The organism is Lentzea sp. NPDC005914 (assembly GCF_040629405.1).
GTDB lineage: Bacteria > Actinomycetota > Actinomycetes > Mycobacteriales > Pseudonocardiaceae > Lentzea.
Map to the genome: position 1 here is coordinate 54744 of NZ_JBEXVQ010000011.1, position 54310 is coordinate 109053.

General features: G+C 69.3%; 59 protein-coding genes and 1 pseudogene (2 of these 60 only partly in view). 44 read left to right on the forward strand and 16 right to left on the reverse strand.

Features of this window, described 5'->3' with window-relative positions:
• The 10 genes from ABZ345_RS17815 to ABZ345_RS17860 all read left to right on the forward strand — a co-directional run.
• Positions 1-11: the 3' portion of a nuclear transport factor 2 family protein gene (locus ABZ345_RS17815; RefSeq protein WP_359849259.1), read on the forward strand. Its footprint begins 367 nt before the window's first position; only the last 11 of its 378 coding nucleotides appear in the window; the start codon falls outside the window, past its left edge; it ends in the stop codon at positions 9-11.
• 84 nt (positions 12-95) lie between these two features.
• Positions 96-221, forward strand: a complete 126-nt coding sequence (locus ABZ345_RS17820) for a hypothetical protein (protein WP_359849260.1) — start codon at positions 96-98, stop codon at positions 219-221.
• 135 nt (positions 222-356) lie between these two features.
• Positions 357-917 (forward strand): hypothetical protein, encoded by a 561-nt coding sequence (locus tag ABZ345_RS17825; RefSeq protein WP_359849262.1) that lies wholly within the window; start codon positions 357-359, stop codon positions 915-917.
• 7 nt (positions 918-924) lie between these two features.
• Positions 925-2076, forward strand: coding sequence for a peptidoglycan-binding domain-containing protein (locus ABZ345_RS17830; RefSeq protein ID WP_359849265.1), 1152 nt, complete (start codon positions 925-927; stop codon positions 2074-2076).
• Complete coding sequence (locus ABZ345_RS17835; RefSeq protein WP_359849267.1) at positions 2073-2756, forward strand: ABC transporter ATP-binding protein; 684 nt, start codon at positions 2073-2075, stop codon at positions 2754-2756. Before ABZ345_RS17830 ends, ABZ345_RS17835 begins: the two co-directional genes overlap by 4 nt.
• On the forward strand, positions 2753-3946 hold the full coding sequence (locus ABZ345_RS17840) for an ABC transporter permease (protein WP_359849270.1): 1194 nt from the start codon (positions 2753-2755) through the stop codon (positions 3944-3946). Before ABZ345_RS17835 ends, ABZ345_RS17840 begins: the two co-directional genes overlap by 4 nt.
• Before the next feature lie 38 nt (positions 3947-3984).
• Entirely contained in the window at positions 3985-4677 is a 693-nt protein-coding gene (locus ABZ345_RS17845) for a response regulator transcription factor (RefSeq protein ID WP_359849273.1), read from the forward strand.
• Positions 4674-6326: an ATP-binding protein gene (locus tag ABZ345_RS17850; protein ID WP_359849276.1), complete on the forward strand. Its 1653-nt coding sequence runs from the start codon at positions 4674-4676 to the stop codon at positions 6324-6326. Before ABZ345_RS17845 ends, ABZ345_RS17850 begins: the two co-directional genes overlap by 4 nt.
• Before the next feature lie 395 nt (positions 6327-6721).
• Positions 6722-7078 (forward strand): SH3 domain-containing protein, encoded by a 357-nt coding sequence (locus ABZ345_RS17855; protein ID WP_359849279.1) that lies wholly within the window; start codon positions 6722-6724, stop codon positions 7076-7078.
• A 91-nt stretch (positions 7079-7169) separates the two neighbouring features.
• Positions 7170-7514, forward strand: a complete 345-nt coding sequence (locus tag ABZ345_RS17860; protein ID WP_359849281.1) for an SH3 domain-containing protein — start codon at positions 7170-7172, stop codon at positions 7512-7514.
• A 3-nt stretch (positions 7515-7517) separates the two neighbouring features.
• On the opposite strand, the gene ABZ345_RS17865 is transcribed toward ABZ345_RS17860, so the two are convergent.
• On the reverse strand, positions 7518-8015 hold the full coding sequence (locus tag ABZ345_RS17865) for a DUF6326 family protein (RefSeq protein ID WP_359849284.1): 498 nt from the start codon (positions 8013-8015) through the stop codon (positions 7518-7520).
• A 162-nt stretch (positions 8016-8177) separates the two neighbouring features.
• Here ABZ345_RS17865 and ABZ345_RS17870 point away from each other — a divergent pair, with 162 nt between their 5' ends.
• Entirely contained in the window at positions 8178-9317 is a 1140-nt protein-coding gene (locus ABZ345_RS17870) for a sensor histidine kinase (RefSeq protein WP_359849287.1), read from the forward strand.
• Positions 9314-9970 (forward strand): response regulator transcription factor, encoded by a 657-nt coding sequence (locus tag ABZ345_RS17875; RefSeq protein ID WP_359849289.1) that lies wholly within the window; start codon positions 9314-9316, stop codon positions 9968-9970. Before ABZ345_RS17870 ends, ABZ345_RS17875 begins: the two co-directional genes overlap by 4 nt.
• A 107-nt stretch (positions 9971-10077) precedes the next feature.
• On the opposite strand, the gene ABZ345_RS17880 is transcribed toward ABZ345_RS17875, so the two are convergent.
• The 3 genes from ABZ345_RS17880 to ABZ345_RS17890 form a co-directional block, all read right to left on the reverse strand.
• A complete protein-coding gene (locus ABZ345_RS17880; protein WP_359849292.1) occupies positions 10078-10899 on the reverse strand; it encodes a CHAP domain-containing protein in 822 nt (273 codons plus the stop codon).
• A 50-nt stretch (positions 10900-10949) separates the two neighbouring features.
• A complete protein-coding gene (locus ABZ345_RS17885; RefSeq protein ID WP_359849295.1) occupies positions 10950-11822 on the reverse strand; it encodes a peptidoglycan-binding protein in 873 nt (290 codons plus the stop codon).
• 730 nt (positions 11823-12552) lie between these two features.
• On the reverse strand, positions 12553-12864 hold the full coding sequence (locus ABZ345_RS17890) for a hypothetical protein (RefSeq protein WP_359849298.1): 312 nt from the start codon (positions 12862-12864) through the stop codon (positions 12553-12555).
• 790 nt (positions 12865-13654) lie between these two features.
• Between ABZ345_RS17890 and ABZ345_RS17895 the strand changes: the two genes are divergently transcribed.
• The gene (locus ABZ345_RS17895; RefSeq protein WP_359849301.1) at positions 13655-14338 is read left to right on the forward strand and encodes a hypothetical protein; all 684 of its coding nucleotides are present in this window, start codon (positions 13655-13657) and stop codon (positions 14336-14338) included.
• Between the two features lie 22 nt (positions 14339-14360).
• On the opposite strand, the gene ABZ345_RS17900 is transcribed toward ABZ345_RS17895, so the two are convergent.
• Both ABZ345_RS17900 and dhaM read right to left on the reverse strand, forming a co-directional pair.
• The gene (locus ABZ345_RS17900; protein ID WP_359849303.1) at positions 14361-14651 is read right to left on the reverse strand and encodes an HPr family phosphocarrier protein; all 291 of its coding nucleotides are present in this window, start codon (positions 14649-14651) and stop codon (positions 14361-14363) included.
• The gene (gene dhaM / locus ABZ345_RS17905) at positions 14635-15024 is read right to left on the reverse strand and encodes a dihydroxyacetone kinase phosphoryl donor subunit DhaM (protein ID WP_359849306.1); all 390 of its coding nucleotides are present in this window, start codon (positions 15022-15024) and stop codon (positions 14635-14637) included. The genes ABZ345_RS17900 and dhaM overlap by 17 nt, the downstream gene beginning before the upstream one ends.
• A 54-nt stretch (positions 15025-15078) precedes the next feature.
• Between dhaM and ABZ345_RS17910 the strand changes: the two genes are divergently transcribed.
• The 5 genes from ABZ345_RS17910 to ABZ345_RS17930 all read left to right on the forward strand — a co-directional run bounded on the left by ABZ345_RS17910 (position 15079) and on the right by ABZ345_RS17930 (position 20119).
• A complete protein-coding gene (locus ABZ345_RS17910) occupies positions 15079-15852 on the forward strand; it encodes an IclR family transcriptional regulator (RefSeq protein WP_359849309.1) in 774 nt (257 codons plus the stop codon).
• A gap of 133 nt (positions 15853-15985) precedes the next feature.
• Positions 15986-16747, forward strand: a complete 762-nt coding sequence (locus tag ABZ345_RS17915; protein ID WP_359849312.1) for an aquaporin — start codon at positions 15986-15988, stop codon at positions 16745-16747.
• Positions 16744-17742, forward strand: a complete 999-nt coding sequence (dhaK, locus tag ABZ345_RS17920; RefSeq protein WP_359849315.1) for a dihydroxyacetone kinase subunit DhaK — start codon at positions 16744-16746, stop codon at positions 17740-17742. The genes ABZ345_RS17915 and dhaK overlap by 4 nt, the downstream gene beginning before the upstream one ends.
• Entirely contained in the window at positions 17742-18440 is a 699-nt protein-coding gene (gene dhaL, locus ABZ345_RS17925; RefSeq protein WP_359849318.1) for a dihydroxyacetone kinase subunit DhaL, read from the forward strand. The genes dhaK and dhaL overlap by 1 nt, the downstream gene beginning before the upstream one ends.
• Positions 18437-20119: a putative PEP-binding protein gene (locus ABZ345_RS17930; protein ID WP_359849319.1), complete on the forward strand. Its 1683-nt coding sequence runs from the start codon at positions 18437-18439 to the stop codon at positions 20117-20119. The genes dhaL and ABZ345_RS17930 overlap by 4 nt, the downstream gene beginning before the upstream one ends.
• Positions 20120-20146: 27 nt before the next feature.
• Here ABZ345_RS17930 and ABZ345_RS17935 read toward each other — a convergent pair whose 3' ends face one another.
• From ABZ345_RS17935 to ABZ345_RS17945, 3 genes are all read right to left on the reverse strand, one after another.
• Positions 20147-21580, reverse strand: coding sequence for a carboxylesterase family protein (locus ABZ345_RS17935; RefSeq protein ID WP_359849322.1), 1434 nt, complete (start codon positions 21578-21580; stop codon positions 20147-20149).
• A 66-nt stretch (positions 21581-21646) separates the two neighbouring features.
• Positions 21647-22543 (reverse strand): MBL fold metallo-hydrolase, encoded by an 897-nt coding sequence (locus ABZ345_RS17940; RefSeq protein ID WP_359849324.1) that lies wholly within the window; start codon positions 22541-22543, stop codon positions 21647-21649.
• Between the two features lie 66 nt (positions 22544-22609).
• Entirely contained in the window at positions 22610-23476 is an 867-nt protein-coding gene (locus tag ABZ345_RS17945) for a helix-turn-helix transcriptional regulator (RefSeq protein ID WP_359849327.1), read from the reverse strand.
• 132 nt (positions 23477-23608) lie between these two features.
• Here ABZ345_RS17945 and ABZ345_RS17950 point away from each other — a divergent pair, with 132 nt between their 5' ends.
• Positions 23609-24103 (forward strand): SRPBCC family protein, encoded by a 495-nt coding sequence (locus ABZ345_RS17950; RefSeq protein WP_359849330.1) that lies wholly within the window; start codon positions 23609-23611, stop codon positions 24101-24103.
• A 318-nt stretch (positions 24104-24421) separates the two neighbouring features.
• Here the strand turns inward: ABZ345_RS17950 and ABZ345_RS17955 are convergent, their stop codons facing one another.
• Positions 24422-24661, reverse strand: coding sequence for a three-helix bundle dimerization domain-containing protein (locus tag ABZ345_RS17955; RefSeq protein ID WP_359849332.1), 240 nt, complete (start codon positions 24659-24661; stop codon positions 24422-24424).
• 167 nt (positions 24662-24828) lie between these two features.
• Between ABZ345_RS17955 and ABZ345_RS17960 the strand changes: the two are divergent.
• Positions 24829-25401 (forward strand): annotated as a pseudogene (locus ABZ345_RS17960) (inorganic phosphate transporter); the annotation flags it as partial.
• Positions 25402-25818: 417 nt separating this feature from the next.
• On the opposite strand, the gene ABZ345_RS17965 reads toward ABZ345_RS17960, so the two are convergent.
• Together ABZ345_RS17965 and ABZ345_RS17970 are read right to left on the reverse strand one after the other, a co-directional pair.
• Positions 25819-26022 (reverse strand): cold-shock protein, encoded by a 204-nt coding sequence (locus tag ABZ345_RS17965; protein ID WP_030475722.1) that lies wholly within the window; start codon positions 26020-26022, stop codon positions 25819-25821.
• A 223-nt stretch (positions 26023-26245) separates the two neighbouring features.
• Entirely contained in the window at positions 26246-27283 is a 1038-nt protein-coding gene (locus tag ABZ345_RS17970) for a hypothetical protein (protein WP_359849336.1), read from the reverse strand.
• A 189-nt stretch (positions 27284-27472) separates the two neighbouring features.
• Here ABZ345_RS17970 and ABZ345_RS17975 point away from each other — a divergent pair, with 189 nt between their 5' ends.
• The 3 genes from ABZ345_RS17975 (at position 27473) to ABZ345_RS17985 (ending at position 31449) form a co-directional block, all read left to right on the forward strand.
• Positions 27473-28984, forward strand: coding sequence for a sulfatase (locus ABZ345_RS17975; RefSeq protein ID WP_359849339.1), 1512 nt, complete (start codon positions 27473-27475; stop codon positions 28982-28984).
• Between the two features lies 1 nt (position 28985).
• Complete coding sequence (locus ABZ345_RS17980) at positions 28986-30974, forward strand: hypothetical protein (RefSeq protein WP_359849342.1); 1989 nt, start codon at positions 28986-28988, stop codon at positions 30972-30974.
• A 61-nt stretch (positions 30975-31035) separates the two neighbouring features.
• Entirely contained in the window at positions 31036-31449 is a 414-nt protein-coding gene (locus ABZ345_RS17985) for a cysteine/serine endopeptidase inhibitor (RefSeq protein WP_359849345.1), read from the forward strand.
• A 52-nt stretch (positions 31450-31501) separates the two neighbouring features.
• Here ABZ345_RS17985 and ABZ345_RS17990 read toward each other — a convergent pair whose 3' ends face one another.
• Positions 31502-32461 carry a LuxR C-terminal-related transcriptional regulator gene (locus ABZ345_RS17990; protein ID WP_359849348.1) on the reverse strand — a complete coding sequence of 320 codons (960 nt, stop codon included), beginning with the start codon at positions 32459-32461 and terminating at the stop codon, positions 31502-31504.
• Positions 32451-33632: a helix-turn-helix transcriptional regulator gene (locus ABZ345_RS17995; protein ID WP_359849351.1), complete on the reverse strand. Its 1182-nt coding sequence runs from the start codon at positions 33630-33632 to the stop codon at positions 32451-32453. Before ABZ345_RS17995 ends, ABZ345_RS17990 begins: the two co-directional genes overlap by 11 nt.
• Before the next feature lie 129 nt (positions 33633-33761).
• Between ABZ345_RS17995 and ABZ345_RS18000 the strand changes: the two genes are divergently transcribed.
• The 10 genes from ABZ345_RS18000 to ABZ345_RS18045 all read left to right on the forward strand — a co-directional run bounded on the left by ABZ345_RS18000 (position 33762) and on the right by ABZ345_RS18045 (position 44976).
• Positions 33762-33992 carry a hypothetical protein gene (locus ABZ345_RS18000; protein WP_359849354.1) on the forward strand — a complete coding sequence of 77 codons (231 nt, stop codon included), beginning with the start codon at positions 33762-33764 and terminating at the stop codon, positions 33990-33992.
• Between the two features lie 97 nt (positions 33993-34089).
• On the forward strand, positions 34090-34557 hold the full coding sequence (locus ABZ345_RS18005) for a MarR family transcriptional regulator (protein WP_359849356.1): 468 nt from the start codon (positions 34090-34092) through the stop codon (positions 34555-34557).
• Positions 34558-34602: 45 nt separating this feature from the next.
• On the forward strand, positions 34603-35337 hold the full coding sequence (locus ABZ345_RS18010) for a thaumatin family protein (protein WP_359849359.1): 735 nt from the start codon (positions 34603-34605) through the stop codon (positions 35335-35337).
• A gap of 11 nt (positions 35338-35348) precedes the next feature.
• A complete protein-coding gene (locus ABZ345_RS18015; protein ID WP_359849362.1) occupies positions 35349-36185 on the forward strand; it encodes a glycoside hydrolase family protein in 837 nt (278 codons plus the stop codon).
• Entirely contained in the window at positions 36185-36865 is a 681-nt protein-coding gene (locus ABZ345_RS18020) for a chitinase (RefSeq protein WP_359849365.1), read from the forward strand. Before ABZ345_RS18015 ends, ABZ345_RS18020 begins: the two co-directional genes overlap by 1 nt.
• Positions 36866-37159: 294 nt before the next feature.
• Positions 37160-38821, forward strand: a complete 1662-nt coding sequence (locus ABZ345_RS18025; RefSeq protein WP_359849368.1) for an ABC transporter ATP-binding protein — start codon at positions 37160-37162, stop codon at positions 38819-38821.
• A gap of 136 nt (positions 38822-38957) precedes the next feature.
• Positions 38958-40538 carry a translation factor GTPase family protein gene (locus ABZ345_RS18030; protein WP_359849371.1) on the forward strand — a complete coding sequence of 527 codons (1581 nt, stop codon included), beginning with the start codon at positions 38958-38960 and terminating at the stop codon, positions 40536-40538.
• 158 nt (positions 40539-40696) lie between these two features.
• Positions 40697-42598: a glycoside hydrolase family 44 protein gene (locus tag ABZ345_RS18035; protein WP_359849374.1), complete on the forward strand. Its 1902-nt coding sequence runs from the start codon at positions 40697-40699 to the stop codon at positions 42596-42598.
• Between the two features lie 84 nt (positions 42599-42682).
• Entirely contained in the window at positions 42683-43315 is a 633-nt protein-coding gene (locus tag ABZ345_RS18040) for a TetR/AcrR family transcriptional regulator (RefSeq protein WP_359849377.1), read from the forward strand.
• A complete protein-coding gene (locus tag ABZ345_RS18045) occupies positions 43312-44976 on the forward strand; it encodes an FAD-binding dehydrogenase (RefSeq protein ID WP_359849380.1) in 1665 nt (554 codons plus the stop codon). Before ABZ345_RS18040 ends, ABZ345_RS18045 begins: the two co-directional genes overlap by 4 nt.
• Before the next feature lie 72 nt (positions 44977-45048).
• Here ABZ345_RS18045 and ABZ345_RS18050 read toward each other — a convergent pair whose 3' ends face one another.
• Positions 45049-45384 carry a spore germination protein GerW family protein gene (locus ABZ345_RS18050; RefSeq protein ID WP_359849383.1) on the reverse strand — a complete coding sequence of 112 codons (336 nt, stop codon included), beginning with the start codon at positions 45382-45384 and terminating at the stop codon, positions 45049-45051.
• Positions 45385-45512: 128 nt separating this feature from the next.
• On the opposite strand from ABZ345_RS18050, the gene ABZ345_RS18055 reads away from it, so the two are divergent.
• The 7 genes from ABZ345_RS18055 to ABZ345_RS18085 are packed head-to-tail and all read left to right on the forward strand — an operon-like array spanning position 45513 to position 49217.
• Entirely contained in the window at positions 45513-46346 is an 834-nt protein-coding gene (locus ABZ345_RS18055) for a hypothetical protein (protein WP_359849386.1), read from the forward strand.
• Positions 46347-46364: 18 nt separating this feature from the next.
• A complete protein-coding gene (locus ABZ345_RS18060) occupies positions 46365-46691 on the forward strand; it encodes a hypothetical protein (protein WP_359849389.1) in 327 nt (108 codons plus the stop codon).
• Positions 46688-47188: a hypothetical protein gene (locus ABZ345_RS18065; protein WP_359849392.1), complete on the forward strand. Its 501-nt coding sequence runs from the start codon at positions 46688-46690 to the stop codon at positions 47186-47188. The genes ABZ345_RS18060 and ABZ345_RS18065 overlap by 4 nt, the downstream gene beginning before the upstream one ends.
• Complete coding sequence (locus tag ABZ345_RS18070) at positions 47181-47732, forward strand: hypothetical protein (RefSeq protein WP_359849395.1); 552 nt, start codon at positions 47181-47183, stop codon at positions 47730-47732. The genes ABZ345_RS18065 and ABZ345_RS18070 overlap by 8 nt, the downstream gene beginning before the upstream one ends.
• Before the next feature lie 6 nt (positions 47733-47738).
• Positions 47739-48404: a hypothetical protein gene (locus tag ABZ345_RS18075; protein ID WP_359849398.1), complete on the forward strand. Its 666-nt coding sequence runs from the start codon at positions 47739-47741 to the stop codon at positions 48402-48404.
• A 58-nt stretch (positions 48405-48462) separates the two neighbouring features.
• Positions 48463-48897, forward strand: coding sequence for a hypothetical protein (locus ABZ345_RS18080; protein ID WP_359849401.1), 435 nt, complete (start codon positions 48463-48465; stop codon positions 48895-48897).
• Positions 48894-49217, forward strand: coding sequence for a hypothetical protein (locus tag ABZ345_RS18085; RefSeq protein WP_359849404.1), 324 nt, complete (start codon positions 48894-48896; stop codon positions 49215-49217). Before ABZ345_RS18080 ends, ABZ345_RS18085 begins: the two co-directional genes overlap by 4 nt.
• Positions 49218-49265: 48 nt before the next feature.
• Here ABZ345_RS18085 and ABZ345_RS18090 read toward each other — a convergent pair whose 3' ends face one another.
• Positions 49266-50951, reverse strand: coding sequence for a DUF262 domain-containing HNH endonuclease family protein (locus ABZ345_RS18090; protein ID WP_359849407.1), 1686 nt, complete (start codon positions 50949-50951; stop codon positions 49266-49268).
• Between the two features lie 138 nt (positions 50952-51089).
• Between ABZ345_RS18090 and ABZ345_RS18095 the strand changes: the two genes are divergently transcribed.
• The 4 genes in view from ABZ345_RS18095 to ABZ345_RS18110 are tightly spaced (at most 9 nt apart) and all read left to right on the forward strand, a layout consistent with a single transcriptional unit that may run on beyond the window.
• Complete coding sequence (locus ABZ345_RS18095; RefSeq protein ID WP_359849410.1) at positions 51090-52070, forward strand: hypothetical protein; 981 nt, start codon at positions 51090-51092, stop codon at positions 52068-52070.
• Between the two features lie 9 nt (positions 52071-52079).
• Positions 52080-52682 (forward strand): hypothetical protein, encoded by a 603-nt coding sequence (locus tag ABZ345_RS18100; RefSeq protein ID WP_359849413.1) that lies wholly within the window; start codon positions 52080-52082, stop codon positions 52680-52682.
• Entirely contained in the window at positions 52679-53434 is a 756-nt protein-coding gene (locus ABZ345_RS18105) for a protein phosphatase 2C domain-containing protein (protein WP_359849415.1), read from the forward strand. The genes ABZ345_RS18100 and ABZ345_RS18105 overlap by 4 nt, the downstream gene beginning before the upstream one ends.
• Positions 53431-54310, forward strand: partial view of an FHA domain-containing protein gene (locus ABZ345_RS18110; RefSeq protein ID WP_359849418.1) — the 5' portion only. 332 nt of this gene lie beyond the right edge of the window; the window shows 880 of its 1212 coding nt (coding positions 1-880); it begins with the start codon at positions 53431-53433; the stop codon falls past the right edge of the window. Before ABZ345_RS18105 ends, ABZ345_RS18110 begins: the two co-directional genes overlap by 4 nt.

A 54310-nucleotide genomic window follows, 5' to 3' on the forward strand; every position in this document is an offset into this window, starting at 1 on the left:
CGATGTTCTGAACCCGAGCAGACCAAGCGGTCCGGTCGGCCCGAGCCGCGGCTGACCGGAAGGCGCACGTCCCCACCGCCTGATCGGAGTGCGGCATGACCAGCACCGGCGAACAAATCATCGATCGCCGGAAGGTCACGGTCAACTCGACCGACATCATGCGCGTCCGCGGCGACCAGTTAGCCGAGCACGACGTTGGTGTCGCTGACCTCAGCTCGTGAGGAACCTCGTTCAGGTGGGCAAGATCGAGCCGTACGGCGCATCGGGCGGACTTTCATCAGATCTTCATGACCCGTCGCTACTTTCGTTTCCGCCTGGCCGAACGGCTGGAGGGAACGGGGAATTCGATCATGGGTATGACGATCCGCTTGGCGTTGTTGGCCGGTGTGGCCGTGGCCGTGGCCGGGTGCGGTACATCGGAGCCGAAGGTCGCGACCGCGGTCGACCAGGGAAGCACGACCTCTGCCAAGGCGACCGAGAAGGCGTCGGGGGACGACGTCGCGGCGTACCTGGACGGTATGCGCGTGTGGGTGAAGTGCTTGCGGGACAAGGGTATCGACGCCTCTGATCCGGACTCGACCGGTGTCGTGACGTTCCCCGGCGACCCGGTCGCGCAGAAGGCCGACCCGAAGTTCCAGGACGCGCAGCAGCAGTGCTCCTCGTTGCAACCCGCGGTGCCTGAGAGCGTGCTGGAGAAGCGCAAGCCCGAGCTGACGCCCGAGCAGGTCAAGACCCAGCAGGAGTACGCCAAGTGCATGCAGGGCAATGGCGCTCCGGATTTCCCGGACCCCGGCCCGGACGGGTACTCGCCCAGGGATCACCGGTGGGACCAGTCGTCGCCGGGCGCGCAGCAGGCCACCATGAACTGCGCGTCGATCATCGGTGACCCGAAAACGCCTCCCACGACCCGTGGGTGAGCGGGCCGTGCGCGGCATCGCGAGCCGCCGCACCCTGGTGGTGTGCGGCGGCGTGCTCATCGTCGTCGTGGCCGTCGTCGGGGCGCTGGGGCTGGGTGGGAACGGCCCGGACGCCGCCGAGAACCCGGCCCAGTCGACCGGCGCCGCAGTCGAGATCACCAAGGGCACGCTGACGAACGCCACGACCGTCAGCGGGGAGTTGAACCACGGCACCGAGACGCCCATCGCTCTCAAGGCGACCGGCACCGTCACCTGGCTGCCGGCGGAGGGCACCGTCGTGGGGCGCGGCGAACCGCTGTTGCGGGTGGACGACCGCCCCGTGGTGCTGCTGTTCGGTGACCTGCCCGCGTACCGCGACTTGGCGGAGGCCACCGCGCCTCCCGCACCTCCCGCAGCGCCGAAGGCCGAGGGCGGCACCCCTCCTCCCGCCCCTGCTTCCCCGGTGCAGCCGTTCACCGGCCGGGACGTCGAGCAGTTCGAGTCCAACCTGTCGAAGCTGGGCTATGGCGGTTTCACGGTCGATCGCACGTTCACCGCGCAGACCACGACAGCGGTCAAGCGGTGGCAGAAAGACCTCGGCGAACCTCAGAGCGGCGCGGTGGGCGCGGGTGACGTGTTCTACGCGGCCGGTCCGCTGCGGGTGGCCAAGGTGCTGGGGCGCCTGGGCGCCCCGGCGACAGGCGACCTGCTGAGCTACACCGGCACCACCCGGTCCGTCCGGGTGAAGGTGCCTGCCTCGGAGGCGGGCTGGGCGGCCGCGGGCACTCCGGTGGACGTCACCCTGCCCGACGGCAAGGCCGTCGCGGGCACCGTGACGAGCACCGGCCAGGTGCAGGCACCCGACGCCGCGCAGCCGGCGAGCGGTGACGCCCCGCCGCCTTCGGTCCAGGTGGTCGTCGACATCCAGGACCAGAGCGCACTCGGGACGCTCGACCGCTCGCCGGTCGCCGTCCGGCACGTCGTCGAGAAGCGTGAGGACGTGCTCTCCGTGCCGGTCGCGGCGTTGCTCGCGCTGGCTGAGGGTGGCTACGGGCTGGAGGTCCTCGACGGTGCCGCCACCCGGATCGTGCCGGTCAAGACCGGGCTGTTCGCGGACGGTCGCGTCGAGGTCAGCGGGACCGGTGTCGAGCAGGGCCTGCACGTGAGGCTGCCGGGATGACGCCGGTGGTCGAGCTCGACGGCGTGTCGAAGACCTATCCCGGCGGGGTGGTCGCGGTGCGGCACGCGGACCTGGCCATCGATCGCGGCGAACTGGTGGGCATCGTCGGGCCGTCCGGCTCGGGCAAGTCCACGATGCTGCACCTGATGGGAACGCTGGACCTCCCGTCAGAGGGCCGGGTCGTGGTCGACGGGCACGACGTGGCCTCGCTGTCGGACCGCGAAGTGTCGGCGTTGCGCGCGCAGCGGGTCGGGTTCGTGTTCCAGCAGTTCCACCTCGCCGGCGGCGTACCGGTCATCGACAACGTGGCGGACGGCCTGCTCTACACCGGCGCCGCGATCCGCGTCCGCAGGGAACGAGCGGAAGTCGCGCTGGAGCAGGTGGGACTCTCCCACCGGCTGCGCCACCTGCCGCACGCCCTGTCCGGCGGCGAGCGCCAGCGGGTGGCCATCGCGCGGGCGGTGGTCGGCGAGCCCGCGCTGCTGCTCGCCGACGAACCGACCGGCAACCTCGACACCACCTCCGGCCAGGCCGTGCTGGCGCAGCTGTGCGAGTTGTCCGCGGCGGGCACCACCGTCGTGGTCATCACCCACGACCGCGACGTCGCGGCGGCGATGGCCAGGCGAATCGAGATGCGCGACGGGCGGATCGTGGCGGACACCGGGGGGACGTGCCGATGAGCGGCGAGTTGCAGCCCGCGCGGTTGCGGCCGACGGACCTGGTGCGGCTCGGCGGTGTCGGTCTGCGCACCCGGCCGCTGCGGGTGTTCCTCTCCGCGCTGGGCATCGCGATCGGGGTGGCGGCGATGATCGCCGTGGTCGGTATCTCGGTGTCCAGCAAGGCCGAGATCAACCGCAGGCTCGACCAGCTCGGCACGAACCTCCTGAGGGTCTCGCCCGGCCAGAACCTGCAGGGGGAGAAGACGACCCTGCCGGAGGAGGCCACCGCGATGATCTCGCGCATCGCGCCCGTGCGGTCGGTCGCCGCGACCGGGCAGGTACGGGCGAGCGTGTACCGCAACGACCAGGTACCCGTCGGGCGGACCGGCAGCATCGCCGTGCTCGCGGCCGGATCCGGACTGCTGCCGACCGTCGGCGCGACAGTCCACAGTGGAGTTTGGTTCAACGCCGCCACCGAGACCTATCCCGCCGTGGTGCTCGGATCGGCCGCGGCACAACGGCTCGACGTGCGCACGCCCGGCATGCGGCTGTGGCTGGGCGGGAAGTGGTTCTCGCTGCTGGGCGTCCTCGACCCGGCACCGCTGGCGCCGGAGATCGACAACGCCGCGCTGGTCGGCTGGCAGACCGCCCGCACCTACCTCGGGTTCGGCGGTCATCCGTCCACCATCTACCTGCGGGCGGTGGAGAGCCAGGTGGTCGCGGTGCGGGCCGTGCTGGCCGCGACCGCGAAGCCGCAGAACCCCGGCGAGGTCCAGATCTCCCGCCCCTCCGACGCGCTCACCGCGCGCGACACGGCGAACTCCACGCTGACCGGCCTGCTGCTGGGCCTGGGCGGGGTGGCGCTGCTCGTCGGTGGCGTGGGGGTGGGCAACACGATGGTGATCTCGGTGCTGGAACGACGCCCGGAGATCGGTTTGCGCCGGTCGCTGGGCGCCACCCGGCGACAGATCCGCGGCCAGTTCCTCACCGAGTCGCTGCTGCTCTCGGCGATCGGGGGCGCGGGCGGCACGGTCCTCGGCACGGTGATCACCGCCGTGTACGCGGCCACGCAGGGCTGGCCGACGGTCGTGCCGGTCTGGATCACCGCCGCCGGAATCGGCGCGACACTGCTCATCGGCGCGGTCGCGGGGGTCTACCCGGCGGTGCGGGCCAGCGGGCTTTCACCCACCGAGGCGCTCGCCGCGCCCTAGCATTGCCAGGGGTTCCACTGAAGTCACGGGGAGTCACGTTGGCCATCCGCGTCCTGGTCGCCGAGGACGACCACAAGCAGGCCCAGCTCATAGGGATCTACCTGGAGCGCGAGGGCTACGCGGTGCACGTGGTCGGCGACGGCCGCTCGGCCCTGGGCTACGCCAGGCGGGCCCGGCCCGACCTGGTCGTGCTCGACGTGATGATGCCGGTGGTCGACGGGCTGGAGGTGTGCCGGGTGCTGCGAGCGGAGTCGCAGGTCCCGATCCTGCTGCTCACCGCCCGCAGCACCGAGGAGGACATGCTGCGGGGGCTCGACCTCGGCGCGGACGACTACCTGACCAAGCCGTACAGCCCCAAGGAACTCGTGGCACGGGCCCGAGCGCTGCTGCGCCGTTCCACGGCGCTCCCGGCAGCCGAGCCGGTGGTGCTCAGGATCGGCGACGTCGAGGTGGACACCGCGCGGTTCGAGGTCCGGGTCGCGGGCACGCCGATCACGTTGACCGCCAAGGAGTTCGGCATCCTCGAAGTGCTCGCGGCGGAACCGGGACGGGTGTTCACCAGGACGCAGATCATCGATCAGGCGTTCGGCTTCGATCACGACGTGCTGGAGCGCACGGTCGACGCGCACGTGATGAACCTGCGCCGCAAGCTCGAAGCGGAACCGAACCGGCCGCGCTACCTGGAGACCGTGTACGGCCGCGGCTACCGGCTCGTGGAGCCGTCGGCATGAGCTTCCGGCTCCGCGCACTGGTGATGATCATGCTGATCGTGCTGGCCAGCACCGCGGTGACCGCGTGGCTGACGCTCGACCAGGCCAACACCCAGATCAGCGAGTCCGTGGCGGCCAGCCGCGAGCAGGCCGCGCAGATCACCACGAACGTTCGTGAGCACGGCCTGACCCGAGGCGGCTGGGACGGGATCGGCGCCGTGGTGAGCGCGCTGGCCGGCCGGACCGGTCAGCGCATCCGGGTCGTCGACGACTCGGGAACGCTGCTGGCCGACTCGGACGTGCTCGACGGACGGGAGGCCAGGCAGGTGGTCGGCGCGCCGATCCTGGTCGACCCGGGGGTGTCGTTCCGGCTGCCGCAGGCGCAGGACGCGGCGATCCTGCCCAGGCTCACCACTTTCGCGCTCTACCGGTACCGCATGGCCGTGGAGTACAGCCGATGCCTCGCCAAGGCGGGGGTGCAGGTGGTGGTGCGCACCGACGACGAGGGCATCCCGCTGTTCACGCCAGCTGCGGACACCCCGCCGTCGGGATGCGCGCAGACACCGCCCCCGGACGTCGACGTCGCCGCGGACAGCGCGGCGGTGGTCGCGTGCCCCGTGGACCCGCTGGAGCAGTTGGCGCCCTGCCTGCAGCGGGTGTTCGCCCAGCGGGCGGAGAGGTTCGCCCCGCAACGGGTGCAGGTCTACCTGGGAGCGGTCGACCAGTCCACGCCAGCGCTCGCGGTCGCGCCGATCGCGGCGCTCGCGCTGACCGTGGCCGTCGTGGCGATACTCGGTGCGCTGCTGCTCAGCCGAGGGGTGCTCCGGCCGGTGAGCGCGCTGACCGGCGCTTCGCGCAAGCTCGGCGCGGGCGATCTCAGCCAGCGGGTCCCGGTGTCGGGGCGGGACGAGATCGCAGAACTGGGCCGGTCGTTCAACCGGATGGCCGACTCGCTGCAGGCCGGCGAGGAACGCCAGCGCAGGCTGGTCGGTGACGTCGCCCACGAACTGCGCACCCCGCTGGCGAACCTGCGCGGCTACCTGGAGGCGCTGCGGGACGGGGTCGTGGCACCGACCCCGGAACTGCTCGACTCGCTGCACGAGGAAGTCCTGCTCCAGCAGCGGATCGTTCAGGACCTGCAGGACTTGGCGCTGGCCGAAGCAGGCAAGCTGACCTACCACCGGACCGACGTGGACCTGGCCGAGCTGCTCGAGACGTGCCGCACCGCGCACCGCGCGTTCGCCGACCGCTCGCAGGTCGACCTGGTGGTCGACGTGGACGGGCCGTCAGTGGTGCACGGTGACTCCGACCGGCTGCGGCAGGTGTTCGCGAACCTGGTCGTCAACGCCGTGCGAGCCACCCCGGCGGGTGGCACCGTGCGCCTCGCCGCGCGTACCAGCGGCGATTCGGTGCTGGTCGAGGTTTCCGACACCGGGAGTGGAATCCCGCCGGAGGACCTGCCGCACCTGTTCGACCGGTTCTGGCGCGCCGACGCGTCGCGCGGCCGGTCCACCGGTGGCAGCGGGCTCGGGCTGGCGATCGTCCGGCAGATCGTCACCGACCACCGGGGGACGATCGAGGTGCGCAGCGTCGTCGGGACGGGCACCGTCTTCACCGTCGTACTGGTCGCCAAATCTGCAATCAATTTATGCGACACGGCACAGAATTGATCTTCGTCCTATTGTGTGATTGGTTGGCGAGAACATCGTCCTCATTGACACTCGATATAGTCGATGAGTAGATTTGTGGTCTGTCCGCTGGGGGAGAGCAGGCAGGGGGGCGGACTCGCGAACCGGATTCCTCCATTCTGGGAATTCCCCGACGGGCGAGACGCGGTTGACGTGCGCTGACCAGGGCTTTCTGGGTAGGAAGTCTTCTTTGCGTGGAATTCTGCGCGGGATTCTGCGCGGGTGAGCGTGATTATTCTGCTGCCGCGTCGACGACGCGCCCGCGTTGGCGCGTGACTGTTTCTCCATAAATTGGCGGCGTGGATTGCGCTGCCAAAAAAGGGGTGGTCTCCGCAGTTCTGCGAGCAGTGGCTGCCCCATGCTCAGGGGAGGAAGCGATGGAATTAGTGAAGAAAGCGGGGGCACTCGGCGCCGGGGTGGCGCTCGCCTTCGGGATGAGCGTTCTGGTCGCGGCGCCGCAGGCGAACGCGGCGTCGTGTCCGGACAACGGGTGGAGCATCCAGGACGGCCGCATCGGCCAGTACTTCGCGGGCAACGGCATCAACATCAGAACCGGCCCCGGTACCGGCTGCACCGCCATCGGCCAGGGCCAGGCCAGCCACACCGTGCAGTTGGACTGCTGGAAGTCCGGCGACGGCGGTACGTGGTCGCACCTGTTCGACTTCACCACCAGTCGAGGGGGTTGGGTCAAGGACTCCCTGCTGGTCGGCAACGGAGCCAACGTCCACTGCTGATCGGCGTTCTCGAGTGATGTCCTGAACACCGCCGCGATCACCGGGTCCCGGTGATCGCGGCGGCGTGCGTCGTGTCCCAGGGAGTTCAACCATGCGTGCAACAGCGAAGTCGATCATGTTAGGTGCCTGTGCGGCCTTGGTCCTCAGCCTGGCAACCGCCACCGGAGCCACCGCGGGCGCCGCCGTCTGCGGTGGCTCCCCGTGGCACGTCGGCGACGGGAGAACCGTGCGGTTTCAGTCGGCGGTCACCATCAGGTCCGGCCCTTCGACGGGCTGCACGGCGGTCGGTGTCATCGGGCCAGGTCACGTGGTGCGCCTGGACTGCTTCGTCCTGGGCGCGGGCGGCCGCTGGTCGCACATCTCGGACCTCGGCACCGGCGTGCAGGGGTGGGTCAGGGACGGCCAGGGCAATCCCGAGGCCGAGGTGCCCTGCTGACTGTTAGTTGCTGTCCGTCCCGTTTGCCGTTCTCGAAGCGAGCGCCGGCGCCGGGCCAGTCGCCGCGGTCGCCGACGGTGCGGTGCGGGGCCAGGTCCAGGCATACCGCACGATGAGGGCGAGAAGGATCAGTTCCAGTGCGATGGCAAGGCCGTAGAAGTACAGCCAGGACTCGCCCGCCGCGTTGAACGCCGTGACGGGGACGTAGAGCGAGGCGATGGTGAGGTTGGTGATGCGGTTCGCCTGGGCGGGCAGCGTCATCGACAGCACGACCATGAGGATCGGGATGGCCACGAGGGTCAGCGCCGTGGTCGAAAAGGTCTGGGAGAGGTCGAACTTGAAGACCTTGCCGTTGAGGATGTCTTGGATGACGCCGGGCGTGAAGAAGTTGAGAATGTCCACGTAGGCGTACAGGAACATGAAGCTTGTCCACGTTGCGGCGAGCTTGGCTCTCACCGGGATCCGCTGGTCTTCCAGTGTGGCGGGGTGACGTGTTCTCATCGTGGGCTCCGTTGTCGTGGTGAAGATCGGTGGGTTCACGATCGCTGAGCCCGGCGGCGGGCGCCCCGGCCCGGAGGCTGGGGTTCGCCTGGCCGATGGCACGGTCTCTGTCCTGTTCTTTCGGCTGGTACGCCGAGGCACGCCGATCCCTAGGCTGGAGCCGTGGTCACTGTCTGGCGCTCCATCTGGCGTGAGCCGCGGCCTGCTGATGCCCCGCCCATCGGCCGGCTCGACTGGCTGCTGGTGGGTGTGTTCGCGGCCGCCGCCTTGGTCGAGGGCATCGCTCGGCCGGGCTTGGCCTGGCAACCCCTGGTGACGGTGCTCGCCCTGGCGCTGGTGCCGGCTCTGCTCTGGCGGCGGGCCCGCCCCCTGGTGGCCGCCGTGGTCGGGTGGGGCGTCGCCGGGCTGCTCTCGGTCCTCCAGTTGACTGCGCACGCCGGGGACATCGGCCTCTACTCCACGATGGCCGTCCTGGTCCTGCTCTACTCCCTGGTGCGGTGGGGTTCGGGACGGGAGATGGTCGTGGGGACGGCGTTCGTGACAGGCGTCGTCGCGCTGGGGATGTACGCCTCCGCCGCGGGCTGGGCCGATGTTTTCGGCGGGAGCGTTCTCTTGCTGTTGTTCGTCGCCCTCGCGGCGGTGTTCCGCTACCGCGCGGACCTCTGGCATCGCCAGCAGCGTGAGATCCGCAATGAGGAGCGGGTGGCGCTGGCGCGAGAGTTGCACGACACGGTGGCCCACCACGTGTCGGCCATCGCGGTGCAGGCGCAGGCCGGTGGCGTGGTCGCCGGCATTCAGCCCGAGAAGGCTGTCGAGGTCTTGGCCGCGATCGAGTCTGAGGCGTCGCGGACTCTGGCGGAGATGAGATCCATGGTGCGAGTGCTGCGGGAGGAGGAAGCCGTCGCCTACTCACCGCAGCTGGGTGTGGCGGATCTGCCTGCTCTGGCGCGCGCCGGCGCGACGCCCACCGTCGAGGTCTCGTTGCGCGGTTCGTTGACTCGGCTGGCACGACCCGTGGACGCCGCGCTGTACCGGCTCGCGCAGGAGTCGCTGACCAACGCCGTGCGGCACGCCCGGAGCGCGACCCGCGTCGGGATCGACGTACGCCGGGAGGGCGACGCCGTCAGGCTGCGTGTCAGCGACGACGGACGGACCCAGCCGGGGCCGGCCCAGGAGCTCGGGTTCGGGCTGCTGGGCATGGCCGAACGCGCTCAGCTCCTCGGCGGATCGCTCTCCGCGGGGCCGGGGCCCGAGGGTGGCTGGGTGGTCGAGGCCGTGCTGCCGGTGGAGGCGTTGGGATGAACATCCGTGTTGTTGTGGCCGACGACCAGGACCTGGTCCGGACCGGGCTGGTGATGATCCTCGGCGCGCAACCCGACATCGAGGTCGTGGGGGAGGCGGCAGACGGGCTCGCGGCGCTCGACCTGGCGACCCGGCTGCGTCCCGATGTCCTCCTCGTCGACATCCGGATGCCCGGGCTCGACGGCGTGGAGGTGACGCGGCGCCTGGCCGGGCCGGACGTGAAGGACCCGATGGCGGTCGTCGTGATCACCACCTTCGACCTCGACGAGTACGTCCTCGGCGCCCTGCGCGCCGGAGCCCGCGGCTTCCTGCTCAAAGACGCCGGGCCGGCGCTCCTCGTGCAGGCCATCCACGCGGCGGCCAACGGGGACGCGCTGATCGCCCCCAACGTCACCCGCCGGCTGCTGGCGACCTTCGCCGACCAGGCGCCGGTGGTACCGGTCCAGCCCATCGACCCGCTCACCGAGCGCGAGGCGGAGGTGCTCGCGCTGGTGGCACGGGGCCGGACCAACGCCGAGATCGCCACCGAACTCTTCGTCGGCCTGAGCACGGTCAAGTACCACGTCGCATCGTTGATGACCAAGCTCGGCGCCCGCAACCGCGTGGAGATCGCGATGTGGGCGTACGACACCAGACGCGTGAGAGCCAATTAGCGGGTGCAGGTCGCAGCGAAGGCCCGTGGGTTCGGTAGCCCGCAGGACACCGGTGAACTCGAGGTGCCGGTAGGGACTACCGGCACCTCGAGGTGATCACTGGACGGTCAGAAGTGGAGCATGTACTGGAAGTCGGCCTGGGCGTTGCTCACGTGGACGTTCTTGCGGGTGCCGTAGGCGAGCGGGTTGTTCCAGTTGTATTCCTCGACGTCGAACGAGCCGTCGGAGTGGACCGCGTTGACGTAGGCGACGTGGCCGACCCTGTGGACGTCGTTGACGGCGATGGCGCCGACCTTCGGGGTCTTGTTGACTGTGACGCCGACTCGGCGGGCGGCGTCGTCCCAGGTGCCGGCGTTGCCCCAGGTGGTGCCGCCGTAGGAGTTGCTGAAGCTGGGGACGCCGAGCCTGCTGGCGATCCGGTAGGCCGCGAAGGCGGTGCAGTTGTCCTGGGCGAAGCCGCGGGGGCGGCCGTCGTAGTCGTTGGTGGGGCTTTCTGAACCGCCGCCGCCGCTGGTGAGGAACTTGTGGCTGGCGTTGTTGTTCTTCAGCGTGGCGTTGAGGTTGCCGGACGCGCCGGGTGCGAAGTCCTGGCTCGCGCCGCCGTAGTTGCTGTTGAAGTAGACCCGCACCGTGTGGCTGGTGCGGTTGCGCACTGAGGCCGCGTTGTTCTTCACACACACGCCTTTGCCGGCGCCGTCGCCCTTGAACTCGTAGCAGGACGGCTGGGTGGCGCCGTAATCGTCGATCGAGCCGGTGAAGTCGGAGATCGAGCCGGCCTGGTTGCTGTTGTAGTAGAGGCAGAACTCTCCGCTGTCGCAGTCGCCGTCGCGGCTCGCGGCGGAGGCGGGCGAGGCGGCGGCGAGCATGAGGGGCGCGACCAGGGCCAGTGCGGCCCCGGCGGCGGCGAGCATCGTGCGTGCGATTTTCACGGGTTTCCCTTTTCGTGAAGTGTGGTGGTGATCGGGGGCTGGGCTTGTGGTCACTGCGCGCGCTGGTAGTCCTCCCAGGTCTTGATGGGGACCTTGGGGCCGTCGTCGGGGTGGCGGTTGCCGAGGCCGTTGAGGCCGAGGTAGTAGTCACCGACCTGGTTCTGGGCCTGGGTGGCCTGGTCGGTGTCATTGATCGCTACTGCGTGGATGTGCCACGGCCACTGGCCCTGGGACGGGCTGCGGACCCAGGCGGCGAAGCCGACCTGGCGCAGTGCGCGGGCGACGGCGGTGCGGGTGTCGGCGGACATGCCGTCGACGTTGATGTCCACGACGCCGCCGCCGTCGTGGGTGCCGGCGGAGGTCGGGTCGCCGCCGGGGTTGTAGGAGCCCTGGTCCAGCTTGAGGTGACGGTTCAGCAGGCGTTCGGTCTCGGTGAGCATCGCCTGGGTGCGGGTGTTGACGACGTACCCGTCACGCTGGACCTTCGAGCCCGGCTTGATCACGCGGGAGACGGTGAACCGGCTCTGCCCGAGCGAGGCCAGCGAGCTCGCGCCGGGCAGCCCGTTCGCGGCCAGTCCGGTGTATCCGAGCGAACGCTGGTAGGCCGCGTACGCCTTGATGGTCGTGGTTCCGAAGTAGCCGTCGACCCACTGGGCGTCCAGCAGGTTGCGTGCCTGGAGTGCCCGCTCGACGGCCAGCACGGAGTCCTTCGCACCAGGGGTCAGCGTGTCGTCGGCGCGCCGGGGATCGATCTGGGCGGCCAGGACGGTGGCTTCCATGTTGACGACGGGCAGCGCGGCGGCGGTTTCGGCCGAGGCCTGTGGTGCGGCTGAAGCCTGGGTCGCGCTCAACGCCAGGCAGCCCAGGACAGCGAAGGTCGCCAGCGCCGTAATGGCACCCTGGGGCTTCATCTTCGTCTTCATGCGGTGTTTCTTTCCGTTCTGTCAAAGCCGGCCACGGCCTCGGTCAGCGCCGGGAATCGTGTGCGTGCGGCTTGTTGTGGAAGTGCGATTTCCACGGCCAGGGGTCAGCGGATCAGCCACACCGTTGGTCGGTGTGACCGTCGCTGATGCATGAGCCGTGGAGACGTGGCGGCTGTGCGGAGCGCCAGGTCAGCAGCGGAGGTCGGTCAAGTGCGTCCCTGAGGCGGACAGGGTGGAGGCCCGCGCGGTTCCTGCGGCGCCCACGAGGACAGGCACGGCGAGGGCCGCGACAGTGCTATTTGGACATGGTTGTTCCTTTTTGTTCTGGCAGTGGGGACAGCGCGAGCGCAGTGCCTTTGGACAAGGCTCGGACATGGCGCTGACAAAGCTCTGACACGTCGATGCGCAAGCGCTTGGCGGAGCTGGAGAAGGAGAAGAAGAAGGAGATTCTTCGCAAAGCGGCCGTCTGTTCGGCGCGTGAGATGGATCCCGCGTGGGGTGTTCCGACCGGCGTCACCGGACCGACGGGCTGGTCGCACGCGACCTGGCCTCAGACGTCGATGCCGTTTCCGCACAGGCCTTGCCGCGGCAGCGCGCACGACTCACGGATCGCCTGCGCGAGGCGCACTGTCAAGCCTTGAACATGCGCTGGGACCGGTGCACGCCGTCAGACCCGCAAGCCGAACCGATGACTCGCCTGCAGGCGGTGATGGCGTTGAGGGGTGGGCCGTTAGTGCGCGATGTCGGCGTCGAGGCGTTGTTCGAGGTGCTCCCACAGATACGTCTGGGTGAACCCCGGCTCCGACAGCCCAGCCTCACTCGCCTCCTGCTCGGTCAGCAGGCGCAGGTTCCCGGCCGCTGTCTCGGCCGCACCGTGCGGGCCGAGGTTCGGGCGGTCCTCTCGCGGCGGGTGGAAGATCTCCGGTTCATCGAACTCGGCGCGCAGATCGTCGTCGTGGCCGATGATCGGCCAGCGGCCGGACTGCACGGCTTCGTCGTCTGCGTCGACCGGCGACGGGGTGGGTGAGAGGAACTCCGCCACGCCCGAACCGGGGTGCGACGTGACAGATGGCATCGCCGACGGCGGGCCGGCGGGCGGTGAACCCGGCTGCCCGGCCGGCGGGGCGACGACCGGGCAGCCGTGGCGGCAGGTGGCACGGCCGGCGCCGGCAACACGACTTGGGCGTTCCCCGAGACCAGCCTGGACACCGCACTGTTGCCGGCCGCGCGTTGGAGTCGCAGCAGTGCCGCGGCGGCCGTTGTGGAGGGCTTCGCAGCCTTGGCGTCGGTTGCCTGTCCCGTATGCGGTTGACGATCGAGAGTTCTACCGTGGTCGTGGGTCATCGCGTTGCCTGGGACACCGCCAAAGGTGAACCGTGTCTTCACGCACCTGCTCCGTCACCCCCGCGATGGCTACGACCCGGAGCCTTCGTGACAAGCCTCGACCCGGCACGGTCATCGAGGCGAGGTCGGGAGTGGGGAGGCGTGGGCACGGTTCACTGCACGAACGGGCAGATGGCCTGAGCGCCCCACCTGGCGGCGTTTGGGTGATAGCGGCGGCAGTTCGACGTCTCGCGGCGATGTCCAATTTTTGTCATATTTCGAGTGCTGTGGGTGCGCTGCATCCGGTAACGCACAAACGTGAGCGTGCGACGTAGGCCGTGAACTGATTACGAAACCGCGAGCCGCCGCAGGGTGGTTTCTTCGCCGTGCCCGCCATCGGCAGCATTTGAGTGAGGGGTCTGCGATTCATGGTTGAGGCGATCACTGACGCGCATGTTTCCGCTGTCCTCCGGGTGTTCGTCCGCGGTTGCGAGGCGATGGTCCAGCGAATGCGGGAGGTGGGGGAGCCGGTCGACGTCGACGGGACCGGGGATGGTGGCCTGCTGCGGAAGGTGAAAGGCCAGCTGTCCCACACGAGGTTTCCGGGATCGGACGCGTGGGCGCGGATGGACGCGGATGATCGGCTGGACTGGTGGGTCGGCAGGGTTGGGCGGTTGACCGCCTTGGTGACGTCGTTCACCGGGCTCGCGGGTGCGGTCGGTGAACGGTTGCCGTTGCAGGACATGCTCGGCACGGCCGGACAGGGGCTTCTGTTGTGCGCCATAGCGTCTGAGCGCGGCATCGACGACGTCGGCACGAGGGTGAGGTTGCTGGGGGCGGTGCTGTTCCACCGCGACATCGATCCGGTCGTGGCAGCGGGCAGCGAGGAAGACGAGGTGGACGAGGAGATGGCGGCGCGGTTGGTGCCCGCTGCCGCCGCCGGGCAGGAACTGGAAACGGCCAAGGGCGAGAAGTTCGGGGTCAAGGTCGCCGCGAACCTGTTGTGGAGTCAGGGAAAGATGCTCACGGCCATCCGCGACGAGCTGGAGAAGCGGCCCAAGGGCGGTGCTCACAACAGAGCGCTGGGCAAGCTTCCTGTTGTCGGCATGGCGGGCACCTACCTCGGCGAGCGATCGGCGCTCAAGCGTTGTGCCAAGGACGCGGACAGGTGGATCGCGTCAGCTGCCGGTTGAGGGTGCCAGCCGCCGCTCGGCGTCAGTCGATCGTGCGCAGCAGTTCGCAGATCTCGGCCACGGCGTCGTGGGCGCCGTCGCCGTGAGCGCGGACGGTGACAGTGGTGCCGGCGGTGGCGCCGAGGCCCATGATGGCGAGGATCCCTGTCGCGTCGACAGTTCTGCCCTCGTGTGAGATCTCCACTTCGCAGCCCAGTTGCGCCGCCGTTCTGGCCAGTCTGCCTGCCGGGCGTGCGTGCAGGTGCGCGGGCAGCACCACGTCGATCTCGGCCGTGTCGCCGGTGTGCAGGGACGTGTCAGAGCTTGGTGGCATGGCGGGCCTCCTGTGCGGCGGTGGTGACGGTGGCGAGATCGGCGCCGCCGGCGGCTGTGACGGCGGCGGCGACGGCGCCCTCGACGAACGGGGCGTCCACCAGCACCACGTCGGTTTGGGGGTGGTCCTCCAGCACGGCGCGGGCGGTGATGACCGAGCTGCCCAGGTCGGGTATGACGATTACGCCGCTGCCCTGGTTTGCGTCCTTCACGGCCGCGGCGATCGCGTCGTAGCTGGTGCCGATCCGGCCGTCGGCGGTGCCTCCGGCGGCGATCACCGCGCCCGGCTGGACGCCGAGCTGGTCGAGCAACGCGCGCAGTCCGGATGCCAGCTCCGCGCTGTGCGAGACGAGTACGATCCCAACAGGTTGCATGAACGTGATGCTGTCATGCTGAATGGTGTTCAGCAATACTGAATCGAGGTTGTTGTGGTCCAGTCGGTGCAGCGGGCGGTGCAGATCCTGCGACTGCTGAGCGCGGGTGGCCCTCAGCTGGGTCTGGCCGAGTTGGCTGAGCGAGTGGGGGTCGCCAAGCCCACGGTGCACGCCCTGCTGCGCACGCTGGAGGCCGAAGGGCTGGTGACGCAGGACCGCCAGACCGGCAGGTACGTGCTGGGGCCCGGGGTGCTCACGCTCGGCAACGCGTTCCTGGAGACCCATGAGCTGCGGATGAGGTCGCTGACCTGGGCTGATCTACTGGCTGCCCGCGCCAACGAGGCTGTCTGGGTCGCCGTGCTGACCGGTGATCACGTGCTGGTCGTGCACCACGCGTTCCGGCCGGAGGGGGCGGTGCAGATCCTCGAAGTGGGGGCGAGCGTTCCGTGGCACACCTGTGCGCTGGGCAAGGCGATGGTGGCGTTCCTGCCCGAGGAGCGGCAGGCGGAGTTGCTCGCCGGGCCGCTGCCGCCGCTCACCGGCCGCAGCCTCTCCGATCCGGCTGTGCTGAACGAGCAGCTGGAGCGGGTGCGATCCGCCGGCTACGCGGTGGAGGACCAGGAGTCCACGCTCGGTGACGCGGGGATCGCCGGGCCGGTGTTCGACAGGTCGGGGCTGGCCGGCGCGATCGGGGTGGTCGGGCCGGTCGAGAGGCTGCTGGAGGACGGGCGGAACCAGGACCTGGCCGTCAAGGTGCGGGAAGTGGCTCGCCAGTTGTCCCGTGAGCTTGGAGCGGGCCGCGCTCCGCTCGCTCGCGCGCTCGCCTGACATCAGGCCTCTTGACAGTGACCTGGGCCACGCTTACCTTCCTCTCGTTCAGTAATAACGAACGCCGTTCAGCAAATCGGACTCTGGTTCCCCGCTGAGGAGGTGAGCGCCCGCATTGCCGCGGGCGTCCCACATGGCTGAAAACACATTCCCCCAGGCATTGATCGCCGAGGTTCTCGGCACCGCGACGCTGGTCTTCATCGGCGTCGGCTCCGTTCCCGCGACGCTGATCGTGGGCGGTGACGCCCCGTTCACCATGGCCCAGCTGGGCATGATCTCCCTGGCCTTCGCGTTCGCCGTCATCGCGATGGTCCACACGATCGGCCACGTCTCGGGCTGCCAGATCAACCCGGCCGTCACGCTCGCGCTGGCCGCGAGCGGGAGGATGCCGTGGCGGCAGGTACCCGGTTATCTCGCCGCACAACTCGCGGGCGCGACGCTGGGCGCCTTCGCCATCGTCGGCGTGCTCGGTCACAAGGCGGTCGACGTCGGACTGGGCATCGCGAACTACAGCGCCGAAGTCGGTCCGGGCCAGGCGTTCGTCGCAGAAGCGATCGGCACGTTCCTGCTCGTGCTGGTGGTGTTCGGCGCGATCGACAAGCGGGCGCCACAGGGTTTCGCGGGTGTGGCCATCGGACTGGCGGTGTTCGCGATCATCATCCCGATCGCCCCGGCCACCGGCGCCTCGATCAACCCCGCTCGCACGTTCGGGCCGATGCTCACCGGACAGCTGTTCGGCGGGACCGTCCACTGGGAACAGCTGCCCGTCTACCTGGCCGCCGAGATCGCGGGCGGGCTCGCCGCCGCGGCCGTCTACCACCTCATCGCCACCACGCGGCGCGTCGCCGAGCAGCCGGTGCCGGCGCCCGTCCAGGCCGAAGGAGTCCTGTCGTGAAGAAGCTCATCAACACACCCGAGTCCGTGCTGACCGACGCGCTGGCCGGCATCGCGGCCTTCCACCCCGAGCTCCGGGTGGACAGCGACAGCCGGATCATCGTGCGCGCCGACGCACCCAGAACGGGGAAGGTCGCGCTGGTGTCCGGCGGCGGCTCCGGCCACGAGCCGCTGCACGGCGGGTTCGTCGGCCCCGGCATGCTCGACGCCGCGGTTCCCGGCGAGGTCTTCACCTCCCCGGTGCCCGACCAGATCCTGGCCGCGGCCAAGGCCGTCGACGGTGGCGCGGGTGTGCTGTTCGTGGTCAAGAACTACACCGGCGACGTGATGAACTTCCAGCTCGCCGCCGAACTGGCGGCTGACGAGGGCCTCACCGTGCGCACCGTGCTGGTCGACGACGACGTGGCCGTGCAGGACTCCACCTGGACCGCGGGCAGGCGTGGCACCGGTGCGACGGTGTTCGTGGAGAAGATCGCCGGTGCGCTCGCCGACCGGGGTGCGGACCTGGACAAGGTCGCCGAGATGGCGGAGAAGGTCAACGCGGCGTCGCGGTCGTTCGCGATCGCGCTCACCGCCTGCACCACGCCGTCGGCCGGGCGCCCCGGGTTCGACCTGCCGGAGGACGAGATCGAGATCGGTGTGGGCATCCACGGCGAACCCGGCCGCAGCCGCGGAAAGCTCCAGCCCGCCAAGGAACTCGTCGGCCTCGCGATGGACGCGATCCTGGCCGACCAGCCGTTGAACGCGGGCGACAAGGCCATCGTGATGATCAACGGCCTCGGCGGCACACCGCTGATCGAACTCTACGTGGTGGCGTCCGAGGTCGCCGCGGTGCTCGCCGCGCAGGAGGTGCGCATCGGCGCGAGCCTGGTCGGCAACTACGTGACCAGCCTGGACATGGCGGGTGTGTCGATCACCGTCTGCCGGGCCGATGAGGAGATGCTCGACCTCTGGGCCGCGCCGGTGGCGACGGCGGGGCTGCGGTGGGGCAGTTGATGACGCACCATCACCTCACCGGGCACGATGGCGGCATCGCCGTCCGAGTCGAGGAGGACACGGTGGACACGGTGGACACAGCTACGGCCAGTGCGTGGATCCGGGCCGTCGCGGCGGCTGTCGAGGAGCATCGCGACCAGCTCACCCAGCTCGACGCCGCGATCGGCGACGCGGACCACGGCGCCAACATGTCCCGCGGCTTCACCGCCGTTGTCGCCGCGCTCGAGGACTTCGAGCCGGTCACGGTCGGCGATGTCCTGGTCAAGACCGGCAGCACGCTCATGTCCACTGTGGGCGGTGCGTCAGGTCCGTTGTACGGCACGGCATTCCGTGCCGCGGGCAAGGCGCTGACCGGACCGACGGCGTCGCCGGAGCAGCTCGTCGCTGCCCTGCACGCCGCCACGGCCGCCGTCACCCAGCTCGGGGCCGCCACTCTCGGTGACAAGACCATGCTCGACGCGCTGGCGCCGGCGGTCACGGCGCTCGAGGAGGCCGTCTTCCACGGCGCGGATCTGAGTGCGGCGGCCGCGGACGCCGCGACGGCGGCCGAGGACGGTGCGCACTCCACCATCCCGTTGCAGGCCCGCAAAGGACGGGCGTCCTACCTCGGTCCGCGCAGCATCGGTCACCAGGATCCGGGGGCGGCGTCCACCGCGTTGATCTTCACCGCGCTGGCCGGGGTGGTGGCCGCCACGTGAGCCAGCTGCGTTTCACCGGGCGCGCGGCCAGCCCCGGCACCGCGGTCGGCGTGCTGCACCGCACCGACCGACCGCTTCCCACCGCGTTGCCCTGGAACGGCATCGGCAATCCCGCCACCCAGATCACCGAGGCGTTCCAGGGCGTCGCCGCCGACCTGCTGTCCACATCGGAGCGACTGCGTGCGGACGACCGCGCGGAGGACGCCGACATCCTCGAGGTCATCAGCTATCTGGCGATGGACACCGATCTGCGGGCACTGGCCGTCCGGCACGCCGAGAGCAGCCTGCCGCTCGCACTGGCCGTGCAGCGGGCGGTGGATCATCACGCCGAGGCGCTGGCGGCGTTACCCGATCCGACGCTCGCCGAACGCGCGGCCGACGTCCGTCAGGTCGGCAAACGCGTGATCGCCCGGTTGCACGGTCATGATCACGGCCTGGACGCGGAGGGCCCGGTGGTGCTGATGGCCGGCGAGATCGGCGCGGCCGACCTGCTCGAGCGGGTCGGCACGGTGGCCGCGGCGGTCTCCGTCACTGGCGGGTTCAACTCCCACGCCGCGATCGTGGCGCGCTCGCTGGGCATCCCGTTGCTCGTCGGCGTCGACCCGAGGGTGCTCGACCACTCCGACGGCGCACCCGTCGCCGTCGACGGCGTGTACGGCAAGATCGTCATCAACCCGACCCCCGCCGAGCAGACCGCCGCGGGCGAGGCGATGCGCGCCGCCCGGCAACGCCGGGAAGCCCTTGCCGAGGAACGGCATCTGCCCGCGCAGACACGGGACGGTCACACGGTCACCTTGCGCGCCAACATAGCCACCACCGTCGAGGCGCGCGCCGCGATCACCGCCAACGCCGATGGCGTCGGCCTGCTGCGCACCGAACTCCCGTTCCTCGACGCCGTCGAGTGGCCCAGCGAGGCGCAGCACAGCAGCGTTCTGCGGCCCGTGCTGCGGGCGCTGGCCGGCCGTCCGGTCACCGTGCGGACCCTCGACTACGCCGACGACAAGCTGCCGCCGTTCCTGTCCAGGGGCGGAACCGGACGATTGGGCAGGGGCCTGCCGCTCATGCTCGCCGATCCCGACGCGTTCGCGCGCCAGTTCCGGGCCATCCTCGCGACTGCGGACGGCGGAGACGTCCGCGTCATGATCCCGATGGTGGCGACTCCGGGTGAGCTGGACGCGTGCCGCCACATCCTCAACCGCGTCGCACACGATCTCGGCGTCGTGCCGCCACCGCTGGGCGCGATGATCGAACTCCCCGAAGCCGTCGCCGCGGCCGACGACATCGCCGCCCGCGCCGACTTCCTGTCCATCGGCAGCAACGACCTCACCGGTCAGATCCTCGGCCTGGATCGGCGCGATCCCGCGCTGACACCGCAACTCGCCGCACACCCGGCCGTGTTGCGCGCCATCGCCGACACCATTGCCGCAGCACACCGCCACCATCAACGTGTGTCCGTCTGTGGCGACGCCGCCGCGCACCCGCTCGTCGTGCCGCTGCTGGTCGGTCTCGACTGCGACGTGTTGTCGGCGGGGCCGGCCCACCTCGACCAGGTGCGCGCCATCATCCGTCGCCTCGACCACACGACGTGCGCCAACATCGCGCACCATGCCCTCACCCTCACCACTGCCGAACAGGTCTGGGATGCCGTCCGCGAACACTGCAGCCCGCGACTTCCCTGACCACACACAGAACTGGGTCTTGGCAACTCACCGCCCGATGGACTGGATGTGCCCTCCCAGGCCGCGGTAGGGAGGCCAGCCTGGGTCGCCGGTCCTGGCGAAGGCGACCCACGCGCGGTGCGTGCCGGCGGCGAGCTCGGTCGGTGGGTCCACGTCGCCGAGCAACGCGTCGCGCCCGCGTAGCGCGGGCAATGAGACGTGGTCGAAGACGAACGGCAGCTCCACGACGTGGATCGCGCCCAACTGCCCGTCGAGCGCGCTGGAACGCCAGCCGAACTCGTAGCGGTAGGTGCGGCCTGGCGCGGCCGTCGCATGTGCTGCGGCGAGCAGTGCGGTGCCGGTGCCGAACAGGCCGTCGCCCAACAGGATCGAGCGCAGCTCTGCCGCGCCGGCATCCGGAAACCGTTGCCGGTAGGCGTGTACGGCTGCGGTGGGGTCGGGGTGGAATCGTGCGGCCGTGTCGTGGACGTCGGCGTCGGTGCTGCCCGCGAGCAGTCCGAGTGGTGCCAGGTAAAGGTTTCCCTCGTCCAGGTTCGTCCCGGTCAGCAGGTCGGCCCGGCAGCCGGCGATCGCGGCGGCCGGGTGGCGTTCGCTGATCACGCCGAACCTCGTGATACCGCCGAGGGGGTCGTGGTTCGTGGAGGTGCGGAGGTCTAGTTCGTTGAGGCGGGGGAGGATTTCCAGGAAGCGTTCGTCGGGAACGTCGGTGAGGTTCGCCGCCGTGGGTTCGAGGCCGAGTGCGTGGCCGACCGCTGTGGTGACGATGGTCGCTTGTTCCGGGGTGAACGCCGCGGTGCCGCTTCCACTTTGGACGATGGCCCGCTGGAAGAGTCCTTGTGCGGACGGGTCGGCGAGGATGCCTGCGACGATGATCGCTCCGGCGGACTGGCCGAACAGCGTGACGTTGCCCGCGTCGCCGCCGAAGCCGCTGATGTTGTCCTGGACCCATTGCAGGGCCGCGAGCACGTCGAGCAGGCCGCGGTTGTCCGGTGCGTCGGGCAGGTGCAGGAAGCCGGGGACGCCCAGGCGGTAGTTGACGGTGACCAGGACTACGCCGTCGCGGAGGAACGCCGATCCGTCGTAGAGCGGTGCGTGGCTGGAGCCGGCGACGAAGCCACCACCGTGCACGAAGACCATCACCGGGTGGGGGCGTCCGTCGCGTCGCGGGGCCCACACGTTGACCGTGAGGTAGTCCTCACCGCGTCGCCAGCCGGGGCCGAAGTAGGGCGACATGTCGAGTGTGCCGAACTGGTCCCGGACGGGCTGGGGCGCGGTGGGGCCCGGCTGGGTCGCGTCGCGGATCTCGGTCCATCCGGGATGAGGTTGTGGTGCTGTGAAGCGCGCGGCCCCGACCGGAGGTGCCGCGTAGGGGACCGAGAGGAAGACCGTGCCGTGGTCGTGCCGGTGTCCGCGGATCTGGCCGGACGTGGTGGTGGCGACGGTCGCGTCTGTCGGTGGCATCGGATTTCCTCGCTGTGGTGCGGAAATCCGGGGTCGCCGAGCCGGTGACGACCCCGGACCTTGTTGTCAGTACCGGGAGAACGGTGCCCAGTTCTTGATCGCGAAGCCGTCACCGCGGTGCTCGACCTCCAGTGCGCTGTGGCCGCTGAAGTGAGCGGGCAGCACCAGGGCAGTGGTGTCCGCGGCCCAGCCGAGCAGCCTGCGCCGGGTCGCGCGGGACTGGACCGGGTCCACGCAGAAGCAGCTGTTGTGGTCGGGATGCGTGACCTGGAGCGGGGTGTGCATCAGGTCGCCCGCGAACAGCGCATTGTCGTTGCCGGAGCTCAGGACGACGACACTGGAGCCGGGGGTGTGGCCGGGCGCGGACTCCAGCCGCAGGTTGGTGTCGATCAGGTGGCTGCCCTCCCACAGCTGAACCTGGCCCGCCGCGTGGACGGGAGTGACGCTGTCCTCGAAGACGTTCTCGTTGACGCCCCCGGCCATGCCGGAGTTGGTGGCCGGGTTGAAGAACTCGAAGTCGGCCTTGGGCATCAGGTAGGTGGCGTTGGGGAACGTGGGCACCCATGCGCCGTCGACCAGCCGCGTGTTCCAGCCGACGTGGTCGACGTGCAGGTGGGTGTTGACCACGAGGTCGACGTCCTCCGGCCGGACGCCGGCGCGTTCGAGGTTGCCGAGGTAGTCCAGTTCCAGGTGGTCCCACGCGTCGACGGCAGGACGGGACTTGCCGTTGCCCACACCGGTGTCGATGAGGATCGTCCTGCCCTCGCTGCGCAGCAACCAGGTCTGCATCGCCACTTTGACCAGATCGTTCTGGTCGTCCAGGTGGTCGGGCACCAGCGTCGCGTGGTGCTCCTGCCAGGCGGGCGCGGGCAGATCGGGGAAGAACTGGGCGGCCGGCATGATCGGGCCGTGCGTCTCCTCGACCCTGGTGATCGTGACGTCGCCGAGTTTGATCTCGTTCATTCGTTGCACCTCAACGGTTTCGGGCATGCGGCAGCGCCACACCCCGCAGATGTGTTGGATCGGGAATCAGGAGATGTCGGCCGGGACCGGCGGCGTTGCCGTGGCCTGGTCGAGCAGGGCCAGGGTGGTGTGCGACGGCGAGTCCGGTGCCGCGGTCGCGACGACGATGTTCGGACCCTGCCCGGTGTTCAGGGTCTGCTGGGTGACGACCAGCGGACCCACCAGCGGATGCCTCATCTCGTAGACGGCGGTCGCGCACGCCCTGACGCGGTGGTCGGCCCACATCGTGGCGAACTCCGGGCTCTTCGCGCTCAGTTGCCCGACCAGTTCGTGCAGCGCGGTGTCGTCCGGGTGTTGCCCCGCCATCAGGCGCAGGTTCCCCACCACTGCTTTGGCTTTGCTCGGCCAGTCCGCGTACAGCTCACGGGTGTGGGCGTCGAGGAACACCAGCCGGGCCATGTTGGGGCGGGGCGCCGACCGCACGGCGTCGAAGTTCAGGTGCCCGGCGAACAACGCGTGCCCCAGCCGGTTCCACGCCAGCACGTCGCTGCGGCGGCCGAGCACGATCGCCGGAACGCCGGCCAGCGCGTCGAGCAGCTGGCCCGTCGCCTCCGACACGCGTTCGGGAGCGGGCCGGCGTGCCCGCCGGGCCTTGGCGGGCCTGGCCAGAGCGTGCAGGTGCTGCCGTTCGGCCTCGTCCAGCCGCAGGGCCGTGGCGAGAGCGTCCAGCACCTCGGGCGAGGCGCTCTCCGAATGCCCCTGCTCGAGCCGCGTGTAGTAGGAGCTGCTGACGCCGGCCAGCCGCGCCAGCTCCTCCCGCCGCAGACCCGGCACCCGGCGCCGCTCACCGTAGGTCGCGACGTCGACGTCCTCGGGACGCAGCTGCGAACGCCGCGTCTTGAGGAAGGCCCCCAACCGGGCAGTTTCGCTCATGGAACCGAGTATGGGCGCGGCCTGAACGGCGTGCCTCTCCCAGCCAGGGATACCCAACGCCGGGAGTGGCACCCGATCGAACCGGACGATGAACTGGGTGCCGCTGGAACACTCTTCGAACAAAGGAATTCCATGAAAGCGGCAGAGTTCACCTTCACCCGCCGGGCGTGGATCGACGCCGTTCCGGAAGACGTCTACCGACTCGTCAGCGACGTGTCGGCGATCAGCCGGTGGAGCCCCAACGCTAGCGAGGTCGCTTATGACGACGGTGCGGGGCCTGAGGTCGGCGCGTGGTTCAGCGGGCGCAACCGCAGGGACGGCAAGGAATGGGTCACCCGCTCGCAGGTCGTGAAAGCCGAACCTGGCGCGGCGTTCGCGTTCGTGGTCGGGGGAGCGGACGACGGCATCGTCGAATGGAGCTGGACCTTCCAGGCCAGCGGCCGCGGCACCGTGGCCGAGCAGTCCTGGCGGCTGCTGCGCCTGGACCCGGTGCTCGGCAGCACGCGTGCCGAGGTCGCCGCGTTGCGCGACTACATGGCGGCGAGTGCGGAAAGCACGCTCGCATCGCTCGCGGAATGGGTTGCGAATAATCGGCTGGAGGTCAGGTCGTCTCGGGAAGGGCGGTAGCAGCGCGATGTGCCTGGTGACCAGGGCGTCGGGGAATTGCTGTGCCGTCGGCACGACGACCGCCGGTCCGCGGGGTCACGACGTCGTGTGGGCGGAGACTTCCCTCGATCCGCGCGTTGTCCTCGCACAGCGCCTTCGAGTACGCCCAGTCCCGCCCCACGAGTCGACACCGGTCACGGTGCCGTCCGCTGACACCTTCGCGAGCTTGACGACCGCGCGGATACAGGTGCGATAGCGCGGCTGGCGCCCTGGCGAGTCTTCCTCGGCTCCGGTGCCCGGGCCTTCCCCCGACATCCGGCGATCGTAGGGCCGGGCTCGTCAACCGCACAGGGTCTGGTGGGCGGCTCTGGCGGCGAGGATGGGCAGGAAGTTCTGGAACTTGGCTTCGTGGGACAGGCGGTCGTAGGCCTCGGACACCGCTTGCCTGACCGTCCGGTAGTCCGCCTTGCCGTCGCACAGTCGTGTGGCTTCCTCGGCGGCGAGGTCGAGTTGGGCTTCGATCTCGGCGTGGAGGTCGTGTGGGTCGCGAACCTTGTGTCCGTTGAGGGTTGGGGTCATGGCTCCTCCCGGCTGATCCTCTCCGGCTGACCATTCGGGTAGAGGTTGCCCTCTGCCTGAATTGCCCAAACGGACGGCCGCGCGTCGGGCTAGCGCTGCTGGCCTCTTGCCGCGAAGTTCATCTTCAGGTACGCGTGCGTTCATCCGGAGCGGAAACTCAGCGGCGTATGGAAGTCCTTGTTGTGGTCGTGGTGGTGACGGCGTTGGCGTTCGACTTCACCAACGGGTTTCACGACACCGCTAATGCGATGGCCACGTCGATCGCGACCGGTGCGTTGTCGCCGCGTGTCGCTGTGGCGGTGTCGGGTGTGCTGAACCTGGTCGGTGCGTTCCTGTCGATCGAGGTCGCGCGCACGATCGCCAGCGGGCTGGTCGACGAGAGCCGGATCGGGCCCGCGGTCGTGTTCGGCGGGCTCGTCGGGGCGGTGGTGTGGAACTTGGCGACGTGGCTGCTGGGCTTGCCTTCCAGTTCGTCGCACGCGTTGTTCGGGGGCTTGATCGGGGCGACGTGGGTGGCGGCGGGGTCGGACGCGGTCAGGTTCGGTGCCGTGGTCGAGAAGGTGCTGGTGCCCGCTGTCGCGTCGCCGCTGATCGCCGGAGTGGTCGCGGGCGTGGGGACCTATCTCGCTTACACGATCACGCGCAGGGCGAAGGCGGCCACACGCGGGTTTCGGTACGGGCAGATCGCCTCGGCGTCCTTGGTGTCGCTGGCGCACGGCACGAACGACGCTCAGAAGACGAGGAGACCAAGCGCCGCACCGGTCCCTGCACCCCGCTGTGGGCCGGGCTGACGGTGATCTTCCTGACCAGCGCGCTGACGGCGTTCCTGCTGCCCCGGTCGACCGGCCGGCGAACCTCTCCTGCGTGGGAGACTCGCTGACCCTCAGCGGTTCCGCGGCGTTCGCCTCGACCGCCGCCAAACCTCGCCGGCGCCTGCGAAACGTTGTGCCCAGGCGCGGTGATCAGGCTGAGCACCCGAGGCAGCGTCGCCGTGCGCCGACCCGAAGGTCGCGGGCCTCTGCAGCGGCTGAGTCCTTCGGCGACGGTCGTGCTGGTCGCGAGGTCCAAGCAGGACAGAGCCCGGCCGGATGGATCATCCGGCCGGGCTCTGGTGTCGTTCGTGCTCACCGCTGTCGAATCAGCGGGCGGCAGTAGGACTAGGCGGGGACGATGTTCTCCGCCTGCGGGCCCTTCTGGCCCTGCGTGATGTCGAAGGAGACCTTCTGGCCCTCCTGGAGCTCACGGAAGCCCTGAGCGGCGATGTTCGAGTAGTGGGCGAAGACGTCGGCGCCGCCACCGTCCTGCTCGATGAAGCCGAAGCCCTTTTCGGCGTTGAACCACTTGACGGTTCCGGTGGCCATGGTGCACTCCAAGCATAAATGTGGCACCCGCACCGTGCGGGAGCCGGATGGTCCGTCATGGCCGAAGGCACTGAACAGCAAAACGCCCGTGACCTGCGATCACGGGCGAACGGCACTTCGAAGCCATGACAGATTCCATCATGCTACACCCGCGGATCTTGGCGGCCGGCACCGACCCGGCTCTGCGGGCTCGTGGGCCGGTTGCGGACGCGACCACCGCCGGTCAGTTCTCCGCCGGAGCCGGGGTGTACCAGGCCCACAGGAACGTGGTGATGACGAGCAGGCCGAGGATGATCAGCGGGGCGTCGGCGAGGAAGTGGCCGCGCGCGGCGCCGAGCACGCCCGCCGGAATCGGCACGAGCCACACGGCCAGCGGCGGGTGCGGTGAGTTGGCCCAGCGGGGATGCGGCCTGGGGTGCTGCATCGTGTAGACGATGCCCCAGCGCGACTTGGCACGGAGCCTTCCCGCGGGCCAGATGCGGACGTGCGGCTCTGGTTCTACCACCGCCCGCGCGCCGAGTCCGTCCTTCAGTCGCGCTGTCACCGTCTGGCCGGGGGTGAGGCGTTCGAGTGCGGGATGCCAGTAGACGCGCTGCCACTGCGCTCCCGGGACCACGCGGGGCACGTCCGGCAGTTCGGCCAGCGCCTCCGGGTCCAGCGGGGTTTCGGGCGGCGCGAGCAGCAGTGCCATGCTCTTCTTCGCGCCCAGGTTGTCGCTGTGGCCCCGGACCACCACCACTTGCACGGGTTCGGAACGTCCGGCTGCGGCCGACCGGTTCAGCCAGCCGCGCGTGGCCCAGGCGAGCAGCACCAGGAACACCACCGCGCCGATCACCGTTGTGGGCCACCAGTTTTCCCACCCCGTGGCCTCCTCGGCGTTGCGCGCGCCGGCTTCCGCCGACACGACCTTCTCGCGGTCCAAGGCCGGCAGGTACGGTCCCCTCTCCTTCGGGTTGCCTTCGTCCGGGTCGTAGCGGAGGCGGAACGGACGTCCTGGCGCCCAGTGGTCGGGCTCGTCCAGCTCGAACCACGTCGTCTGCTCGTGGCCCTCCTGGTCGTCCCACACGACAAGGGCCTTCTCGTCGGGAGGCCGGTACCCGTCGACCACCTTGCCCTCGACCTCGACAGTCGCACGCGTGTGCACCGCGTTGGTCGCCATGGTCTGGATCAACCCGATTCCCGCGACCAGACCGAGCGCGGCGACCGCGGTGAGGACCGAGAACCGCACAACATTCCAGGTGAAGCGCCCAGAACTCGCCATCACGACCCCTCCGCCATCCCGTGGCGACCTCGTATCGGACAAGCCGTACACGACGCGACGCGGGCTGACCACCCGTTGATCGTGATTGCCTGTTTTTGCCAAGTGGTTCGGGACGCGAGCAGCCCGCCCGATCCTGGGGTCGCACCGAAGTAGTGCGGCAGCGGTCAGCGTCGCTAGCGTGCCGGGAGTATGAGACGGTTCGTTTTGGTGCTGCTGATGCTGGCCGGGACGGTCGCGGCGACGGCGCCGCTGCAGGCACAGGCCTCCCGGCCCAACATCATCTTCTTTCTGGTCGACGACCTGTCGTCGGACTTGTTGAAGTACATGGACAACACGAGGTCGCTGGCGGACGGCGGGACGCGGTTCGCCAACTACTTCGTGTCGAACTCGCTGTGTTGTCCCTCGCGTGCCTCGATGTTCACCGGCGAGCACCCGCACAACACCGGGGTGCTGACGAACGAGGGTGCCGACAACGGTGGGTATCCGGCGTTCGAGCGGCATGAGGGTCGTACGTACGCGCCCGCGTTGCACCAGCAGAACTACCGCACCGGGTACATGGGCAAGTACATCAACGAGTATCCGGTCGGTGAGAACTTCAAGGTGCCGGTCGGGTGGGACGAGTGGCACGTCGTCGGAGGATCCGGCTACGCCGAGCGCGACTACGGCATCACCGACTACGTGCGCGAGACGGGCGTCAGGCGGCTCGTGCGGGACACGGACACTTATCTGACCGACCGGCTGGCGCGTACGGCAGAGGACTTCATCGACCGGTCGCGGGCGCAGGCGCCGAACCGGCCGTTCTTCTTGCAGGTGGCGACGTTCGCGCCGCACCAGCGCGTGCCGTTCCAGCCCGGTCAGGGTGAGCCGCGGTTTCCTCCTGCGCCTCGTGACCGGCCGGGAGGCGAGTTCCCCCAGGGCGACTGCGGTGGACCGGGTTGTCTGAGCATCGACGTGGCACGGGAGCTGCCGACGTTCGACGAGGACACCTCGGACAAGCCGGGCTGGGTGAGGCGCGAGCCGTTGGGCGACAACGTGGTCGACGAGTTGCGGACCGACTTCCGCAACCGCGTTCGCATGGTGCAGTCGGTCGACGACATGGTCGGGCGGGTGCTGGCCAAGCTCACGCCGGCGGAACGGGACGAGACGTTCATCGTCTTCGCCTCGGACAACGGGTTTCACCTCGGTCAGCACCGGCTGGTCCGCGGCAAGGGCACGGCGTACGACCACGACGTCAACGTGCCGCTCCTGGTCAAGCGGCCAGGACGGGCGGGCGGCGGCAACGTTGTGCGCGAAGAGATCGCGCAGAACGTCGACCTGTTCGCCACGTTCCTGGACATGGCCGGGGCCGCGCCGGCTGACCGCGACGGGCGGAGCCTGCTGCCGTTGATCCGCAACCAGGACCAGCCGAACTGGCGCAACGCCGCGCTCGTCGAGCATCGCAGGCCGCAGGGGACCGAGGCGGATCCCGACTTCGACGACCTCGCCGCGGCCACGCCGTCGTACCAGGCGGTCCGCACCGCGAACGATCTGTACGTCGAGTACTCGAACGGGGAGAAGGAGTACTACGACCTCAAGGCAGATCCGTTGCAGCAGAACAACAAGCCGAACAACCCGCGGGCGGGGCAGCTGGCCGGTCCGCTGCGGGAGCTGGCCGGATGCCGGCAGAACTGCTGGGCCGCGGCCCACGTGCGGGGAGGCTGAGTTGAGGCTGCACAACGCACTCGCGGTCGCGCTGGTGGCGATGGTCGCCAGCGCGCCCGGCAGCGCGGCGGCCACTGCCGAGCTGACCGTGTTCACGGGGGAGAACGAGGGGGCGGTGCCCGGCGCGTTTCTCGGTGTCAACCACCGCTACACGTTCGACGGCTACGGCACGTGGGATTCGGTGAACGACCGGCCCGCACCCGACGCGCTGGAGAAGGCCCGGTCGATGGGCGTGAAGGTGCTGCGCTGGCCGGGCGGAACGGTCGCCAACACGACGCAGTGGAAGGGCACGATCGGCGCCGACCGTCGTTGCCAGCGCGACGGGCGGATCGAGCTCGGTGACCCGGGCGACCCCGCGGACGACGTGCTTGCCGCGAGGCTGCCGTCGTACGGGCTCGACGAGCACATGCGGTTCACCGAGGCGCTCGGTGCGCAGGCGCAGATCATGGTTCCGATGGCGATCGGCACCGCTGCGGACGCCGCCGACCTCGTGGAGTACCTGAACACGCCGGCCGGTGACGGCGTCAACCCCAACGGTGGCGTGGACTGGGCCGAGCTCCGGCCCGCCGGTCACCGACAGCCCTACGGGGTTACGCGGTGGGAGCTCGGCAACGAGAACTTCCACCCCAACCAGCGCTACTGGATGTCGCAGAACGAGAACGAGGCGCTCGAACAGTACATCCGCGGCGGCTCCCGGCGGATCGACGGCGAGAAGCTGGGCAAGCTGTCCACGCCCGGCGGGGCGTGCGGTGGCAGCACCGCGGACGTGCCCAGCGACGGCACCGCGAACCAGGTGTTCGACCTCAACTACCCGACCGCGCGGCCCGGCGACTTCGAGCTGCGCGTCGGCGGCGAGGTGTGGCAACGCGTGGAGACACTGGGCGGTCCGCAGGCCAGGCAGTACGTGCTCGACGAGTTTCGCGGCTCGGTGACGTTCGGCGACGGCCGGCGGGGCATGATCCCGCCGAGGGGCCAGGCGGTCGTGGCGTCCTACACGTCCGTCCACAAAGGATATGTGGAGTTCCGCGAGGCGATGCGGTCCGTCGATCCGGGTCTCGAGGTGTGCGCCTCGTGGGGCGAGCCCGCGTTCGTGCCGAAGTTCGAGGCCTTGAAGGGCAACGGGATTCCGCCGGGCAGCGTGTACGACTGCCTCACCACGCACCCGTACACGCACTTCCGGGGCAGCAACACCGCGGACTGGGACTCGAAGGTGGAGAGCCACGACTGGCACTTGCTGGGCGCTCTGAACGAACGCCGGAAGTTCGTTGCCCTGCGTGACGCGGTCCGGCGGAACGCCTCGGGCAACCCTTACCTGGCGATCTCCGAGTTCGGTGCGTTGTGGGGACCGGACGGCGGCGGGGTGTATCCCGAGTACACCTACTCGATGACGCACGCGCTCTACATGGCGAGCCAGTGGATCGACTGGCTGGAGCTGGGGGTGCCGTGGGCCGAGGGCAACGACCTGAGCTCCGACGGGATGTACACGGTGCTCGGCCGTGGACATGTGTACTCCGCCGAGGCGTGGGCCCGGGAGGCCGTGCGGCCGATGTTCGACGCCGGTGGCGTGCGGGTGCGGCAGACGCTTTCCGGCAACCCGCAGCGCAACCCCGACGACGCCGAGATGTGCGACGGGCAGGGGACGCCGCAGGACCGGTGCCGGGACGGCTACGGCAAGCTCGCCGTGACCGCCACGCGGGCACCGGACGGCACCGTGCACGTGCTGGTGGTGAACCGTTCTCCCGTGGCGGGCGACTCGGTCGACGCCAGGGTGGTGCTGCGGGGGTTCGCCGGCAACGGACGCGCGAGCGTGCGCACGGTGGCGCCGGAGAGGTTCTCCTCGGCCAACACGAGGCAGAACCCCAACGCGGTGGGCATGTCCGAGTCCTGCCGCTCCGTCGGCTCCGACGCGTTCACCACGAGTGTGCCGGCGCATTCGGTGATCCTGTTCACCCTGCCGCCGCAGGGTCGTGCTGGATGTAGTGGGGCGTAAGGGAAACTCTGGGGTCGCACCGAGATGGGCGGGAGCCTCGAGCGTGAATAGCTTGGGTGACATGACAATCACGCGAAGGTTCCTCACCGTTCTCGGTGCGGCCACGGCAATCTCGTTGGTGGCGACGCTGGACGCCAGCGCCGCCGTCCCGTTCGGCAGGGTGATCGACGGCAAGGCGACCTACTACGACGACGCGGGACTCGGCGCGTGCGGCCAGAACATCGATGCGAGCACCGAGATTCTGGTCGCGGTGTCGCCGGTCTACTGGACCGCGCCGAACCCCAACAACGACCGGTTGTGCCGCAACGTCTTCGTCGAGGTGACGCACGACGGCAAGAAGGTGCGCGCCAGGGTCAAGGACAAGTGCATGGGCTGCGACCGCGACCACGTCGACCTGAGTCTGCCGGCGTTCCGCAAGCTGGCCAACCCCGCTCAGGGCGTCATCGACGTCAAGTGGAAGTTCGTCCGCGGCTGATCGGATGTCCCGGAAGGCCGGCGCCTTCCGGGACACACCGCTGAAGCGTTGATCAGGGCGGCGTGACGCCGAGCCGGAGAATCACCCGGCTCAGCTCACGCCGCCCTTTCACGCGCAGCTTGCGGTAGACCTGGGACAGGTGCAGCTCCACGGTTCTGGTGGTCACGCCCACCTCGGCGGCCACCTCGCGGTTGCTCATGGCACACGCCAGCAGGGCCGTTCTCGACTCCTGCGGCGTGAGCAGGCTCAGCCGGTCCAGCCGTTCGCCGAGCTCGCGGGTGCGCTCGATCCACAGTGGACAGCCGAGCTGCCGTGCGATGGCCTGCGTGGCCGCGCAGGTTCGGGCGGCTTCGGCGTGGCTGCCCCTGGTGGCCAGCGCCTGCGCGAGGTTGTGCCGGGCGGGGAGCAGGCTGGTGGCCGACGTGCTGAGCAGCTGAACCGCTGCGGTGAGGTGGTCGACGGCGCGGGCGGGGTCGCCGGTCAGTGCCACCGCGTGCAAGGCGCGGCCCACCGCGGGTGGCGCGCCCCAGCGGCGGGCGGCCACCAGTTCGGCCTCGGCCAGCGATCGTGCCACCACGGGCCTGCCCGCGTCGTGGGCGCTCAGAGCGGCGGCGGAGCGCCAGGGGAGTACCGCGGGGTTGGTGATGCCGCCCGCCTCGGCTGCCCGCCCCGCGGCCGTGAAGTCCGCGTACGCGCGGTCGTGATGGCCCTGTTCCTGGTTGAAGCGGCCCCTGGCGAAGAGGTGCTCGGCGGACTCGTCGGGACGGAGAAGCACTTCCAGTGCCTCGTCGTGCAGGCCGGCATCTATCAACGCGGATGCGTGTGACGCGTCCGTGGGGTGTTGTGGTGGCTCGGCCGGCTCTCCGGCGTGGTCCAGCACGAGCAAGCAGTGGTGCGTGTCGCATGCCGAGGGATTCGACGCCAGGACGTCCCTGGCAAGCGCGATGACGGTGACGCGGTCCGTGCCCTGGTTGGTCAGCTGAACCGCGCGCACGGTGCGTTCATCGAGCACGCAGCGCTCCGGAGAGGTCTTTGCGGCCGCTGACGCCGAGCTTTCGGTACACATTGGACAGATGAGCCTCGACGGTGTGGACGGTCAGGAACAGGCGTTGTGCGATGGCACGGTTGCTGAGCCCCGCTTCGGCGAGCCCGGCGACCAGGTCCTCCTGCCTGGTCAACGCCTGTGCGGGCGCCGGGGCCAGCTGTGCCAGCGCTTCGGTGGCCTGCCGCAGTTGCGCGGGGTTCCCGGTGCGGGTGGCGGAGGTGTGCGCCGAGGCGTACTCGCCGCGTGCCGCGCGGGTGTCGCCGCGGGCAGCCAGCCTGCGGCCCAGTTCGAGCCGGGTGGCGGCCAGTTCGTGCTGTGCGCCCGCCGCGGCCAGCAGGTCGGCGGCGTCGGTGAGCAGCGCCGTTCCGTCGTCTCCGCGCACCCGTCCGAGCGTGGACAGGGCGGTGCCGACGACGCGTGGTTCACCCCAGCGCCGGGCGGCGGCCAGTTCCGCCGCGGCGAGTTGCTGGGCGAGCTCCACGCGTTGCGCGGCGTGTGCCGCGAGCGCCGCCTTCCCGCGCCACGGCACGATTGCCGTGCTCGTCACGTCCATGGCGAGGAAGTCCTGCCCACACACGAGATAGTCGATGTATGCGGCCAACGGGTGGCCCTTCGCGAGATGCACCGCCGCTCGGGCGGTGAGCAGCATCGGGCGCATCGCCGACGGCCGACACAGCTCGTGGTTGAAGTCGTTGGCCAGCAAGGTTTTCTCGGCCTCGTCCACGTCGCCCGCGTCGACCAGCACCTCGATCAGCAACGCGGCGGACAGCAGCCGCAGGGAACTCCTGGCCGGCGGTGTGTCCGCCAGCACGACGCGCGCCGTCGCCAGGTCGCCGGACAGCCGGGCGATCTGACCGCGGACCTGCGCGTGCATGGTGCGGCGGCGGCGTTCGTCGGCGAGGTCGGGGTTCACATCGTCCAGCAAGCGCTCCGCGTGTGCGCCCGCGGTCACCAGGTCGCCGGCGGCGATGAGACCGACCATGGCGCGCCAGACGCAGACCGGGTCGTCGCGGCACGAACGGGCGTCCAGCGCGGCCTGGGCGAGACGCGCGGCCTCCGGGAAGTTCGCACCGCGGAACGTCTGGTGGATGGCCATCGCGGCGAGACAGCCGGTCCGGCCGCTATCCGGGCGAGACATCGTGCGCATGCTGAGGTCCCCCAAGTCAGCACTCGGCGCCTGCGGACCGGCGGACTTTCGACGCCGGTGGGCAGGGCGGTGAGATCCGGCACCGGCACGCATCGCCTGGGCAGTCGCACTCTCTTCTTCTTGAGCGCCTTGACTGCCTTGGCGTTCCCCACGCGTAGCTTCGGGCACGGGCGGCATCGCGGCGGAGGCTTCCTCCGCTTCTCGGTGACGATCTTCTGGCAGCCGGCCTTGGCCGGCTGGAGTAACTCGACGCGCACGGCGGTGATCGCTGTCGCGTTGACCGGTGCCAATGACGCCAGCACGATCGCGAGAGCGCTCACACAAAGCGCCTGCGTGGTCGTCACGCGATAACGGAGCACGCATGGGACCGTACGAGGCAACTGTGCGACTGTCAATGTTTGCGACAGTCGCATTGTGAGACTATTTGTCGTGTGGGTATCGTCTTGGCATGCAGCCCAGGTCGTTCGCCGGTTCTCCGGATGTGCAGGTCGTGACGGGCGACCGCGGCGCCAGGACCACGCCGGAGCGGCTGGCGGTCGTGCTGCGCCGCTACCGCGAGGCGATGAAGGACGCGCTGGAGGCGCAGGACTACCGGCCGATCCCGCAGACCGCCTTCTGGTTCACGATCGAGCTCGCGCGCCGGCCTGGCACGGTCGGCGACCTGGCGCGCAGGCTCGAGATGACCAAGCAGGCCGCGAGCCGCCTCGCCGACCAGCTCGCCGCTCTCGGTTACTGCGACCGCGAACGCAGTGAGACCAACCGCAGGCAGGTGCTGCTGAGCGCGACCGAGGAGGGTCAGGGCGCCGCGATGGTGCTGCTGGCCGCCATCCAGAAACTGGACGCGAGCATGCTCGCGTCACTGGACAAGGAGCAGCGCGAGGTGTTCCACCTGGCGCTCGGGCAAATGCTGGGGTAGCACCGTAGTACCGAAGTGGACGCCGGCCTCACTAGCTTTCGAGGTGTGAGAACCCAATTACGTCCACTGTGGATAGTCCTGCTGCTGGCGCTGGCAGCTTCCCTCATCGCGCCAACGGCTTCAGCCGCTCCGCCGTACACCGTGAAGCTGGTCAACCAGACCGGCGGCCCGATCTGGGTGGGCAGCGGCGTCAACGAGGGGTCGGTGAAGATCGGCGACCTGCCGAAGCTCGAGGCGGGCGAGTCCGCCAGTGTCCACATTCCACTCGGGCCGGCGAACCAGTGGAGCGGCAAGTTCTTCGCCCGCCAGTACTGCAAGGGCGAACCGGGCTCGACGTTCCACTGCCTGGTGGGGGACTGCGGCGCGCGGCCGACCCACTGCACCACCGGCGAACAGCCCGCCAGCCTGGCCGAGTTCACCTTCGAACCGCGTGACGAGCCCGCGCCCTGGTACAACGTCAGCTACGTCAACGGCGTGAACGTCCCCATCACGATCAACCCCACCAACGGCCCGCCGCCCAACGGCCAGTTCTGCGGTGTCGCCGGATGTCCCGGCGCGCTCCTGCCCGCGTGTCCTGACGCGAACCTGCGCAGGCACCCCGGCACCGGCAAGCCGATGCTGTGCGTCAATCCCAACCGCGACGCGCAGACGCCGTACAGCAACGCGATCGCCAGGGCGTGCCCGAAGGCGTACAGCTGGTCGAAACACGACACCGAGCCGGGTAATCGCACGATGTTCAGCTGTCGCGACTGCAACAAGCTGACCGTGACGTTCCACTAGTTGGGGGAGCCTTGTCAGAGAAGGGAACACAGGGGCCGAGCCGTCGTGCCGTGCTGGCCGCGGCGATGGCGGCGCCGTTGCTGACGCTGGGAACGGCCGAGGCGGCGCCGGTGCGGAAGAAGGGGGTGGCGACGTGGCACATGCCCGGCATCAGGGCCGCGCTGGACGACGTGGGCGCGGGGTGGTTCCACAACTGGGACTCGACGAAGGGTGACATCGACCCGCCACCAGGTGTGGAGTTCGTGCCGACGATCTGGGGCCGCGATCACGTGACGCCGGAACGGCTCCGGCAGGCGGCGGCGCAGGGCACGCACCTGCTGGGCTTCAACGAGCCCGACCTGCCGCAGCAGGCGAACATGACGGTGGACCAGGCGCTGGATCTCTGGCCGCGGCTGGCCTCGACCGGCAACCGCATGGGCGCACCCGCCGTGGCGAGTGGCGCGGACCGGGAAGGAGGCTGGCTGGACCGGTTCCTCGCCGGAGCACGTGCGCGGAACCTCCGCGTGGACTTCATCCCGCTGCACTGGTACGGCGCCGACTTCGGGCCCGCCGCCGTCGGCCAGCTGCGCGGCTACCTGAAATCGGTGCACGACAAGCACCGCAAACCGTTGTGGGTGACCGAGTTCGCGCTCATCGACTTCTCCGGTCCGGTGCCGAGGTATCCGACGCAACGGCAGCTGGCGACGTTCGCCCGTGACGCCGCGGAGATGATGCACGGCCTGCCGTTCGTCGAGCGCTACGCGTGGTTCGCGCTCCCTGCCGACCGCGGTGGCACCGGTCTGTACCGAGGCGCGACGCCCAACGAGGTGGGCCGTGCCTACCGATCCGTCGAAAGGACAGCAGGCTGATGAGGTTCCGTGTCGCAGGATTGGTGCTGGCGGCCTTTTTCGCCGTCGTCACCCCACCCGCGTCGGCCGACGCGTTCATGGTCACGCCGGCCCAGTTCGACCGGATGTTCCCCAACCGCAACGACTTCTACACGTTCGCGAGCCTGCGCCAGGCAGCGAACACGTTCCCGGCGTTCGCCAACGGTGAGGAACCGGCCGTGCGCAGGCAGGAGTTCGCCGCGTTCCTGGCGAACGTCAGCCACGAGACCGGCGGCCTGCGGTTCGTGGTCGAGCAGAACCCCGGTGGCGACTACTGCGAGCCCCGCCCGTTCGGCTGCCCGGAAGGTCCCGCCGCGTACCACGGGCGCGGGCCGCTGCAGCTCAGCTGGAACTACAACTACAAGGCGGCAGGCGACGCGCTGGGCGCCGACCTGTTGCACCGTCCGAACCTGCTGCAGACCAACGCGACGCTCTCGTGGCGCGCCGCGCTGTGGTACTGGATGACGCAGAACGGCCCCGGCAGCATGACGCCGCACCAGGCGATGGTGCGCGGCCGAGGCTTCGGCGAGACCATCCGCAGCATCAACGGCGCTCTCGAGTGCGACGGGGGCAACCCGGCGCAGGTCGCCAGTCGTGTGCGGGCGTACCGCGAGTTCACCGGGATCCTCGACGTCCGGCCTGGTGACCAGTTGTCCTGTTGAGCCACGCGGCTCAGTCGGATCAGCCCGCCGATTCTGGGTGAAAACCCAGGTCGGCGGGTTTTTCGTGCTGTGGCCACGGCCCCCAGGTGGCGGGTGTCGCCCGGTCACTCGGCTGGACGGTTCGGCTGGTTCACGGGTGCCGCGAGGCATGCCGCCTGGCCGATGATCGTGATCCCCGGCCACGATCAAGGAAGACGGAGTTGTTTCACCGTGCGCACCGCGACTGACCGCGCGACCTGGCGAACTCTCTTGGGATACGCCAGGCCACAGCGGCGGACCATCCTTTGTGGAGGGATGCTGTTCCTGCTGAGCGGTCTTGCCGCCGCCGCGCAACCGTTGGCGGCCAAGGCACTGGTGGACCGGCTGGGCTCAGGTGACTCGATCACCGGTCTGCTGGCGTTGCTGGTCGGGCTGGCGCTGGCCGGCGCCCTGATCGCGATGGCCGGTGACTACCTGCTCGAACGTGCCGCCGAGTCGGTCGTGCTGGTCGCCAGGAAGCGGCTGGCCCGGCGGTTGCTCTCGTTGCGTGTGCCCGCGGTGCAACGCGCGGAGCCTGGAGACCTGTTGTCCCGGTTCACCGGTGACACGACGTTGCTGCGTGAGGTGTGCACGCACGCCCTCGTCGCACTCGTCACCGGCTCGGCGACGACCGTGGTGATGGTCGTGATGATGGGTGTGATGGACCTCGTCCTGCTGGGCATCACCTCGGCCGTGCTACTGGTGGTGGGTGTGCTCGCCCTGGCCGGGATGCCGATGATCGAGAAGGCGTCCCACGCCGCCCAGAGCGCTGTCGGTGAGACGGGTGCACGGCTGGAGCGCGTGCTCGGCGCCTTCCGGACCGTGAAGGCGGCCGGTGCCGAAGCAGGGGAGATCGCCGCGATCGAACGCGGTGCCGAGAACGCGTGGCGTGCCGGTGTGCGTTCGGCGTGGTGGGAATCGCTGGTGCACGGTGCCAACAGCCTCGCGGTCCAGGCGTCGTTCCTCGCCGTGCTCGGCGTCGGCGGCGCGCGGGTCGCGACCGGAGCGATCTCACTGTCCACTTTGGTGGCTTTCCTGTTGTTCCTGTTCTACCTGAACGAGCCGATCGGGCAGTTGCTGCACGCCGGCAGCAGGCTGCAGATCGGGCTCGCCGCCGTGCGCAGGCTGGGCGAGGTCGACCGGATGCAGACCGAGCCGGTCGGCACCGGTGGCGCCGAGGTGGGGGAGGGCGGAGCTCGCCTGACCTTCTCCAACGTCCGGTTCCGGTACGGCCCGGACCTGCCGGAGGTCCTGCGCGGCGTGAGCGTCGACGTGCCCGCGTTGGGCATGACCGCGTTCGTCGGTCCTTCCGGTGCGGGGAAGTCGACGTTGTTCGCGCTGATCGAGAGGTTCTACGAGCCGGACTCCGGCCGCGTCCGGCTGGACGGCCGCGACCTGGCGGACTGGGATCTGGCGAGTCTGCGCGCGGGCATCGGGTACGTCGAACAGGACGCGCCGCTGTTGTCCGGGTCGTTGCGCGAGAACCTCGTCTACGGCCGCCCGGACGCGACCGACGAGGAGATCCGCGACGTGGTGGCGCAGACCCGGCTGGACTCGCTCGTCGAGCGGCTGCCCGGCGGGCTGGACACCCCCGTCGGGCACCGCGGCACCTTCCTGTCCGGCGGTGAGCGGCAACGGGTCGCGCTCGCCCGCGCGCTGATCAGCCGTCCGCGGTTGTTGCTGCTCGACGAGATCACCTCACAGCTGGACGCCGCGAACGAGATGGCGATCAGGGACGTGGTGATGACCGCGGCGAAGACGATGACGGTGCTCGTGGTGGCGCACCGGCTGTCGACGGTGACGCAGGCGGACCGGATCGTCGTGCTGGACAACGGGACCGTGCGGGCCACCGGCACCCATGACGAGCTCGTCCTCGGTGATCCGTTGTACGCCGAGTTCGCCGCCACCCAGCTGCTCACCGGCGAAACCCGGAAGTGACGAATTTCGGTTGCGGCGCGGGCCGCGGGCCTGTTCCACTGCGCTTGACCAGTCGTCCGGACAAGGAGAAGGCACATGCGCGTGGCGTTCGTGTTCACCCAGAAGGTATTCGTTGCCTATCTAGAGGACATGACGCTTGTCGCGCACCTTGAACTTGGGGATTCTGGCTCACGTCGACGCTGGTAAGACCAGCCTCACCGAGCGGTTGCTGCACACCGCCGGTGTCATCGACGCACTCGGCAGCGTGGACGCGGGGAACACGCAGACCGACTCGCTCGCGCTCGAACGGCAGCGCGGCATCACGATCAAGTCCGCCGTCGCGTCGTTCGTCGTCGGCGACGTCGTGGTCAACCTGATCGACACACCGGGCCACCCGGACTTCATCGCCGAGGTGGAACGGGTGCTCGACGTGCTCGACGGCGCCGTGCTGGTGGTGTCCGCGGTCGAGGGCGTGCAGGCGCAGACCCGCGTGCTCATGCGCACGTTGCGGCGCCTGGAGATCCCGACCGTCGTGTTCGTGAACAAGATGGACCGTCGTGGCGCCGACGGGCCGCGGGTGGCGCGCGACGTGGCCGAGAAGCTCGAGACCGAGGCGCCGATCTACTTCGGGTCCGCGATCACCGGTGCCGGCCTTGACGAACTGATCGCCGGTGTCACGTCGTTGTCGCTGGCGACCGGCGTGGCCGACGGGCCGCTGTCCGGCACGGTGTTCAAGGTCGAACGGGGCAGGGCGGGGGAGAAGGTCGCGTTCGTGCGGCTGTTCTCCGGGACCGTGCGCGTGCGGGATCGGGTGAAAATCGGTGACAGCGAAGGAAAAGTCACCGGGATCGCGGTGTTCGAGCCAGGCGCCGCGCCGCGTCGTGCCACCGCCAGGGCGGGGCAGATCGCGAAGCTCTGGGGCCTCGACGCCCGCATCGGCGACACGATCGGCGTCGCTCGTCACGACCGAGTCCACCACTTCGCGCCGCCGACGCTGGAAACCGTTGTGGAGTCGGACAACCGGGTGGCTCTGCACGCCGCACTGCAGCAGCTCGCCGAGCAGGACCCGTTGATCAACCTGCGGCTCGACGGCGACGACATCGTGGTCTCGTTGTACGGCGAGGTGCAGAAGGAGGTCATCGAGGCGACGCTCGCGCTGGAGTACGGCGTTGCTGTCACGTTCCGCGAAACGAGGACGGTCCGCGTGCACCGTCCACGGGGCGTGGGCGAGGCGGTGCGGTTCCTCGGGCAGAACCCGTATGCGGCCACCGTCGGGTTCCGGGTGGAACCGGGGCCGGAGGAGTTCCGGCTCGAGGTGGAGCTGGGCTCGTTGCCGCTCGCGTTCTTCAGGGCCGTCGAGGACGCCGTGCGCGACACGTTGCGCGCTGACCGGATTCACGACTGCACGGTCACGATGACGCACTCCGGATACTCGTCACCGGTGAGCGTGGCGGGCGACTTCCGGGGCCTGGCGCCGATCGTGCTGCGGGAAGCGTTGCGGCGGGCGGGAACCGTGACGTGCGAGCCGATGCACCGCTTCCGGCTGGAGATTCCGGCCGACGCGCTGCACGCGGTGCTCGCCGCGCTGGGCAAGGTCGGAGCCGTTCCGCTGACGACGACTTCCACCGTGCTCGAAGGACTTGTCCCGGCGGCACGGGTGTACGAGCTGCAACGACGGCTGCCCTCGCTGACCCGTGGGGAAGGTGTGCTGGAGAGCGAGTTCGACCACTACGCCTGAAGCGTTGGCCTTCGGTTGCTCGGTCCAGCGAAAGACGACGTTCGGCCCATGGTGCCGAGGCTCGATGTGTCGTTACCCTCCGTACTGGGAGCGCTCCCAGAAATGCCTCTTGCACCCTGCCATTGGAGGCTCACATGCATCGGCGCATGTCGAGGGCGATGACAGTCGTGGTCCCGGCGTCACTGGTCGCGGCGACGTTCACGGTTCAGACGGCCACGAGCGCCGCGGCGGTGACCGACGGGCCCGCGCTGGCGGTGGACGTGTCCGCCGCCCGGCACGCGATCAGCCCCGGCATCTACGGCCTCAACGGCGGCGATCCGGCGTTCAACGCCGAGATCGGCCAGTCGGTGGCACGATGGGGCGGCAACGCGGCCAGCCGCTACAACTTCAAGAACCACACCTACAACACCGGCAGTGACTGGTTCTTCGAGAACATCGTCGCTGACGAGGCGCACACCGTCGAAGGCATGGTGGGGTCCAACCTCGGCCGCGGCATCAAGCCGGTCGTCACGGTGCCCATGAGCGGCTGGGTGGCCAAGGACTCGCCGTCGTCACATCCGTTCACGTGCGGCTTTCCGGCGACCCGGTTCCCGCGGCAGGACAGGTTCGACGAGTGGGATCCCAACTGCGGCAACGGGCAGCTCGACGGCAAGACCCTCGCCGCCGTGCCCGAGGACAGCTCGATCAGGGCGGACGCGGCGTTCGCGGGCGAGATGGTGACGCACCTGGTGGACAGGTTCGGCACGGCGGCGCAGGGTGGCGTGCCGATCTACGAGCTCGACAACGAGCCGGTGCTCTGGGCCAGCACGCATCGCGACGTGCACCCCGAGCTGGTCTCGTACGACGAGCTGGGCGGCAAGGGCACCGCGACCGCCGCGGCGATCAAGGCGGCCGACCCGAGTGCGGCGGTGCTCGGCCCGTCCGGCTGGGGGTACTGCGAGTGGGTCGCGTCCGGTGTGGACGGTTGCGGTCCGGGTGCGGACGCTGCCGCGCACGGCGGGCTCAACCTGTCGCAGTGGTACCTGAAGAACATGAAGGACTACAGCGACGCGCACGGGGGCAAGCGCTACCTCGACTACTTCGACCAGCACTTCTACCCGCAGATCAGCGGCGACAAGAACCCCGAGGCCAACGCGTTGCGGCTGCGCTCGGTCCGCTCGTTGTGGGACCCGACCTACGTCGAGGAGTCCTGGATCGGCCCCGGCGGGGTCAACGCGCCGCCGCTGCAGTTCATCCGGACGATGAAGCAGTGGATCGCCCAGTACAACCCCGGCACCAAGACCGCGATCACCGAGTACAACTGGGGTGCGCTGGACGACATCAACGGCGCCCTCGCGCAGGCCGACATCCTGGGCGTCTTCGGACGTGAAGGCCTCGACCTCGCCACGATGTGGGGCGAGCCCAAGCCGACCGATCCGGGTGCGTACGCGTTCCGGATGTACCGCAACTACGACGGCGCGGGCAGCCGGTTCGGTGACGTCAGCGTGTCGGGCACCTCCGCGGACCAGGGGCGGCTGGCCGTCTACGCGGCGGAGCGCTCGTCCGACAAGGCGCTGACCGTCATGGTCGTCAACAAGACCGCGGACGACCTGACCTCGCCGCTGTCGGTGGCCGGGTTCGACAGCGCCGGTGCGGCACAGCGGTTCACTTACGGCACAACCGATCTGGGTGCCATCGTGCGTGGGAGCGACCTGCCGGTGAGCAACGGCCGTGTCGATGCCACGTATCCGGCGAACTCCATCACGCTGTTGGTCCTGCCGCCGGCCGGCTGCTCGGCGAGCTTGCAGGTCAACGGTGACTGGGGCAGCGGGCACGTCGCGACGGTGACCGTCACCAACAACCGCGCCACGGCGATGAAGGGGTGGCGGGTCGCCTGGACGTGGCCCGGCGGCCAGCAGGTCACCAACTCGTGGAACGCCACCCTGACGCAGAACGCGGCCGGCGTGGTCGCCGCGGACGTCGGGTGGAACGGCTCGATCGGTGCGGGCGGAGGTACGACGTTCGGGTTCCAGGCCAACGGTGCAGCGGCTGCACCGAGGCTGATCTGCAGTCCCACCTGAACCACCCCGCTGGTGTGAACGGTCACCTCCCACTTGCATGCACTCGTGTATCCGATACATTCGTGTATCGAACAGGAGGCAGGCATGGCGACCGAACGCGGGCCCAGGGTGACCAAGCGGCGCGGCGAGACCCGTCAGCGGTTGCTGGAGGCCGCGCTCGTGGTGTTCGCCGAGGAGGGCTTCGGCCGGTCCACCGTGGAGCAGGTGTGCTCTCGCGCCGGGTACTCGCGCGGGGCGTTCTACTCGAACTTCTCGACCCTGGACGAGCTCTTCCTCGCCATGTGGGAGCAGCGGTCCGCTGACCACGTCGCCAGGATGCGCGAGGCGTTCGAAGCCTCGGAGCAGGAGTCCGCGCCCGACCTCCAAGGTGTCGTCGAGCATCTGCTGCGGGCGGTGCCGCTGGACGAGGAGTGGTACCGGGTGAGCGCCGAGTTCACCGCTCACGCGCTGCGCAGCCCGGATCTGAGGCGGGTGATCGCCGACCGGGAGAGGGCCATCGCGGCGTCGACGCTGCCGTTCCTGCTCAAGGCCCTGGCCGGGATCGGCCGCGTCGTGCCCGATCCCGAGGCGTTGTCGCAGGCACTGGTCGCCGTGCACGACGGCACCGCGCTGCAGTGTCTCAGCGAACCGGGCGACGCCGTGGTGCGGCGGCGCCGGACCGACCTGTTCACCCGTGTCGTCATCGCGTACAGCAACGAAAGCGGAGAAGAGTCATGACCGAGCAAGCGGACGTCATCGTGGTCGGAGCCGGGCTCGCGGGCCTGGTCGCGACCTACGAGCTCACCAAGGCCGGACGCCGGGTCGTGGTCGTGGAGCAGGAGAACCGCGCGAACCTGGGCGGTCAGGCGTTCTGGTCGCTCGGCGGGCTCTTCCTCGTCGACAGCCCGGAGCAGCGGCGCAACGGCATCAAGGACTCCTACGACCTGGCGCTGCAGGACTGGCTGGGCTCCGCGGGGTTCGACCGCGACGACGAGGACCACTGGGCCCGGCAGTGGGCACAGGCCTACGTCCGGTTCGCCGCCACGGAGAAGCGCCAGTACCTGCGCGATCTAGGACTGCGCTTCACGCCCGTGGTCGGGTGGGCCGAGCGCGGCGGTGGCCTCGCCGACGGCCACGGCAACTCCGTGCCGCGCTTCCACCTGACCTGGGGAACGGGCCCGGAGGTGGTGCGCGTGTTCGCCGAGCCGGTGCTCGAGGCCGAACGCCGCGGGCTGGTCCGGTTCGCGTTCCGGCACCAGGTCGACGAGCTGGTGGTCGAGAACGGTGCCGCCGTGGGTGTGCGGGGGAGTGTCCTCGAGCCGTCCGATCTGGAGCGTGGCAAGGCGTCGTCACGAGTCGCCGTCGACAGCTTCGAGTTGCGCGCCAAAGCCGTGATCGTCACCTCGGGCGGCATCGGGCACAACCACGACCTCATCCGCGCGAACTGGCCGGCCGAGCGTCTCGGCAAGTGCCCGGAGACGATGATCTCCGGGGTGCCCGCGCACGTCGACGGGCGGATGCTGGCGATCAGCGAGACCGCGGGCGCGAACCTCGTCAACCGCGACCGGATGTGGCACTACACCGAGGGTCTGCACAACTGGGACCCGATCTGGCCCGACCACGCGATCAGGATCATCCCCGGCCCGTCGTCGCTGTGGTTCGACGCCACCGGAAAGCGGCTGCCCGCACCGAACTTCCCCGGCTTCGACACCAACCAGTCGATGAAGGCGATCCTCTCGACCGGTTACGACTACTCGTGGTTCGTGCTGAACCAGTCGATCATCAACCGGGAGTTCGTGCTGTCGGGCTCCGAGCAGAACCCCGACATCACCGGCAAGGACATCCGCCTCACCCTCGCGAGCCGGGTGGCCAAGGGCGCACCGGGACCGGTGGAGGCGTTCAAGCGGCACGGGGTGGACTTCGTCGTCGCGGGCACCGTCGGCGAGCTCGTCGCGGGCATGAACAAGATCGCGCGCGGCCCGCAGCTCGACGTCGAGGAGATCGAACGCCAGATCGTCGCCCGTGACCGGGAGGTCGGCAACTCGTTCTCCAAGGACCTGCAGCTCATGGCCATCGCCAACGCCCGCCGCACGCTGGGCGACAAGCTGGCACGGGTCGCGAAGCCGCACCGGATCCTCGACCCGGAGCACGGCCCGTTGATCGCGGTCCGGCTCAACGTCCTGACCCGCAAGACGTTGGGCGGAATCCAGACCACGCTCGACTCCGAGGCGCTGCACACCGACGGCACGCCGTTCCCCGGCCTGTACGCCGCCGGCGAGGTCGCCGGGTTCGGTGGCGGCGGTGTGCACGGCTACAACGCGCTGGAGGGGACGTTCCTGGGCGGGTGCATCTTCTCCGGCCGTGCGGCGGGCCGTGCGCTCGCCCGGACGCTGGGCTGAGCCGGTCGGGCATCGGCACAGCGTTGATGCCGATGCCCGTTCGTCACGATCCGCCGCGCTCGAACGCAGCGATCACTTGCGCGACTTCAAGATGCGAGCGGCCACGAAGAGCCCCGCGACGACGACCGCGCCGATGGTGGCGATCAGCCGGTTCACGTCCACCGCGGGTACCCACCGCACGTCGTCACCCTTGATCACGTACGCGCCCGTCGGCTTCGCGGCGGTCCCGAAGCCGCCGCCCTCGCCCTCCTGGCCCTTCTCGTCGCGGCCCGAGCCTCCGCCGGTTCCCCCGGAGACGGACGCGGCGGCGATGACGGTGATGCCGTTCTTCTCGTACGGCTCCGCGTAGACCTTCTTCGCTTCCATGGAGTCCTTGACGCTGGCGATCAGTTCGTCGATCTTCATCATCACTTCCATTCTCGCTCGGCATGGAATTATTTCGTTCTGCCATCAAGGGTCTTTGCGGACGCTAGCCTTGGTTTCACGTTGTGGGCATTGCGCTTCTTCTGTCGATTCTTTTCGATCTGAGGGGGAATGTGAAGCCGGACGAGGACTACGAGGTCCTTCTTTCCGAGCACCAGGCGCTGCTGGCGCGGGTCCGGGCAGGCGGCGCCGGGACAACGGCACCGGACGCGGGCGACCAGGAAGCCGTGGGAACTTCCGGTAGCGGGGCGGTGCGCGTGGTGATGCGGGCCCGCCGAGTCGTCTCGGTCGTCGTCGACCCGGCCGTGCTGGGGCAGCCTCGCCGCGAAGTCGCCGAGCTGCTGCGGGAAGCGGCCGATCTCGCGGTGTCGCGATCGTTGGCGTTGTCCCCGAAGGCCGGTGATCCGGGGCCTGATCTCGCCGCGGTCGGTACCGGGCTGACGGAGGTCGCGGAGGCGAGCGGGCAGGCGCTGCGGCGGATTCAGGACGCGGTGGAGCAGTCGATGGCGAAGCTGGCGGGGAAGGTTCAGATTCGCGGTGACGCGTCGCCCCAGTACGTCGACTTCCTGTTCGACGAGGCGATGGAAGTCGTGCGGTCCATGCAGAACGCGCTCGCCGGCGGTGCCTCGGCACCGGTCACCGGCGAGGGGCGGGACGAGGCGAATGAGGTCGTGGTCGCCGTGTGCCAGGGCGAGGTCGGTCAGGTGACGTTGAGCAGTTCGGCGCTGCAGATGTCACCGGGCGAGTTCGGGCGGGCGGTGCAGCAGGCGGTGAACGACGCGCTGACGGACTGGGAGCAGCGCGCCGCGGCAGCGGATCGGCCGCCGATGGACACGGAAGCGTTGCGGCAGCTGGCGGAACGGGCCGGTGCCGTGCGGCGGCAGAGCATGGAGCACTTACACACCTACACGGACAGCATGACGGCGATCATGCGCAACGTGGACTAGTGGCAGGGGAGCTGCGCGGTGTCAGGGGGATTCAGCGTTCATCCGGAGGAACTGGGCGGGGCGGCCAGGAACCTGCAGGGGGCAGGGCAGTCGCTGACCGGTGCGGTCTCGGAGTTCCAGGCGAAGGTCGCGGCCCTGTCCGACGCGTTCGGCGACGACGATCTCGGATCGGCGCTCGGGATGATCTACGAGATCGCGTCCGAGGCCGCTTTCGACTGCTTCACCGACAACGCCGAGGGGCTGCAGGAGATCGGCCACAACCTGCAGGCGATGGCCGACGGCTACGCGGAGACCGAGTCCGCGAGCCAGGAGTCCTTCCAGCAGCTGATGGGAGGCATGGCATGACGACCGGGATCATGCTTCCGCCCGAACTTTCCGGGCTGCTCAACACTCTTGGCTTCAGCTGGCCGCTCAGCGACGAGGGGAAGCTCTTCGACCTCGCGGGCCACTGGTCCTCGTTCGCCGACCAGCTGGGGCCCGCCGCGGCCGAGGCGGACGGTCATGCCCAGCAGGTGCTCGGCAAGAACTCCGGTGCGGCGGTGGACCGGTTCGGGGCGTTCTGGTCCGATGCCGACGCACCGAAGCAGAATCTCGACGACGGCGCGGTCGCGTCCACGTTGATAGGCACCGGCCTCTACGTGTGCGCCGGTGTGGTCGTGGCGTTGAAAACCGCCGTGGTGGTGCAACTGGCGATGCTCGCGGTCGAGATCGCCCAGGCCATCGCGACCGCCGTGGCGACGTTCGGCGCTTCACTGCTGGAGATCCCGATCTTCCGGGAGATCACCAAACTGCTGCTGGACCAGGCGCTCGACCTGGCGATCAACGCGGTGCTGAATGGCTAGGGGCAAGGCCGGCGGGAAGGCGGCCAAAGCCGGCGCCGGCATCCTGAAGCCCGCGATCAAGAGGCTGCGCAAGACGCGGCGCCCGGCCGGTGCGAAGTCGGTCGCGAAGGCAGCCAAGCCGACACCGGGCGCGTGGCTCAACAAGCTGAGCGCCAAGGACAAGGCCAGCTACGCCAATCTCAAGGACGCCGTGAGCGCTTCGTCCAACCGCTCGGCGGCCCAGATTCGCAGCCGGCTCTCGGCCGGCCAGCTCCGCAAGGGCAAGAAGAAGCCTTGGTTGCGCTCGATGTACGTGGGCTCGGAAATCGAAAAGGACGCGGCCCGCCGCGTGGCCAGGGACACGAACATCACCCACCTGGGGACGAGCGCACCCGGCAGAGCCGTCCCGGACTTCCAGATCGGCGGCCGGCACAACGTCGACGTCACCGGCGGTAGCCCGTCATCGTTGCGCACGCACATGAATCGGCCGTACTACACTCACCCGGACCAGATATTGACGTATCCGTCGGTGCCCCGGTCCAAGCTCGATGCCATCTTCCGGTAGGAACAAATGCGAAACCACATCAAGGAAGAATTCGAGTACCGCAAGATCATCGAGTCGGCGGCGACGATAGCGGACCTCGATTTCGAGCGGTGCGCGTTCGGCGGCGGCGTGATCATGCAGGAAGCCGACGACCCCGCCTACCAGCTCGTGGTCCGCACCGTCTCGCTGCGCAAGTGCAAGGTGGGCAACGTCGTGCTGTACGGCGTCCGGTTCGAGGACGTCACGGTCGACACCCTGAGCCACAGCAAGCCCATCGAGCTCGAAGCCTGCGTCTGCTCGCACGTCGTCCTGCGGGGAAAGCTCGGCGCCGTCCGCTTCTCTCCGGCCGTTGAGGACGACTCGCGCGCCGTGCTCGCCCCGGCGGCCGCGAAACTGTACGAAGACGTCGACTGGGCGCTGGACATCACCGAAGCCGAGTTCAGCGACATCGAGATCTGGGACGTCCCAGGACATCTGGTGAAACGCGACCCGGAAACCCAGTTCCTCGTCCACAAATCCGCTGCCGCGGCCGCCGACGTCGACGCACTGCCCGAATACGCGCAGATCCTCGTCGAACGCGCCGCCGAAGCGCCGTACGACACCAGCGTGCTGGCCGCACCGATTCGGTCCAAGGACTTCGAAGAGGCACTGGACGCTTTCCGGAAGCTGCGTGACCTGGGCATTGCCGAATGACCACGTGCCACGCCCAGTAGGATCCGATCATGTCCGCCCCGCGCCACACAGGAGCCCGATGATCACCGATGTGTTCAGCGCCGGACCCGAAACCCTCCCCGGCTACCGCGCCGCGGGCTTCCCCGACCCGACGACGTTCGGCTACCGCACGGTGCGAGCCAGGAGACTGGACCCGGTAGCCCTCGCGTCCCTGGACGTGCTGCTGTCCGGGGTGTCTTTCGAGACCGCCCTGGAGACCGCCGCCACGTCACCCTCGGAAAGCCCGAACCTGTACCAGGCCCCGGTGATCACGACGCTGAGCGACCGGGTCGTGCGACTCCTGCCCGCGGTCGACGACAGCAGCATCGGCTCGCTCGCGGCGGACTGGCAGGAGACCCCGGAACTGGACAACCGCGACCCCGCCGCGCTGACCTCGTGGCTGCGCCAGGTAGCCGAACTGTGCCGCGCCACCGTGCCCGCCGGAAATCTCCTGTTCGTCTGGAACTGCGTATGAACATCACCGAGCGCCAGTTCGAAGCCGCCCAGCGGTACCGGTGGCTGCAGGCCGCCTACTACCACTACGACGTCGTCGAGGCGACCCTGGACAACCCGGCGATCGCCGGGGACCCCAACATCAGCACGCCCGGCAGCGGCGACTCGGTTCCGCTGGACTACCCCGACGCGGTGATCGGTGGCGCCGGCCCGGTCTACGTGACGCCGGAAACCCCGGTCAGTGAACGAGCTCATCTCAGCCGGCCCGGGGTTTCCGATCCCGGTCAGCTGCTCACGTACGCGCCGGCGACCGGAGAGTTCCTGGCCGAACTCTTCCAGTGACCGGTCGGTGCGGCATGAACGTGCCGCACCGACCGGAGTGTTGCTGTGTCAGGACAGACGCCACAGGTCGCTCAGCGTGGCGACGAGCTCGGCCTGGCGCTGCTCGAGCACCGCGGGTGTCCACTCTTGTGTGTTGTGGATCTGGATGGTGAGCATGAACGGCGGTATCTCGTTCTTCATCTTGAAGTACTTGTTCTTCTTCACGTCGAACTCGTAGTTGCTCGCCTGAGTGTTCTTCCGGCGGGTGAGCAGCGCCAGGTTGGCCAGGCGGTGGACCCAGTGCGCTCGCTCGTCATCGGAGAACCAGGTCCTCCACTGGCTGTCCTTGGCCGGTGACTGAGGCAGCACATGTTCGACGGTGATCAGCGGGTGGTCGTAGGTCGCTCCGCCCGTCGACATCGCCGAGTCCAGCCGGAGCAGGACGTAGAGGCGCACTCGGTTCACCGTGTAGATCTCGCTGTTCAACCGGATCAGCGTCTGCGCGCACTCGAACTCGTCCAGCTGCAACGGGGAGTCCGCGCTGTACAGGTCGTCGCCCGCCTCGATGGCTTCCAGGACGCGGCCGTAGCGTTCGATGCGCCGGGTGATGTCGACGCGGCGGACGAACATACTGGCAGCCAGTCGTTCGAGGTCTACGGCGAAGCGGTGCAGGGCGGCGGTGTCGACGTCGGTGCGGCTGAAATAGCTGATGGCGGGCGGGATCCAGTCCGTGTTGTCCAGCTTGTTCAGCCAGCGCAACAAGGTGTTGACGCTGTCCGCGCCCGTCGGTGCTTTGTAGTCGGCCCTGGTGACCACCTCGTACGCGTCCGAGAGGGGGACCAGGACGTCGTCGACGAACTTCGCCGGGTTCGGCACCCGCGTCAGCACCGAGGAGCGGAACTCCTTGAGGATCGTCTCGCGGGCCTTGGTCTTCGCGTAGACCATCCTGATGTGGGAGAAGAGCTCCTTGAAGTCGTCCCGGCCGAGATCGTCCTCTTCGGACTCCCACTTCTGGGTGTAGTGATCCTGCGCCGACTCGGGAATCTCGCCGATGATCTCGGACTTCAGGATGTCGGCGTGCGAGAGGTCGAGGCCGCGCTCGTTGAGGACGGTGAAGATCCGATAGGCGGAGTCGAAGTCCTGTGTGGACACGACCACCAGGTAGGTCCGCTGGTAGATGAACGACGCGAGGCGATGGCAGTCTTCGCGGGTGAGCTCCCCGAGCCGGTCGAGCATCAACAGGGTGTTGTGCACGAGGTTGCGCTGGCTGTCGGGCAGTGCCTCCTTGGCGAAGGACAGCAGCTGCTCGATTCCCGAGCGTTCTTGGACGTGCTTCTCGAAGAACTCGTGGTCGCGTTCGCGCAGCGTGAGCCGCGGCTGGTCCACGGTTCCCTTGATCGGGTCGCCCTTCTGGAAGAGCTTGCGTTCCAGCGATTCCGCGAAGTTCGCGTCCACGTGCAGCCGCAGCGCCGCGATCAGCAGGGTCAGCGTGGTCAGTCGCTGCTGACCGTCGACGACCTCCGAATGGGCGTTGTTCTCCGCCTTGACCAGCACGATGCTGCCGAGGAAGTACGGGTCGGCCTCGGCGGATGACGTCCCGGCGCTCGAGGCAGCCAGCAGGTCGTCGAACATCTCGCCCGCCTGCTCGGTGGTCCAGGCGTACGGCCGTTGGTACCGGGGGATGACGAAGCGGTACTCGTCGCCGAAGATGTCGCCGATCGAACGCTCGGCTGCCTGGATCTTGGTGCTGGCCATCGACTTCCTCTGCCTCGGGGGTCGGTTCTGCGAGCGCGCGCGATGCCTTTCGCCGTTGGCACATCGCTGCTCGCCGCCCAGACGTTTCCGTTTTTCGGTGGCCACTTTTTGTCCTTGAATCCGCCTAACGCTCCGTCAGTGGGAAGCGATGAGAGGTCCGAACGGCTGAGCGGAGGCGGTGCGGTGAGCGCGGTGATCGGGTCCGACCCGGACCAGTTGGATCAGTTGGCGGCGACGATGCTCGCGTGCGCCGACCAGTTGGACGGGGTGCGCTCGGAGCTCGCGTTCGTGCTCGTCAGCTCGCCTTGGCAGGGTGGTGACGCCGAGGAGTTCCGTTGGCAGTGGGGACATCAGCTGGCCGGGTTGCTGCAGGGCGCGTCGGTCGCGTTTCGCGAGGCCGGTGGGCGGGTCCGGGGCGATGCGGCCCAGCAGCGGCACGCCAGTGCGAATGACGGTGCGGCCACGGCGGCGCCTTTCGCCGGCTGGGCGGGCGCGGGCAGTGGTGCAGGTGGCGGCGGGCTCGATTTTCTGGGCATCGCCGCTGGGTTCGGCGCCACCGCGTTGAAGGTGCTCGGCTACGCCTCTGGGGCAGTCGAGCTGGTGAAGGACGCGCAGCACGGGCTGATCGGTGGAAATCGGATCAAGAACGCTGCTGGTCAGGTCGTGAAGTTCACCGACGCCCTCCGCGTCGGTGACTCCGTGCCGCTGCGGATGGCCGGGAAGTTCCTGGGCAAGCTGGCATTGCCGATCGGCGTGGCGACCACTTGGACCGACGGCGCGGAGTTCTTCGCGGAACATGACAAGAACCCTCGTAGCGCGGCGACCTTCTCCGCTGGTGTGTCGACGGTGCTCGGTGTGGCCGGTGTCGCCGCGACGGTGACCGGGTTGGTGGCGCTTGGTGTGGGTGCGGCGCCTGTCGTGGCTGGTGCGGCCGCTGTTGGTGGTGGGCTTTTCCTGGGCAGTGCCGCGTGGGACGTGATCAAGCTGACCCCGGTGGACGACTGGGTGAACTCGGGTTTGTGGGCGATGTCCGACGGCATCGGCAAAGCGGCGGTGGACGTGCGCGACGGGGTCGGCGACTTCATCAACGGCGGGCTCAACGCCCTGCTCGGACGTTAGGAGGCCGTGGTGGCGCAGGAGTTGGTGCTCACGTTCGCGGAGATCGAGTTTCTGCTGAGGGTGCGTGTGCCCGAGATCGCGACGATCCGCGCTGACCTGGGGCTCGCGCCGCCGGACGACACGACGGCCGCGGCGGGGCTTGCCTCGTTGCTGGCGAGGAAGCTCTGCGAACCGGGCGGTGCCGGTGTCACGCCGGGGCCGGAGGTGGTCGCGGTCGTCGCCGGGCTCGCCACCGCCGACCGCGTGACCAGGGTGCTCGGGCTCGGCGAGGGCTCCGCGCAGCTCGGCGCGGTGGTCACCGGTCCGAACGTCCACATAGGACTTACGGATGCCGGGTTCGGGCAGCACGTGGTGCAGCCGATCGACAGGGCGGTGAGCGCCGCCGACCAGGTCAAGCACGTGCTCGGCAGGGCACTGGGGCGTGAGTCTGCGGTGGTGGTCCAGTCCCGTTCGGCGGTGGGGCAGGTCAGCATCGCGGTCGCGATCGACGGCGAAGGTACCTGGTACCTCTCCGATTCCGAGGGCGAACCCGATCGCGGCGTGCCGGTCAGCGAGGACGAGGCCTTCGCTCGCATCATCGAGCTGCTCTCGGATCCGGTGGGCGCGCGGTGATCGAGGTTCTGACCGGTGTCGCCACGCATCCCGGTGTGGTACGGGAAGTGAACGAGGACAACGCGATCGCGGGCACACGGGTGTTCGCGGTGGCCGATGGCGTCGGCGGGCACGCGGCGGGTGAGGTCGCCAGCGCGTTGCTGATCGCTCGGTTGCGGGAGCTCGACCAGCTGGACGGGGCGGGTCCCGATGATGTCCGGGCGACGCTCGCCGCCGCCGGGCGATCGCTGGAGGAGTCCGAGCACGGCGGTATGACGACGGTGGCGGGGATCGCGCTCGTCATGATGTCCGAGCGACCGCATTGGGTCATGTTCAACATCGGCGACTCGAGGGTGTACCGGTTCGACGGCGTGCAGCTGACCCAGCTCACCGTCGACCACTCCGAGGCGCAGGAGCTGGTCGCCGCCGGACTGCTGACGGCGGACGAGGTCAGGACTTATCCGCGCCGGCACGTCGTCACTCGCGTGGTCGGCGACACGGGTGGCACCGAGCCGGACATGTGGTTGTTCCCGCCGCGTGCGGGCGAGCGGTTCCTGATCTGCACGGACGGGCTGACGAACGAGGTGGCCGACGAGGGCCTCGCGGAAGTGCTGCGGCTGCACGACGATGCCCGGGAAGCGGCCGCGGCTCTCGTGGATCGCGCGGTGGCGGCACGGGCCAGGGACAACGTGACGGCCGTGGTCGTCGACTATCCCGTTGTGACGGAAGGCGTCGCGGCCAGTTGCGACACGGTGCCGCGGGGGCCGCGATGACCGATGTCGGGTACGTGCCGGGCACGTGGGTCGCGGTGGTGGGGGAGCACACGTGGCTGCTGCTGGCCGTGGCGCCCGAGTCCGAACTGGTCGGGCGCTGCTGGGAGCTGGTGCGAGCGGACGAGTCGCTGGACGAGGTGCTGGCCGCGATCGTCCATGAAGGACTCCGCGCGGTGAGCGGATTCGCGCTCGTCCGGTTGGCGGTGAACGAGAAGCGCGTCGTGGTCCGGGGTGAGGCGCGGCTGCAGGTCGTAAACGGGTCGGGTGTCGCCGAGGAGATCAGCGCGGCCGGTGTTGGCACGTGGGTCGACCGCAATCTTGATGACGTCGCACGGCTTCGCGTCACGACGAGGCAGGGTGGGCCGGTGCTGCCGTTGCGCGGCGGCGTGGTGCTCGCGGGCGAACTCGTGGTGGCATTGTCCGACGCTGCGGAGCCGGTGCCGGCTCCAGCTCCGCTGCCCGCTCCAGCCCCACTACCCGAGGTCATCGAGCACACCGTTGTGCGCCAGGAAGAACCGGTCGAACTGACCATCGTGCGTGACCAAGCACCACCGCAACCAGCACCGGCACCGCAGATCACTCAGATCACCGGCGTGATCCAGTCCTTCGACTGGGCACCCCAGGTCACCGCGGCGGTCTCCCCGCCAGAGCCGCCCCAGGTCCGCCAGCCCGAGCCCGTCACGGAGACAGTGCTGCGCACCACCACGCTGTCTCCCAACGACACCCAGATGCTGCAAGGAACCAGGACCGGCGGATCACGGCTGGTGCGGGCGAAGCAGTGCCCGGCGGGCCACCTCAGCTCGGACTACGCGCTGCACTGCCGGGTGTGCGAAGTCCCGCTGCCGGACCAGGTGGCCGCCATGCTGCCCGTACCCG

What these genes read in the sequence shown, in the direction of transcription:
- ABZ345_RS17820 (WP_359849260.1), top strand. Translation starts at nt 96, where the DNA reads ATGACCAGCACCGGCGAACAAATCATCGATCGCCGGAAGGTCACGGTC.
- ABZ345_RS17825 (WP_359849262.1), top strand. Translation starts at nt 357, where the DNA reads ATGACGATCCGCTTGGCGTTGTTGGCCGGTGTGGCCGTGGCCGTGGCC.
- ABZ345_RS17835 (WP_359849267.1), top strand. Translation starts at nt 2,073, where the DNA reads ATGACGCCGGTGGTCGAGCTCGACGGCGTGTCGAAGACCTATCCCGGC.
- ABZ345_RS17840 (WP_359849270.1), top strand. Translation starts at nt 2,753, where the DNA reads ATGAGCGGCGAGTTGCAGCCCGCGCGGTTGCGGCCGACGGACCTGGTG.
- ABZ345_RS17850 (WP_359849276.1), top strand. Translation starts at nt 4,674, where the DNA reads ATGAGCTTCCGGCTCCGCGCACTGGTGATGATCATGCTGATCGTGCTG.
- ABZ345_RS17855 (WP_359849279.1), top strand. Translation starts at nt 6,722, where the DNA reads ATGGAATTAGTGAAGAAAGCGGGGGCACTCGGCGCCGGGGTGGCGCTC.
- ABZ345_RS17860 (WP_359849281.1), top strand. Translation starts at nt 7,170, where the DNA reads ATGCGTGCAACAGCGAAGTCGATCATGTTAGGTGCCTGTGCGGCCTTG.
- ABZ345_RS17865 (WP_359849284.1), bottom strand. Translation starts at nt 8,015, where the DNA reads ATGAGAACACGTCACCCCGCCACACTGGAAGACCAGCGGATCCCGGTG.
- ABZ345_RS17875 (WP_359849289.1), top strand. Translation starts at nt 9,314, where the DNA reads ATGAACATCCGTGTTGTTGTGGCCGACGACCAGGACCTGGTCCGGACC.
- ABZ345_RS17885 (WP_359849295.1), bottom strand. Translation starts at nt 11,822, where the DNA reads ATGAAGACGAAGATGAAGCCCCAGGGTGCCATTACGGCGCTGGCGACC.
- ABZ345_RS17895 (WP_359849301.1), top strand. Translation starts at nt 13,655, where the DNA reads ATGCGGGAGGTGGGGGAGCCGGTCGACGTCGACGGGACCGGGGATGGT.
- ABZ345_RS17900 (WP_359849303.1), bottom strand. Translation starts at nt 14,651, where the DNA reads ATGCCACCAAGCTCTGACACGTCCCTGCACACCGGCGACACGGCCGAG.
- dhaM (WP_359849306.1), bottom strand. Translation starts at nt 15,024, where the DNA reads ATGCAACCTGTTGGGATCGTACTCGTCTCGCACAGCGCGGAGCTGGCA.
- ABZ345_RS17915 (WP_359849312.1), top strand. Translation starts at nt 15,986, where the DNA reads ATGGCTGAAAACACATTCCCCCAGGCATTGATCGCCGAGGTTCTCGGC.
- dhaL (WP_359849318.1), top strand. Translation starts at nt 17,742, where the DNA reads ATGACGCACCATCACCTCACCGGGCACGATGGCGGCATCGCCGTCCGA.
- ABZ345_RS17935 (WP_359849322.1), bottom strand. Translation starts at nt 21,580, where the DNA reads ATGCCACCGACAGACGCGACCGTCGCCACCACCACGTCCGGCCAGATC.
- ABZ345_RS17940 (WP_359849324.1), bottom strand. Translation starts at nt 22,543, where the DNA reads ATGAACGAGATCAAACTCGGCGACGTCACGATCACCAGGGTCGAGGAG.
- ABZ345_RS17945 (WP_359849327.1), bottom strand. Translation starts at nt 23,476, where the DNA reads ATGAGCGAAACTGCCCGGTTGGGGGCCTTCCTCAAGACGCGGCGTTCG.
- ABZ345_RS17950 (WP_359849330.1), top strand. Translation starts at nt 23,609, where the DNA reads ATGAAAGCGGCAGAGTTCACCTTCACCCGCCGGGCGTGGATCGACGCC.
- ABZ345_RS17955 (WP_359849332.1), bottom strand. Translation starts at nt 24,661, where the DNA reads ATGACCCCAACCCTCAACGGACACAAGGTTCGCGACCCACACGACCTC.
- ABZ345_RS17965 (WP_030475722.1), bottom strand. Translation starts at nt 26,022, where the DNA reads ATGGCCACCGGAACCGTCAAGTGGTTCAACGCCGAAAAGGGCTTCGGC.
- ABZ345_RS17970 (WP_359849336.1), bottom strand. Translation starts at nt 27,283, where the DNA reads ATGGCGAGTTCTGGGCGCTTCACCTGGAATGTTGTGCGGTTCTCGGTC.
- ABZ345_RS17975 (WP_359849339.1), top strand. Translation starts at nt 27,473, where the DNA reads ATGAGACGGTTCGTTTTGGTGCTGCTGATGCTGGCCGGGACGGTCGCG.
- ABZ345_RS17985 (WP_359849345.1), top strand. Translation starts at nt 31,036, where the DNA reads ATGACAATCACGCGAAGGTTCCTCACCGTTCTCGGTGCGGCCACGGCA.
- ABZ345_RS17995 (WP_359849351.1), bottom strand. Translation starts at nt 33,632, where the DNA reads ATGTCTCGCCCGGATAGCGGCCGGACCGGCTGTCTCGCCGCGATGGCC.
- ABZ345_RS18005 (WP_359849356.1), top strand. Translation starts at nt 34,090, where the DNA reads ATGCAGCCCAGGTCGTTCGCCGGTTCTCCGGATGTGCAGGTCGTGACG.
- ABZ345_RS18020 (WP_359849365.1), top strand. Translation starts at nt 36,185, where the DNA reads ATGAGGTTCCGTGTCGCAGGATTGGTGCTGGCGGCCTTTTTCGCCGTC.
- ABZ345_RS18025 (WP_359849368.1), top strand. Translation starts at nt 37,160, where the DNA reads ATGCTGTTCCTGCTGAGCGGTCTTGCCGCCGCCGCGCAACCGTTGGCG.
- ABZ345_RS18035 (WP_359849374.1), top strand. Translation starts at nt 40,697, where the DNA reads ATGACAGTCGTGGTCCCGGCGTCACTGGTCGCGGCGACGTTCACGGTT.
- ABZ345_RS18040 (WP_359849377.1), top strand. Translation starts at nt 42,683, where the DNA reads ATGGCGACCGAACGCGGGCCCAGGGTGACCAAGCGGCGCGGCGAGACC.
- ABZ345_RS18045 (WP_359849380.1), top strand. Translation starts at nt 43,312, where the DNA reads ATGACCGAGCAAGCGGACGTCATCGTGGTCGGAGCCGGGCTCGCGGGC.
- ABZ345_RS18050 (WP_359849383.1), bottom strand. Translation starts at nt 45,384, where the DNA reads ATGATGAAGATCGACGAACTGATCGCCAGCGTCAAGGACTCCATGGAA.
- ABZ345_RS18065 (WP_359849392.1), top strand. Translation starts at nt 46,688, where the DNA reads ATGACGACCGGGATCATGCTTCCGCCCGAACTTTCCGGGCTGCTCAAC.
- ABZ345_RS18070 (WP_359849395.1), top strand. Translation starts at nt 47,181, where the DNA reads ATGGCTAGGGGCAAGGCCGGCGGGAAGGCGGCCAAAGCCGGCGCCGGC.
- ABZ345_RS18075 (WP_359849398.1), top strand. Translation starts at nt 47,739, where the DNA reads ATGCGAAACCACATCAAGGAAGAATTCGAGTACCGCAAGATCATCGAG.
- ABZ345_RS18080 (WP_359849401.1), top strand. Translation starts at nt 48,463, where the DNA reads ATGATCACCGATGTGTTCAGCGCCGGACCCGAAACCCTCCCCGGCTAC.
- ABZ345_RS18085 (WP_359849404.1), top strand. Translation starts at nt 48,894, where the DNA reads ATGAACATCACCGAGCGCCAGTTCGAAGCCGCCCAGCGGTACCGGTGG.
- ABZ345_RS18090 (WP_359849407.1), bottom strand. Translation starts at nt 50,951, where the DNA reads ATGGCCAGCACCAAGATCCAGGCAGCCGAGCGTTCGATCGGCGACATC.